We start from the raw sequence: 44,109 nt of genomic DNA, 5'->3' as shown, positions 1-44,109 counted from the left end.
TGCAATTCCAATCAGTGCGAGATTGGTGCATGCTCTAGAAAAGCCCTCTGACGATATTTCCAGTATTGGCCCGATGAATGCCCCAATGATTGCTAGTAGGAAAGCTACTACCGAGAGACCGATTAACACCATAATTAACTTTTGCATTGCTCGCTCCCCTTTCTTTAAGATGACACAAACATGATAGCACAGACAAAAAACCCCGCACTAGGAGGGGTTAAGTGAAACGATTATAGACGTTTTATCAATCACAGCCTGCTCCAAAGTGATGCCGTTGTTGAGGAGGTCACGAAATAAAAAGTGCCAGAGATTATTGAAAATCAGCTGACACCGTCCCGGTTGATCATACAAGGTAGTTATAGAAATAATCACTGAAAATCATTACCATCATGTAGTGTATCAGCTTGTTGTAATTTATAACTGATGGATAGAGTCGTGAGAGGTAAATACATGAATATGTTCACAAAGCTTGTTTTGATAGGCGCAATCCTGATCGTTTTCGGATGTAGTGATGACAAGGCTGGCAGAGAAAACCAAGATGACAAGGCTGGCAGAGAAAACCAAGCAGCTGAGGTTTCGTCATCAGAAAAACCTGAATGGATGATGCTTGAGCAAAATGTTATTCACAATCGAGATTATTCTTCCGAATAAAGTTACTTAGCACTCTGTGAACTCTTTGGAATGAGCAAGCGTCGTAAGTGACTGAGTTAGTTGGTTATGTAAAATTATCATTGTGCCCTCATCATGCTGAGGTCTGGTGCTTGGCAGTCAATGACCTGTTCTAGCAGTCTCGTCAGTTGAACAGTAGATTTACCGATACGAGGTGATTCATCGTGTCGCATAACCTACGATCTAAGACAAATTGGTAGTGGCTGCCAAGTTTCTACTACAGTAATGAACCTAGCAGGCTATAATGCCGTTTTTTTATGTGGCTAATTTCTGCTGTGAGACGTAAGTCACACTTCGGGGATTTAACCGAAAATTTAACGTGCTGCCTCGTCCAAAACGTAAGGACAATCTAACATAACGAAGCCGGACGGAAAAATCCCTTACCAGACCGTCCGCAGTCCCTTCCTAAGTCCTGTGGAGAAACGGGGGTTATCGACCCATCGGGCGCTACGAGCTTGCGAGATAAAGCGCAAGTAGTAATAGGAAAAACGTAACAGCCTGCATCGCAACTCGCGCATACAGCAGCTGTATGCTGTGCCGCTCATCAAACTCACCACCACGACCCATTGCGCCTACACCCGTAATGAGGGTGCCGATGGTAATTAATAATGCGACAAGGATGACAATTGATAGTAGCTTCATGTTCCGCTCCTGGCAAAATCAAACCTTGCCTACCTCTTGGAATGATAAGGTTAGCGGAACAGGAAGATTATTCCTTGATATAGATCAATATTTGGTTTCGGAAATTTATTGCTTGGCTGAACATTATAGTGGGGGCGGAGTGACTCAATGATATGGAAGGCAAAGGTGTCATCCTTCATCTTGTCGATTGGCCTCGTATGATCCATCAACGCCCTTGTCATAATGCATCCTCTCGGGCGCCACGGCGCCACCAGAGACAATGAATATCATTGCCTCGTTAACAGTCCAGTTTGTGGATGTCACGTTTTCAACCGGCACAATCTCCAGATACCCTGATGTAGGATTTGGTGTGGTTGGGACGTAGACTGCTGCAAGCTCGCGGCCAGTATCTTCATCCATGAGTGTGCGCGTCACCAAGCCTATAGTCTTCATTTCGGATGACGGGAAATTGATAAGCACGACACGCTGCACACCGTCTGGTTTTTGTTGTAGCGCAGCGACAAGACTTTTGACGGCGCCATAGATGGTTTGAACCAGGGGGATCCGATCTATGAGCGAATCAAACCACGCAATGAGGCGTCGCCCAATCACGCGAGTCGCAACCCAACCGAGGGCGTAAAGTGCCAATAGTACAAGGACGATGGCCATCACAGACTGAAACCAGGGTTGACCCAGCCAGTCCGAAAGCGATGGCACATGCGGATATAGCGCAGCGGATAGCCAACTCACAGCAGGATCGCCCACTTTAGTCAGTAGCTTTAGTAGGAATTCGATGATCAGCCATGTGATCCATATTGGAATGACCGTTAATATCCCTGCTAGCAGGTAGCGTCTCATCGGTGAAATGATCGGATGCCCAGATTTCGCCGGCATAATGACCTCCTTCTATTGCTTCAATTAGGTTGAAACAGATTTGACTTCTCAGCCCTGATGGTTCGATAGACGTACACAATATCGTGCGATATGCATCGAAGCACCACAGTGCTCTCCGTATATTCTACCTCCATAGGCTGTTGTTGATGGATGGTAAGAGCGGGGCTGGCGGGCCTTAAGACTGATGAGGTGTTAGCAGCTAGCTAGAGCCCAATGGGTGGATTGGCTGTTCGGAGACTTGATGGAAGCTGTGAGGTGCCCGTCAGGTAGATATCGATACATCTTGCGACATCACGGCCTTCTCCTATGGCCCACACGACAATAGATTGTCCGCGATTTGCGTCACCAGCTGCGAATACACCCGCTAGATTGGTCATCATATTCTCGTCGATCTTTATGGTGCCGTCTTTTCTTATTTCTATCCCCGTTCCTTTAAAATTATCGGTCTCGGCGCCTGCAAAGCCGATGGCGACCAGCACGAGTTCCGCAGGGATCTTGAGGTCGGGTTCCAAAACCTTCTTGTCGATGCGTTTACGATTTTGATCAAATGTCCATTCCACGCGATCCGCACTTAGATAATTAACTCGTCCGTCGTTGTTATCATCAACGAATTCAACTGTATTGATACTGAATACCTCCTCGCCACCCTCTTCCTGAGCATATGTTTTTTCGTACGTCCAAGGTTGTTCGGGCCAGGGGTTGTCGTCGGGGCGTTCAAGCGGTCTTTGTGGTCTAATGCTGATCTGAATTACCTGTCTTGCGCCCTGACGGTGAGCTGTCGCAATGCCATCGGCACCGGTATCGCCTCCGCCTAGCACTATGACGTTCTTGCCCTTTGCATCGATTATGTTTTCGACAGGACGGCCGGCCTGTCGTCGATTTTCCTGTACCAGATATTCCATGGCAAAAACGATCCCCTCCAGTTCACGGCCTGGTATAGGAACATCGCGCTGCTTCAACGCACCAATTGTAAGACAGACTGCGTCAAAATCGTTCTGAAGTGTTTCGAGTGGTATGCCGACTCCTACGTCGGCATTAGCCTCAAATTCGATACCCTCATGTTGGAGTTGATCCACTCGGCGGGCGACTTGGTGCTTGGCGAACTTGAAATCCGGGATCCCGTAGGTCATGAGTCCGCCGATTGCATCGTCTCTTTCGAACACGGTGACCTCGTGACCCACGCGATTTAACTGTTGGGCCGCAGCAAGGCCGGCAGGTCCACTTCCTACAATGGCAACCTTTTTGCCGGTCCGGGTTGAAGGGGGTTGTGGGATGATCCAGCCTTCTGCCCAGCCTTTATCGACAATCGCCCGTTCGATGCTCTTGATGGTCACCGGATCATCGTTATATGCGAGAACACAGGCAGGCTCACATGGCGCGGGACAGGTGTACCCCGTGAACTCCGGGAAATTGTTTGTTGCGTGAAGGCGGTCCAGCGCTGCTTTCCAGTTTCCTCGGTAAACCAGATCGTTCCATTCTGGAATGATGTTACCGATTGGACACCCGGCCATGCACGTAGGGACGCCACAATCCATGCAACGCTCGCCCTGTTCTTTAAGCTGATTTTCGTCCCATTTCGGATTGTAGATTTCTTTATAGTCCCCAATACGCTTATGTGGCTCCCTGTACCCTATGGGGTGACGGGCGTGTTTCAGAAAGCCGCTTGGGTGGTTTTCACTCATACTGGGACGCGATTGATGAGACCAGAAAAAATGTCAGCTAGGCCGCTTCGCTTTCCTGAGGTTTTGGAGGCGGTGCCAATCGAACATCTTCACCTTGCTGGATGGAGCGTGCGATAACCTCAGCATAGGCGTCCGGAATTACCTTTACAAACTTCCTCGTGTTTTTCTGCCAGTTGTCGAGAATGTTTTTAGCTTTGGCACTTTGCGTATAAATATAGTGGTTTTCCAGCATTCGTTTGACCATATGGTGATCACGTTCGCTGGTAAACTCTTCCGTATGCACCATATCTTTGTTTAGCATATCGCTAAAATTGCCCTCTTCATTAAAGATAAACGCCTCACCACCGCTCATCCCTGCCCCAAAGTTCTTGCCTGTCTTGCCAATAATCACAACAACGCCACCGGTCATGTATTCGCAAGCATGATCCCCTACGCCCTCAACAACGGTCATTGCGCCTGAATTTCGAACGCAGAAGCGCTCGCCCGCAATACCATTGAAATAGGCTTCACCACTTGTGGCACCGTATAGTGCCACATTGCCAATGATGACGTTGTCGGCAGCAGGAAAAGACGCATCTGTGGGCGTTTTGACGCTGATCTTTCCTCCAGAGAGGCTCTTACCTACGTAATCATTGGCATCTCCTTCCAAATGGAGTGAGACGCCCTTGGCAAGAAAAGCACCAAAACTCTGGCCACCGTAGCCGGTGCAGTAGATCTTGATGGTATCGGGAGGAAGTGCTTCCGCACCATATCGCTTTGCGATTGTCGAGCTTAACATGGCCCCCACTGTCCGATCCCGGTTTGTAAGGGGCAGGCGAAGCGTGACCGGTTCCTTTTTATCAATGGCGCATCTCGCCTTTTCAATTAGGAAGTGATCTACTTTCTTGTCAAGATGATGATTCTGTTCTTTCGTCTTGCGTGGGGTATCCTTGGAAGGTTGCTTGTACAGGAGCTGAGACAGGTCAACCTTAATACCCTTAGGATGTTTAATTTCTTTCTGACGAAGTTTGTCGACACGCCCAATCATTTCATCCATGGTGCGGAATCCCAGTGCGGCCATGAGCTCCCGAACCTCCCGGGCCACGAAATACATATAGTTGATAACGTATTCAGGTTTACCTGGGAATTTCTTGCGCAATTCTGGATTCTGGGTTGCGACGCCAACGGAGCAGGTGTTGCAATGGCATTTTCGCAACATGATGCAACCGATAGTCACTATCGGCGAGGTACCGAAACCGTACTCTTCCGCGCCTAGCAGTGCCGCGACGACCACGTCTCGTCCGGTCTTCAGGCCACCGTCCGCTCGAACCTTGATCCGGGAACGCAGATTATTTGCAAGTAGAACCTGGTGCGTCTCCGCCAAACCCAATTCCCAGGGCGATCCTGCGGACTTGATCGAGGTCTTGACCGATGCACCGGTACCTCCCGAATCTCCACTGATGAGTACGGCGTCTGCTCTGGCCTTGGCGACGCCCGCCGCGATGGTACCCACTCCCCCAAGCGCCACGAGTTTAACGTGTATTTCGGCCTCCGGGTTTGAACATTTGAGATCATGGATCAACTGCGCGAGATCCTCGATGGAATAGATGTCATGGTGTGGCGGAGGAGAAATGAGGCCAACGCCCGGGGTGGTGAAGCGGACTGCGGCAATGCCCTTGTCGACCTTGCTACCTGGTAGCTCGCCACCCTCACCCGGCTTTGAACCCTGGGCCATTTTAATTTCGATTTGTTGCGCGTGGGCGAGATAATTGATCGTGACTCCGAATCGACCACTGGCAACCTGTTTCATGGTGCATTCGCGTTCGGTTCCAAAGCGATCAACTTGTTCGCCTCCTTCACCCGTGCCGGACTTGCCTCCGATGCGGTTCATGGCAATGGCAAGTGTCTCATGGGCTTCCTGGCTTAGGGCACCAAATGACATGGAACCGGTTGAGAAGCGCTTCATTATTTTTTCACAGGCCTCGACTTCCTCGATCGAAACTGATTCACTCGTGGCGATTTTGAAGTCGAGTAGCCCTCGAAGGGTCTGAAGCTTTCCCTCCTGATCGTTAATAAATCGTGCGAATTCCTTATATACTTCATAATCTCCCGTTTTTGCCGCATGCTGTAGTTTTCCAATAGTGAACGGATTCCACTGATGCAGCTCACCATCGCGGCGCCAATAGAGTTCACCGCCGGAATCTAGGGGAAGATTGCCGATTACGGTTTCACCAAAGCCGATCTCATGCATCTGAAGAACTTCTCTTTCAATGTGCTCAAGTCCTACCCCCGGGATATGGGCGGTGGTGCCTTCAAAATACTCCTGTACGAAATCGAAATTCAGCCCCACGGTCTCAAATACCTGGGCCCCGGCGTAACTATCAAGCGTTGAAATCCCCATTTTTGACATTACTTTGAGTATGCCGCCTTCGATCGCCTTTCTGTAGTTGCTAAGCGCGGTCTCTAAATCCGAACGGATTGATCCTTCCGAGACCATCCGTTTGATGCTCTTATATGCGAGCCATGGATATATCGCGCCAGCGCCATAGCCAATCAGCGTACAGAAGTGATGTACGGTAGAGGCCTGACCTGTTTCAATGATTAGCCCCGTTCTTGTTCGTAGTTTTTTGCGGATCAGGAAGTGGTGGACGGCCCCGATTGCCAGCAAGCTCGGAATAGGAATACGATCAGGGCCAATTTTCCTGTCGGAGAGAATCAGTATCTCAAATCCATCATTAATCGCCTGGGCAGCTTCGTAACGAACCTTTTCAATGGCGGGGCGAAGCTTGGTTCCAATCGAATAGGTCAGATCGACCACATACGAGCGAATACCGTTCTTATCCAGCCGCTTGATGGCATCCATCCCCTCGTCCGTGAGGATTGGTGACTCTAAAAAGATCTGGCGGCAATGTTCTGGAGTTTCTGCCAGTAAGTTACGCTGCCTGCCGACATGACCTTCCAGGGAAGTGACGAGGTCCTCTCGTAGGAAGTCAATCGGTGGATTCGAGACCTGAGCGAATAGCTGGTTGAAATAATCAAAAAGAAGCCTGTTTCTCGCCGAGAGTACGGCAAGTGCGGCGTCGTCTCCCATGGATCCCAGAGGGTCTTTCGCCTGCTCCGCCATCGGCTGGATTAGACAGCGAAGATACTCGATGGTGTAACCGAAGGCTCGTTGGTATCGGGCGATGTCGAGAACGTCATCTTGACGCGCTTTCTTTCGTCCAAATTCGGTGATGATATCTTTAAGTTTTAATCGATTGCTCTCGAGCCATTCTTCATAAGGACAATCGGTAAGCGCGTCAAAGATCTCATCTTCAGGAACGATGCGACCTTGCAGGGTGTCAGCCAGAAACATCTGACCGGGTTTTAGGCGTCCTTTGAAAACGATTTCGCTCGGAGGTGTCTCCAAGATACCTGTCTCGCTCCCCATAATGAGTTTGTTGTCTTTGGTGACACAGTATCGGCAGGGCCGCAGCCCGTTTCGGTCCAGCACAGCGGCGACCCGATAACCGTCGGTTGCAGCAATCAGAGCGGGCCCATCCCAGGGTTCCATGATGGTCGAAAAATAGTCGTACAATGCTCTTTTCTTTCTATCCATGAATTTATCTTTGTTCCAAGCTTCCGGAATCAACATGCGTAGTGCGTGCGGTAGTTCACGGCCTGCCTCAAGCAATAGTTCGAGCACATTGTCCAATACAGCCGTATCGCTCAAACCCTCAGTGGTGACCGGTTTTATCTCATCGATATCTTCACCGAACCTTTCGCAGGCCAGATCGATTTCACGTGTTGTCATCCAATTCTTATTGCCACGCAGCGTGTTAATCTCGCCATTGTGGATGATATTTCGATAGGGATGGGCCAGATCCCATGAGCCCAGAGTATTCGTTGAAAATCGAAAGTGCACCAGCACAAGGCTCGTTTTTATTTTGTCGTCCGATAGATCTGGGTAGTAACCTCTAAGCTGTCCGCAGGTAAGAAGTCCCTTGTAGACGATTTTTCTCCGATCCAGCGAACAGATATAGAAAAGGTGTTCCTCGCCCAGTGCGCGTTTCCTCGCAGTATTCTCAATGGTCCGCCGGAGTATATAGAGCTTCGCGTCGAGTCTGTCTGGCTCGAGAGGATCATTAGGCTCTACAAAAAATTGTCTTATCACCGGTTCAGACTCTAATGCTGTTTTGCCTAGGTCAGAATTATCAGTTGGGACATCGCGCCAGTCTATGAGCTTGAACCCGTGCTTGTTGGCGCTATCATCAATGAGTTCCTCCAAAATCTTGTGTTTGCGCTTGTCTTGGGGAAAGAAGGTCTGTCCAACTCCGTAGGTATCGAAGTCGCCAAGATTAGGGATGTTCGCTTTGAAGAACTCGTGAGGCTTTTGTATCAACATGCCTGCCCCGTCACCGGTTTTTTCTTCTGCACCGCGAGCGCCTCGGTGATCAAGGGTCTGGAGTATGCGAAATCCATCTTCGACCAATTGGTGGCTTTTGATTCCGTTGAGATCGACGACAACGCCTACCCCGCAACTCGCGCGGGTCGCAGCGGGATCATAGAGTCCTGGTCGGGTGTTAGGAATTTTCGTCTTCATATTCGCTGGATGCCTTATCTTGTGCTTATTAGCCGGTACTCGATGAATGCGTTGTGTCCCCCAAACGCACGTGCGCGTCGAAGCATCCGAAACGGACGTCAAATTCTACAATCTATTAGTGTTAAGCGGCAGCCGGTTGCCCCGAAGGCAACGTTTCCCTGGCATTGCTTCTTCGTCTATTTAGTATCCCCAAGTGCGGATTGCGAGTGTCTCTTGAGCGCGGGCCATGGCCAAGATGCGCCTTATCTTATTGATTTACGGTGGATCTTTCGTCAACGTCCGCCTTTGATCGCGTTGTTGCTGAGCTAAAGTACTGTATAAATAGTCAGTATATCTGATGCGGGTCGTTCCCTCTATGGTGCTGTTAGGTGATTGAATTATTATTTTTGTACCTGTTTATATGGCCGAGGTAAAGGCAAGAATCCTAGTATACCGGTCTACGCATTGTACGGAAGTAAAGGTAATCATAGGCCGTGGAGCAGTACACTCGGCGGCGCCTTGTTATGAGATATGCCTTAATAAGGATCGTATATTGGGGTAGCCTGATGGAGGTCCGTCATCGGGGTCGCATGACAGATCAGGGCTATTTTTGGACATTCGACGGGGCTTGGCATTTGCCGAGCTGACAGGATGCCTAGGTTCAGCACTTGAAATGTCGGAATTTGGCTTTTTTCGTGGCGCGGCCTTCGTGAAGGGGTTATCGTGTATTTTATGATTTATGTTTATAGCGCAGCTTATGGGAACTACCAGCAACAGTAACTTCTGGAGCCGTTCGATAATGGAACGGGTCGGCGCTGTATGGCGTTCGATCATGGGACCGAGCAGAAGGGAAGTTCGCTTGAGTAAGCAACGCATCGCGGCCTTGGAACGCGCAGAGCGCGCGGAGGCGATCTCGTTTGAAGCGGTGGCGGAAACGGCTAAGGTCGGGCGTGAACGCGATGAAGCGCTGAAGAAACTTGAAGAACTAGAAAAAACCCTTGCGGAGACTCAGCGCAAATTAAATGAGCTGACGGATTCTAAGTAGGCACATCATACCGGGAAAAGTCTATTCGCAAGTTTCATTTGGATCGTGACCCGGGTTGATGTGCATGATAGTTGGGTGCAATGGTCAGCGCGCCCTGCAAGCTATTCTCTGCCAAGTCGGCGGTTCCCATTTCAAAGTAGCGGTCAATTAGGTCCGGATCATCGAAGTGCCTCTTACCAATAAAGGCTGTGGCATGATTTCCCCACTGACGCATGGCACCAGGCTCAAGAACCCCCATCGGCCAGAGATACCATCTTTCTCCTCGCTCCGTGCCGCTTACAATTGCGTCTTCACGGAATAGGCTGCGGTAACGACCACTAGACAGGGGTAACGAGCGCAGCGCGTGATAGTCACTGAATACGTACGCAGTGCCGCTGTCAGTTTTTGGTGTTGCCAAGATGCGCTGGAGATAGTGTGTACGATGCGCAATGCGTATGAGGATACGTTGACCCACGGGAACCTCTGGCGCGGTTTGGGGAATGAGGGGTGGCTCCTGGTAGGTGTTGGATTGCGCTCGTTCGTGCAGAGTCGGACTGGGGAAAAACATGTGATAGCAGCCGCAATTGTGCATCGCATCGTAGAGAATCGGGCGTCCGTGGGGACCCAACGTGACGCGCCAAGTTAGCCCATCCAGCTTCCCGCCGAGCATATCAAATCGGCCGGTTAGGGGTCGGGCAGGAAACCAGATCAGGTAGTTCAGTTGTAACAGTATTTTTCCTTGAAAGCGCGTATAGGATAAGCGCTGGTAAACGCGAGGATAGATGACGTCGACTGAGGCCATGGAGGTGCTGTCCCAATTCAGTGTGCCGATGCGATCATTATCGTCAACCACGTCGATCTCCCAAATAGGTGCGAATGTAGCGAAGAGCTTATCCCGGTCGAGCGCGCTAGGTTGCGGGATGCTCAGCGGATTATTGGTGATGCGTTTAATGATTGCCGCAGTTTCATCTGGAGTGAGCGCGTTAACTTTTACCGGTGGCACATAGTACACAAGCTGCCCTTTAACCGGCAGGGAATCAATGGGAGTAGCGAAGACATCTAGGATGTTCTCGTGCAAGTTTAAGATGCTTTGGTTTACGAAGGCGGAGCTGATTGGGTAAATGCCGACAACTCGTTTAAAGGTACTATAGTTGTCGGAAACAGTTGCTTTCTGTCGGAGTTTGCGTTTCGCGTTGTCGTCGGCAAGGTCACGCGCACGCAGTGTCTGTCCGCATAGAGTGACTTTTTCTAAGATGTCTGCTTCGTTAGCAGCGTATTTACGAAGATGCTGAAGGCTGTTCTCAGGAAGGTTTGCGATCTCGAGTTTCCTTGCCTGGCGATCCAGGTCCTGCAAGTGATCTGCCCAAGCATCAAACGTATCGTTGTCCATTGGCTCGTCACGATAAGAGGCTAGAAAACGGTCAACGCGCAGATAAGGGAATCCAGCGATCTGCGCTGCCTCGGCATCGGCGACCCCGGTGTCAAACACTATCTGGTTAAGATCCACGAAAAATCTTGCGCACTGACCCTCTTCGCCCTCGTCGCTGAGATGCGCCAGCAAGGGCTGTACCGGTGCTCGCGACTGTCCAGCGCAACCAAGCAATAGCAGCACAACAGGGAAAACGAGGATGAGGCGATAAGTCATTGCATATACGTCGGAGGTGCATACTTCCTGCCAGTTGACCATCCCGTACCATACAGGTTGTATCTCGGAGGTTCAGCGGCACCGAGATTGGTCCGTGCAAACCGGTAAATCAAGGTCCTATCAGTTGGCTGGGATCTGGCTGGAAAATAGCCTCGATAACGTGTAACGTGTTGAAGTCGTTTCCGATTTGTCGGAGTCATGGCACGCAAACTTTATATTAAAACATTCGGCTGTCAGATGAATGAATATGACTCCGCCAGGATGGCGGATGTTCTGGCGGAGTCACATGGACTCACCCGGACGAGTGAACCCACCGAAGCGGACGTTCTCTTACTGAATACCTGTTCTATCCGGGAGAAAGCCCAAGAAAAGGTCTTCTCGCAGCTCGGTGTGTGGCAGCAATGGAAAAAGCAGAAACCCGGGCTCGTCATCGGTGTCGGGGGCTGCGTGGCCAGCCAAGAAGGCGCGGCGATTTGGGAACGGGCACCCATTGTTGACATTGTCTTTGGCCCGCAGACCTTGCATCGTTTACCGCAGATGCTTGACCAGGTTGATGGAGCGGGTAAGCGGGTCATTGATATTACTTTTCCAGAAATCGAGAAGTTCGACCGTCTGCCTAAACCTCGTGCGGAGGGGCCAACTGCCTACGTATCCATTATGGAAGGATGCAGCAAATACTGCACCTTTTGCGTAGTGCCGTACACCCGGGGCGAGGAGTTTAGCCGTGCCTTCGATGATGTGATCACAGATATCGCAGAGCTCGCAGACCAAGGTGTGCGGGAAGTGACTTTGCTTGGACAGAACGTCAACGCCTATCGGGGTCCCATGTACAATGGGGAGATTGCAGACCTGGCGTTGTTAATTAAATACGTTGCGGCCATCGACGGAATCGATCGCATCCGCTTCACCACCTCCCACCCTGTAGAGTTTTCGGAAAGCCTCATCGAGGCATTTGCTGAGGTACCGGAGCTTGTTAACCATTTACATCTGCCGGTGCAGAGCGGTTCTGACCGGATCCTTTCACGGATGAAACGCGGCCATACAGCCCTGGAGTATAAGGCCAAAGTGAGTCGGCTACGCCGGGTGCGGCCTGAAATCAGTATTTCGTCGGATTTTATCGTCGGTTTCCCGGGAGAGACTGATGAAGACTTTGCTGCCACGATGGAGTTGATCGAAGAGGTTTGTTATGACCAGTCCTTCAGTTTCCTTTATAGCCGTCGACCCGGCACACCCGCAGCTAGTTTCCCTGATGACGTCGCACTGGAGGTAAAGAAAGAGCGTCTCTCGCTTCTGCAGGAGCGGATCAACGCAATGGCTCATGAAATTAGCCGGCGAATGATTGGTAACGTCGAGCGTATCTTGGTAGAGGGGCCATCTCGTAAGAAAGCGGCTGAGCTCTGTGGACGCACAGAGAACAATCGCGTTGTCAATTTCTCTGGTGACCCCAGTCTCATTGGTCAGTTTGCCGATGTGCGGATCGTACAGGCCCTGTCCAACTCGCTTCGTGGCGAGCCGGTCACGCACGAACGTGAAAGCTTAACGACGGAGCGTCTCGTTTCGGCCTAACTTTGAATACGCGGTCCAATTCCTACCAAGCGCTCGCGAGCGACCTTGTTCTTCATCCCGCCGATAATAAGCGACTTGCAAATCTGTGCGGGCCGTTCGACGAACACCTTCGCCAGCTCGAGCGGCGTATGGGTGTTGAGATTAATAACCGAGGCAACACGTTTCGAGTGATCGGTTCACCTAAGTCCGCGGAGATAGCAGGTAGGGTTATAAAACAACTTTATGAAGCAACGAGCAATGAGGTACTTTCTCCGGAGCGCGTTCATCTCTTCTTACAAGAAGCAGGCATAGAGGAACTTCTGGAAGGTGAGGAGTATGACGAAGCGATCATCCATACCAAGCACAGCGTCATTAAAGCGCGCGGTCCAAATCAGAGAGGTTATTTAAGGAATATTCAAAGCCATGACATAAGCTTTGGTATTGGCCCGGCAGGGACGGGTAAGACCTATCTCGCAGTGGCTTGTGCTGTGGAGGCGCTCGCGCAAGATCAGGTGCGCCGGGTTATTCTTGTACGCCCCGCGGTGGAGGCGGGTGAACGGCTTGGTTTCTTGCCCGGCGATATGGCCCAGAAAGTTGATCCGTATTTAAGACCATTATACGACGCTCTATATGAGATGTTGGGGTTTGAACGGGTAGCTCGATATATTGATCGGAACATTATTGAGGTCGCGCCGCTTGCTTTTATGCGTGGCCGCACCTTGAACGAGTCATTTATCATCCTAGATGAGGCACAGAACACCACGGTCGAACAGATGAAGATGTTTCTTACCCGCACCGGCTTTGGGTCAAGGGCTGTGGTTACGGGGGACATAACCCAGATTGACCTACCCCGTGGTCGTAAGTCCGGGCTTCGTCACGTAATTGATGTGCTGAAGGATAGCGACGACGGTATCAGCTTTACGTTCTTCCAGGCGCGGGACGTTGTTCGGCATCCTCTCGTCGCACGCATCCTCAATGCTTATGAGCGGAACGAAAGAGAAAATAGTGACGATTCCTCTGATAAGCAGTCATGAGCGTCGAAGTCGATGTGCAATACGCCGTTATGGCTGATGGGGTGCCATCGGTTTCGGATATTGAGACATGGATCGGCGCTGTGGTCCGTGGGCGCCGGGAGAATGTGCAACTGACAGTGCGCATTGTTGATGAAGAGGAAGGCACTGAGCTGAACGAACGATGGCGACAGGCTCGTGGACCAACGAATGTGCTGTCCTTTCCTAGTGAAGGTCTTGAGGCGATCACGCCGGATCTGCTCGGCGACGTTGTGATCTGTGCCCCCGTCGTGGAAAGCGAGGCTCGAGAGCAGGGCAAGAGTCTCACAGCCCATTGGACACACATGGTGATACACGGAACCTTGCACCTGTTAGGGTTTGATCACGTCGACGAGGATCACGCAAGGGAAATGGAATTGTTAGAGGCCCAGATTCTTAAAGAGCTTGGTTATTCTGATCCGTATGAGTCTGTGATCGATTCATGAGCGACGATCGACCTAATAACGGTTCCAGCTCGCGGAGTTGGTTCGAGCGCTTAACCAAAGTGCTTACTGGCGAGCCGCAGGACCAGCAAGCCCTTATTGACCTCCTGCGCGCCGCTGAGCAACGTAACCTCTTGCATGCGGATGCCCTTCCGATGATTGAGGGAGCGCTGCAAGTCTCAGACATCCAAGTGCGTGACATCATGGTTCCTCGCGTGCAAATGGTTGTAGTGAAACAAGATGCTAAGCCGCAGGATTTCTTGCCTATAGTGATCGAATCAGGGCATTCTCGATTTCCAGTTATTGGCGATGACGTGGACGAAGTGGTCGGTATCCTCCTAGCTAAAGATCTGCTTGTCTATCTCGCCAAGCGTGATGCCGAGGCGTTTGATAGTAGGGATGTCATGCGGCCAGCGGTATTTGTGCCTGAGAGCAAGCGCTTGAATGTGCTGCTTAGGGAGTTTCGTGCAAGTCGCAATCACATGGCAATCGTTGTCGATGAGTACAGCGGAGTTTCAGGTCTGGTTACGATTGAAGATGTCATCGAGGAAATTGTTGGTGAGATCAAGGATGAACATGATATCGATGAGGAAGACTTTATAAAACAACACGGGAAAAATAGATATACTGTAAAAGCGCTTACGCCCATTGAAGACTTTAATCGGTATTTCCACACCAACTTTAGTGATGAAGAATATGACACGTTCGGTGGGCTCATGTTAAATGCGTTTGGACACTTGCCTAGACGCGGAGAGACAATCGATTATGGTGGATTTAACGTTAAAGTTCTGCGTGCAGACAAACGCCGCATTCATCTGATGCGACTCATCAGGCTAGAGTCGGAAAACGTAACAGAAAAACCCAGTTGACGGACGTAACTAAAAACCTAGGCAGCTAAGGGTCTATCGCCGTAAATAGGGGGTGATGCAATCTGCTGGAGCCCCATGTTTTGTATAACGACAATTCAGCGCGAATAAATTCTTGGTGATCCTAGCTCCACGGCAGAGTGCGTATATTCAAGATGCGATCGCGCTACTTGCAGGATTGGCCCTGCCGTTCGCGTTCGCGCCTTTTCAGTGGTTCCCCATTGCTGTCATCTCGCCCGCGCTTCTTTTCCTGACCTGGCGGAATAATCCTCCTTGGCGGGCCTTTTGGCGTGGGTGGCTTTACGGGATGGGCATGTTTGGTGTAGGGGTCTACTGGCTACACATCAGCATCTATCAATTTGGTGGCCTTAAGCTGCCAGTTGCACTTCTGTTGACCTACCTGTTGGTTGCTTATCTAGCCTGCTATCCGGCGGTTGCCGGGTACGTTGCTAGAAGGTTCTTTAGCGTAGGTGAAGCGCTGTGGTTGCTTGCCGTGGTACCCGCAACATGGACGCTCGTCGAATGGCTGCGTGGATGGATTTTAACCGGGTTCCCCTGGCTTAATTTGGGTTACAGTCAGATTGACGCCCCGCTTGCCAGTCTGGCGCCGCTCGTTGGCGTATACGGTGTGAGTTGGGCGGTGGCTTTGAGTGCTGGTCTGCTCGCCTACGCTTTTTGCGGAGGGCTCAGGCAATGTGCGTATCCACTTTCTGCAATAGTGTTGTTGTGGGCCGGTGCTTTTTTGTTGGGGCGTGTCTCGTGGACAGAGCCAACCGGAGAGACGGTTAAGGTCGCGTTACTTCAGGGCAATGTCACGCAGCAGATGAAGTGGCTACCGGAGGAACGTCAACAGACAATAAGGCTCTATCAGGCCCTAACGAAAAAGTTCTGGGGTGAAGATCTCATCATCTGGCCAGAAGCGGCAATACCGGCCTTCTATCATTCCGTCACACCCGTTATAGAGTCATTACAATCAAAAGCTCGCCTAGATGGGACGGACTTACTCATTGGCATTCCTGTTCTTGATCCTGACGGTGCCCGTTATTACAACAGCGTCGTTGCGATCGGCGGCCACGCTGGGGCTTATCACAAACAGCATCTTGTCCCGTTTGGTGAATTCATGCCGCTGGGGAAGTGGCTGCAACGCTTGGCGGACCTCCTGGCAATACCCATGTCGGGCTTTAGCGCCGGGCCGGCTAATCAACCGCTGCTCCGAGTTGCTGGCCATCATGTGGGTGTTTCCATCTGCTATGAGATCATTTTTGGGGAGGAGATCATCAGGGCACTCCCCGATGCGGATTTCCTGGTCAATGTCAGCAATGATGGATGGTTTGGGGATTCCCTCGGACCGCATCAGCATTTTCAGATGGCACGTATGCGAGCATTGGAGACGGGCCGTTATGTGTTACGTGCAACGAATACGGGTATCACTGCAGTTATTGACGCCAAAGGGGAAGTCCTTGCGCGCTCCCCTCAGTTCAAAATCCATACTTTAGTTGCCGATATCCGGATATATGATGGGTGGACCCTTTACGCACGTATGGGCAATACACCCGTTATCGTAGCCTTCTTCCTTATGCTCGGCTTGGCCGCCTGGCTCGGTCGGCATTCCTCGGCAAGGTGATAATAGGGCGCTTCAAGCAGAGCGCACATCAATAAGGGATCTTCTCGTCGCAGGGTTTAACGGCGTTGCTCAAGCCACCTGACTTATACGCTTTCGTGCAAGCCAGTCGATAAACAAAATGAAAACGAAACCAAGCCCTACGAGCAGCAGAGAAAGCACTGTCGTTCCATCGAGTGATTGGGGGACTAACGGAACCGTGCTTATGAGATGCTCTTCCCCTCGTATGAATTCATATACCCTATCCTGAAACGGCCAAATTACCCAAAGTGAAGCAACAAGGATTCCCGTAATAACGAGTAACGTGGGCCGGTAATACGTGTTGAGTAACGAGGTTAAAATACGGCTGAAAAGCGCAAGACCTGTGATGGCGCCCAGGATGAATGGAACCATCACAGTAAAGTCGAGTTTGCTCAATCCATCGAACACATAGGCGTATTTTCTGAAGATCAGGAGGATAAAGGATCCAGAGATACCTGGCAGAATCATTGCACAGGTGGCTATCGCTCCGGAGATGAAAATGAACCATGCGCTGTTCGGCGTATTGAATGGTACCAGGTTAACCAGCAGGAGGCCCAATACGATGCCCGCAGCAAGCTCGAGGTATTCATTACGGTTTAGCTCACCGAGCTGCCTTAATAGGATAATGATTGAGCCCAATATCAATCCGAAAAATAAACCATAGGTAACTTCGGGGTGCGTACGGATATATACGGGTAACGGAGCGATGCGGGTAAAAAACAGCAACGCTGCAATGATCCCGACACAGAGCGGTATGAGAAATCCAAAATGCGGATAAGTAATTGCGCCCTTGATGTCGAGCCTTACGAGACGCCACAACCATTCCACATCAAAGGACTTAATCGCCGTAAGCAGTTTGGGATAGATTCCGAGAATAAAGGCAATTGTTCCTCCGCTAACCCCGGGAATAACGTCCGCGGTACCCATACAAAATCCTTTGACGATCGTTGCTCCATGCTCGTAGAGTGAATTTTGTTTCATTGGTGATTGATCAACGGACGGGTTAGGCGTGAAAGGGGGGGCTCAACTCATGCACAGCTTGGATAAAGACCTCAACATGCTCCGGTTTAGTCTCCGGGTGAATACCATGTCCCAGATTAAACACATGTCCAGTGCCGTGGCCGTAACTCTCCAAGATTACTTTAACTTCCTCCCGGATCCGAGCGGGTGAAGCAAAGAGAATGAGTGGGTCCATATTTCCCTGTAAGGCAACACGTTCGCCTACCGTTGCCCGTACCACTCCGATATCCAGAGTCCAGTCTAGTCCTATCGCATCACAATGGCTCTCCGCCATCGCATCGAGCCAGGCGCCTCCACCTTTTGTAAAAAGGATCACCGGCACTACGATGCCTTCGCACTCGCGATTTAAACCTTGTATCACGCGTTGAGAGTATTCAAGTGAAAAGTCGTGGTAGCCGCGAGTAGTCAGCAGCCCTCCCCAGGTATCGAAGATCATCAGCACCTCGGCGCCAGCGGCGATCTGCGCGTTGAGGTAGCGAGTCACAGCCTCGGTAATGATTGCAAGCAGCCGATGCATCATGTCAGGTCGCTCATACGCGAGCTCCTTAACCAGTGGGAAATCCTTACTTGACTGGCCCTCTACCATATAAGTGGCCAGGGTCCAGGGACTGCCGGCGAAGCCGATGAGCGGCACGCGCCCGTCAAGTTCTTGGCGCACTAGACGAATGGTGTCCATGACGTATCGGAGTTCCGTTTCCGGATCGGGCACACCGAGCGCCTTGACGTCCGCCTCCGAGCGTATTGGCCGCTTGAAGCGTGGGCCTTCTCCATCCGTGATAGAAAGGCCGAGGCCCATGGCATGGGGTATCGTCAGGATGTCCGAGAACAGAATCGCGGCATCGAGGGGAAATCTTGAAAGCGGTTGTAAGGTGACTTCACATGCAAGCTCCGGAGTGGTGCAGAGTGTCATAAAATTACCTGCGCGGCTGCGCGTGGCTCGGTATTCCGGCAAATAGCGTCCTGCCTGGCGCATCATCCACACTGGCGTCATGTCCACGGGTTCGCGTCTCAGCGCGCTTAAGATCCGCTTGTTTTTTAATTCCGACATGGGGCAGCCGAGCACGGCAATCCGAGTTGCCTGAGGTGGGTCAGAGGGGGTGCCTCCAAGGGCCTGATTAGGGCCCAGAGATCATGGGAGTGCGGAGCAAATACAGGCACGATCGCTGAAAATAGCGACACATTAGCGTAAAAAGCCGATGCTGGGAGATCGCAAATGATCACCGATTCTGCCCCTGTGAACGGCATGCAATGATGAACACCGGGTTTCTGCGTAATGCATCGAAGCCCGGCAAAGCATGAAGCCCCCCATAAGGGCCTCTTGGGGCTCGGGCGTGGGGGCCAGCATCGGACGACTCGCGTTTTGAATATCCCCCTAAGATTGCGAGCGTAGTGCCGTTGGATCCACGATACGGTCATACTCAATCCTTGCATAGCGGTCTGTCATCCCGGCAATGTAATCGGCCACGCCTCGAGCACGGCCTGCCTCATCTCCACCTTCACGTTCCAGATGCAGCGTGGTAACCCTTACGTCTGCCGGGAGCAAGTCAACGTTATGCATAAAGGCATTGAAAAGCGCGGAAATGATTGCTTTTGCCTCTACAGACATGCGATGGACATGGTGATGGCGGTAGAGGTGTTTGTGCAAAAATCGCTTGAGTTCTAATTGCCTCTGACGCATCTCCTTGCTAAAGGTGACGAGTCGCCTCTCGGCGGAACGCACAGCCTCAATATCCGCAGGATTCAGCGCCTCGATGTTTTTCTGGGAGTTTTCAATGAGGTCGCTTACTTGTTGATTAATCATCCGTCTGATTACTTCGTGAACCACGCGTCTTTTGGACAGGTCGGGCCAACGCTTGATAACTTCAGTATGTTTTTCGCCAAATAGCCGAATCTCGCACAGTTCATCAACATGAATCAATCTCGCACGAAGACCATCATCGACATCGTGATTGTTATAGGCAATCTCATCCGCGAGATTGCAGAGCTGGGCTTCAAGGCCCGGCCGTTGTTGTTCGAGAAATCGACGTCCCACGTCACCGAGTTCAGCTGCCTTTTCCACTGGGCAGTGTTTAAGGATTCCTTCACGCGTCTCAAAAGTGAGGTTGAGGCCCGTGAACTCAGGGTATCGTTGCTCAAGTACATCGACGACGCGCAGCGATTGTAAATTATGTTCAAACTCACCGAAGTTGCGCATGCAATCATTAAGGGCATCCTGGCCCGAATGACCAAACGGGGTATGGCCGAGATCATGTGCCAAGGCAATGGCTTCTGTCAGATCCTCATTTAGCCGCAATGCTCGTGCAATTGTACGTCCAATTTGGGCCACTTCGATTGAATGCGTTAATCGGGTGCGAAACATGTCGCCTTCGTGATTAACGAATACCTGGGTCTTATATTCGAGGCGTCGAAAGGCGGCAGAGTGGATAATGCGATCCCGATCTCGCTGATATTGGTCGCGGTAAGCCGAGGCCGGTTCCTTGTACCTACGGCCGCGGGAGGATTCTTGACTGGCTGCATACGGCGCCAGATCAGGCATCACGCGACCTCTGGCACTTCGCGGCAATGGGACAGGGTGTCCTTCAAAGCTTCTATATCGAAGTCGGAGGTTACGACGGCATCTCCGATGCCCCGTAAAAGCACCAGTCGTAGGGTGCCATCTTTCGCCTTTTTGTCTACAGCCATCAGCTCCAGCATGCGTGTAGGCTTTATTGCGTTTGGCGCCCTAACTGACAGGCGTGCCTGTTTGATAAGCATTTCAATACGATCAACTTTTGTCTGATCAATCCAGCCGAGGCGGGCCGATAGATCAGCCGCCATATAAATGCCTGCCGCAACAGCCTCGCCGTGTAACCATTGCCCGTACCCGAGACCAGTCTCGATCGCATGCGCAAATGTATGACCCAGATTCAGCAGCGCGCGCATACCTGCCTCACGCTCGTCGGCAGCGACCACGTAAGCCTTGTGTTGGCAGGAGCACTCGATCGCGAAGCTAAGGGCCTCCGGCTCGCGCTCAAGGAGCGCGGCCATATGACCCTCTAACCAGTCGAAGAATCCCTGATCCCGAATGAGCCCGTATTTTATAACCTCGGACAGCCCGGCACAGAACTCTCTGTCGTCTAGGGTCCCGAGTGTTCGCGTGTCGGCGATCACACATTGCGGTTGGTGAAACGCGCCAATCATGTTCTTGCCTAATGGATGATTGACAGCAGTTTTGCCGCCCACTGATGCGTCAACCTGGGCGAGCAAAGTGGTCGGTATTTGAATGTAGTCAATACCTCGCTGATAACAAGCGGCTGCAAAGCCAGTGATATCCCCTATGACGCCACCTCCTAAGGCAACTAATGTGCTGGTGCGGCCAAACTGGTTTTCTAGCAAAGCAGTAATGATCCTGTTCATTACGTCCAGGTTTTTGTGTTCTTCACCATCGGGCAGCACAAGCGTTTCGGTCGAGTAACGACTAAGTGCATTCAACACGGTTTCCAAATACAGCGGCGCCACGGTGGTGTTCGTTACCACCATGATTTTCCGCCCTCGAATATGGGCCGCCAGAGGATCTGGTTGGTCTATCAGGTGCTCACCGATGTAGATCGGATAACGCCTTGCTCCCAACTCGACCATTAATGTTTTCATTGATTTTCAGTTTGTTGACAGATATCGTTTACGACTCGTCGTACTGTACGGCGGCCTGTTTCTACTATCAAATCGGCAACCTCTCGATATAAGGGATCACGCTCCGCGATGACCTGTTTCATCTTCTGTTGCGGATCTTCATTCTGGAGTAAGGGACGTTTCCGATCCAAGCACGTGCGTTCGAGCAATTGTTCCATTGGTGCGTGTAGGTAGATCACAAATCCACGGCTAACAAGCCGTGACCGATTATCCGGGTCGAGTACGGCGCCGCCGCCACTAGCGAGCACAATACCCTGTAGCTGTGTTAACTCGTCGATTACTTGCTTCTCACGCTTGCGAAAACCTTTTTCGCCCTCCATCTCAAAGATAAAGGGAATATCTACACCAGTACGCGTTTCGATTTCGTGGTCACTATCACGAAAATCCATCTTAAGTTGTTTGGCAAGTTGGCGACCGATGGTTGATTTGCCTGCGCCCATGGGACCGACGAGAAAAATATTGTTAGGCCTAGCTATCACGAAGCTGGCATCAGATTTTGAATACTCGATTGCGCATCAAAAAAGGCGAGTTCACTTTATCGAGATGGGTGGTGCAGATATGCCAGTGTTAAGTTTAGAAATCAAGCCTCTGTCGGAATTCTTGAACCAGCCCGATAGTCTATGAGCTCGGGTATCTGAGGTGAATGGGGCTGTCCTGAGCGCCGAGCGAGGTTCTGGCCCCGCGTGAAGGCGACACGAGCAAAAAAAAGATGTGGCCCGTGAGGACCACATCTAGTCGCGTCGACCCAATCCGTGGGTCTTCGTGGATCTCACAACTCTACGGTTAACGTCTCTTTAAGGATCTTCGGTGTCACGAAGATGAGCAGTTCGGAACGATTCTTTGTTGTCAGGGTCCGCTTGAACAAGAAACCAAAGAGCGGCAGGTCACTGAACCAGGGGACTCTATCAATGGTCACCTCGTCTAACTGTGTGTAGACCCCGCCAAGCACGACCGTCTCGCCATTGTCGACCAGGACCTGTGTGGTGACCTCATTGGTATCGATCGGCGGCACGCCAAGGACTTCCGGGGAACCCCGAGTGTCCTGGTTGACCTGCAGGTCCAAAAGCACGCGGTCGTCCGGGGTGATCTGGGGCGTGACTCTCAGCGACAAGACCGCCTTCTTGAACGCCACCGAGGTGGCGCCGCTGGAGGTGGCCTCCTGGTACGGAATCTCTTCGCCTGTCTCTATGAGGGCCTCTTGCTGGTTTGCCGTAATGACCCTCGGACTCGCGATGTCTTCTGTGCGCCCTTCGGCAATCGCCGCGGATAGCTCGAGCTGCAGGAGCCAGGTCCCAACCTTACCGACGACCAGGCCCAGCGCCCCAGCGGGATCGGTAACAGGCAGGTCGACGATAAAATCCTCAAGTCCTGCCGTGTTGAACCCGGTCGGGTCGAGATCCTCAAATATACCCAATTCCGTTCCGCCCGCGATGGCGAAGGTCTTGGTCCTGCTGGGATCCTCCGTGCGCCCGGCCAGCCCAAAGCGGACACCGATGTCTTTGGCAAAGTCCTCGCTGGCATTGACGATGCGTGACTCGATGAGCACCTGTCGCACCGGGATGTCGAGCTTAATGATCATCTCTCGGATGCTTTGGAGGTTTACTGCGATATCCTGCACGATAAGTATGTTGGTGCGCTGATCGATAGTCACGTTACCGCGCTCTGACAGCAGGTTGTTGGCTTCGGCCTTGATTAGCACTGCGAGATCCGACGCCTTGGCGTAGTTAACCTGAATAAACTCCGTCCGCAAGGGAGCCAGTTCCTCGAGTTGCCTTTCTGCCTCAAGCTCCAGTTTCTCGCGTGCCGCGATCTCTTCCTGAGGGGCAACCATGACGACGTTGCCGACCCTGCGCATAGCCAAACCTTTCGATTTCAAGATGATGTCTAGTGCCTGGTCCCAGGGCACGTTCTTCAAGCGGAGCGTTATATTGCCTGTGACGGTATCGCTCGCCACCATATTGAGGCCTGTAAAATCGGCGATAAGCTGGAGTACCGCGCGCACCTCGATGTTCTGGAAGTTAAACGACAAGCGCTCTCCCGTGTAACCAAATTTTTCCTTTCTGATCGCTTCCTTCTGTGCCGGGGTGAGTGGCTTGACCTCGACTGTGAATATTTTGTCCGTCTGATAGGAGAGGTAGTCGTAGTTCTCAGTCGTTGTGGTGATGACCATACGGGCTCCATTGCCGAGTGGTGAGGTATCGATTTCCTTGACCGGTGTTGCAAAGTCGATTACGTTGAGACGTCGATCGAGCTCTTCCGGGAGTGAGGTGTCCAGGAAATCGATGATGATGTTGCCGGCTTCCTGATCCAGGTTAATGCCGATGGAGGGATCCGTGAGGGTGACGATTACTCTACCTTCGCCCTGATCGCCACGGCGGAAGTCGATCTTGTCGATACCTGCCATGCCCACGGGCATCCGGGCTGGCCCGGCGGCCTCGATTTTCGCAGGGAGACCGGTTGCGACGAGTTCCACTGTCTGTAGGGTGAGCACCACGGAATTTCCTTCTACCCGCAGGTCATAGGGCACTAGTTGTACGAGATTCAGTACAACACGGGTACGTCCACCAGCCTCGACCGCTACCACACTATGGGCCATGCCGACACCGATAGCCTGACTCTTTGCCTCCAGATTCAGACTTGTGTCTGGAAAGTCCAGCGCGATGCGGGCCGGATTGTCAATGCTGAAGCTCAATGGCTCTTGCTCCAGTGGCACAGACAGATTAAGTCTTACCTGCACCTGATCCCCGGGTAGTACTGAGTAGCTAATGCTATCCAGGGTGTTGCCGGCGGAATGGACGACAGTGTGCAGACACAGCAGATACATTGCCACGGCAAGGCGCGAAAGCCACTTAACTGACGAGTTTGTAGTCGCTTGATCGTTTAACGCTATCGATACCGTCATGATTTCCACCCCTTTGTCAGATTATTCAACCAGTGCTAGCGCGGCTGTACGCTCTGTCCACCGGCCCTGGCTGTCCTGAACAACCTCCCGAAGTTCAATTCTGTCTTCGTAGATATTCGTGATCTTTCCAATGTTGCGACCCATGTAGTTGCCAACCTTGACGCGGTGAATCGTTCCGTCTGGGTCTACAATAATCCCCCATTGCTCATCTGTATCCTCCAATAGACCCACCATGCGTAGGCTATCAAGCTCAAACTGTTCGAGTTCCTCACGATTCCTATTCTGTAGCTCATCGATATATTTATTGTTTTGTGAATCTGCCAATTCGGCGGTGATCTCATCTAGGGACTTTTCAAAGAACGGAGCAAAAGGATCCCGTTCGCCACTTGATTGATACGTATATGCTTCATAGGGTCTAATCTCCGGGAGCGGTTCAAGGCGCCCCCCCGGCCTCGCCTTGATCTGTTCTACGAATTCCTCTAGGTCGCTGATGTCACGGGATACGCAGCCGCCCGTGACAACCGCGATCAGACTCAGGCCGAGGAAGGCTGATAACAATGCTTTAGGACGCGCCCTCATCATTGGGCCGCTCCCGCTTGTGCTTCCTCTTCTTCCTCCATCGCGCGATAGGTTTTTGCCGTGACTGTCATCGTCAAGCCTTTGTCGCCCTGCTTTGAGATATTGATGTCGTGTTCGGTAACGATGCGGGGAAGCGCAGCGACGCCGCTAACGAATTCTCCTAACTCGTGATAATCGCCCTTCACTTGTATGCGAATCGGTAGCTCTGCATAAAACTCTGACGGCTGTTCCTGCAGGGGCTGGAAAAGCTCAAATTCAAGGCCGCTGGCTAGGCCTGTCTGGGAGATGTCGACAAGCAACCCAGCCACTTCCGTTTTATTGGGAAGTTGGCGGAGCATGTCACCAAATGTCTGCTCCATTTCCTTCATCTGTTGTTTTAAGGCTTCCAGATTTGCGGCCTTCTTTTGTTTGAATCCAAAGGTTTCCCGCAGACTGATTTCCTCAGCCTCAACCTTAGCGAGCGTGTCTCGTTGTTTCTGCGTATCTAAGTACCACGCTGCACCAAGAATGCCGCCGCATACCAACATGATGATCCCGAGCTTTGCAGGTGTCGGCCAATTGCCGATGTTTTGGAGTTCAAGATTTTGTAGATCCGACCAATTCATTATGAACCTGCCTCGTCTTCGCTATCTTCTTCAGCCTTCGGATACACTTGATTAAAGCGCAGGGTGAAGTTGCTAATGCGCGTTCCTTTCTGATCTGTTGTTTGAATAATGTCGAGCTCTGGCGTCGCTAACCAGGGTGATTCCTCGAGATTGCGCATGAAATTAGAAACGCGCGCATTCGATTGGGCGATGCCGTCAATCGTTATGACGGCACCTTTTTGAGTAACCTGTTTAAGACTGACTCCTTCCGGCAAACTGGTAACCATTTCATCAAACAACCGAACGATCAAAGGACGATTGGCTTGCAGCCGCTCAATAGCTCTCATGCGCGCTAGGAGTCTTTCTTTCTCCCTTTCAAGTTCCCTAATCTCTTTGATCTTCTTATCAAGTAGCACAATCTGGACCTGAAGGTATTGGTTACGCGAATTCTGATAGGAGATTAATTGTTCGAAGAAGAGATGGACGAAACCCCAAATGCCTAGCGTCACAACAATGGCCACACCCACGGTGATATAGAATCGAGTTTGGCGCTCTTTGCGGAGCGCCGCGCGCCAGGGAAGCAGGTTAATCTTCGCCATTAGTCGAAGCTCCTCAGCGCCAGTCCGCAGCAGGTCATCAATGCGGGCGCGTCATTGCTCAATGCCTGCGCGCGAACACCGGACGATATCGACATGTTGGCGAATGGATTTGCAATGCGCGTCGTGACGCCGGTCGTGGATTCGACCAGTTCACCAATGCCCGCTATAGAAGCGCACCCTCCCGCGAGGAAAAGCTGATCAACATTCGTAATCTGGCTTGACGAGTAGAAAAATTGCATAGCCCGGCTGATCTGTTGTGCCATTGCTTCCTTGAAAGGCTCGAGAACCTCCGGCACATAATTCTCCGGCAATCCACCTTGCCGTTTTGCTTGCCCAGCTTCTTCGTAGGAGAGCCCATAGCGGCGTTGAATATCTTCTGTTAACTGCTTCCCGCCAAAAGCCTGTTCGCGGGTGTACATGATTTTCAGATTTTCCAGTACGCTGAAAGTCGTCATTGCTGCGCCAACATCGGCGATGGCAATCACTTGATCTTTGCCGCGGCCGGGCATGTCCTTGGCAAGCAGCCCAATTGAGTTTTCCAGGGCAAAGGCTTCTACATCGATGATTTTTGCGGTGAGGCCGGCAACCTCAAGCGCTGCTACCCGTACATCAATGTTGTCGCTTCTTGATGCCGCGAGTAGAACATCAACGCGACCTGGTTGCTCTTGAGATGGCCCGAGCACCTCAAAATCCATATTGATCTCTTCCAGCGGAAATGGGATATATTGATCAGCTTCGACCTCAATTTGACCTTCCATTTCATCCTCAGAAAGGTCTCCTGGCATGGAAATGATCTTGGTAATAATGGCGGAGCCCGCGACGGCGGCAGCGGCGTATTTGGTGCGCGTGCTAGCCTTTTTGACCGCTCGACCGATAGCTTCGCCGACTGCTTCAACATCGGTTATATTCTTTTCTACTACAGTATTGGGCGGAGTGGGCTCTGCCGCGTAACTTTCAACACGATATCGAGAACCGGTACGGCCAAGTTCAAGGAGTTTTATTGACGTTGAGCTGATGTCAACGCCTAGAATCGGAACCGATTTGCTCTTGAATAGGAGCATCGTTTTTCCTTTTTAGTCTCCGTGGTTATGGCGCATACGTCGCCCATAACTTTAAATTGCAATGCTAGACTATAGTCAAGCGAAAGTTAAAAAACAAATACTTTAGCTCGCAAATTTCATGGACTTTATCATATGTTTAACTTAACGTGCCTTCATACACTATATATCGCGGTAGTAATGTAATTAATACCCAACATGTTGCGGCTTGTATTCAATCTTCTCCTAGTCGTCTTATTCTCAGCCGTGGTCTTGGCGGCAGGCACGCTTTGGTACGTATTGCCAAAGCTGCCCGGTATCGAAGTGCTCAAGAATGTCCAGATGCAGGTACCGCTACGGGTGTACACCCAGGATTTCTCCCTAATATCAGAATTTGGTGAGCAACGACGGGCGCCGCTGGCCCTCAGTGAGGTGCCCCCACAATTGATTCGAGCGGTTCTGGCAGCGGAGGATGATCGTTACTACGACCACCCCGGGGTAGATTGGCAGGGGCTATTGCGTGCCGCGATCCAGCTCGTTAGAACGGGTGAAAAGACACAGGGCGGAAGTACCATCACGATGCAAGTGGCACGCAATTTTTTCCTTACTCGGGAGAAGACCTACTTGCGTAAATTGAACGAGATTCTCCTCGCCCTGAAGATAGAGCGGGAACTTTCGAAAGCTGCCATTCTTGAGTTATACCTCAACAAGATCTATCTCGGGCACAGGGCCTATGGGGTTGCAGCCGCAGCCCAAGTCTACTATGGAACCGACATCCGGTCCCTTACGCTACCGCAGTTTGCCATGATCGCGGGCCTTCCGAAGGCCCCGTCGACGACTAATCCTGTCACTAATCCGGCACGGGCGATTGAGCGGAGAAACTATGTACTCGGGCGAATGCTTGAACTGGGGTACATCACCATGCAGGAATATACGGACGCCATTGACGCTCCGGTCATTGCGAGCCTGCACAGCCCGGCGGTGAAGGTGAAAGCCCCTTATATTGCCGAGATGGTGCGGGCATACATGCTCAAGAATTATGGGGTGGCTGCCTATACGGCTGGGTATCGTGTGTTTACGACGGTGAGTGATCGCTTACAAACAGCAGCCAACAGGAGCCTCAGCGAGGCCTTGCTCGAGTACGCCAAACGCCACGGTTACCGCGGGCCGGAGCACCATGTTGAGCTTGAAATGGAGGCTGAGGAGGACAGCTGGTTAACTCAGCTTGAGGGAGTTGCTCGGTTAGGCGATCTGTTCCCGGCATTGGTCGTCGACTTGGACGAGCAATCAGTGATCGCCTATCTGCCAGACGTCGGTCCGGTGATTATTGAATGGTCCGGCCTGTCTTGGGCGCGGCCATATGTTAACGAAAACCGCCGTGGTCCAGCGCCTAAAAAAGCGGCGGACATCCTTAGCGTGGGTGATGTCATCCATGTGCAGTTGACGGAAGATGGGCAATGGCGGCTTGCGCAGATCCCGGCGATCGAAGGCGGTCTGGTTGCGATGAGACCAGATGACGGAGCGATACTTGCGCTGGTTGGAGGATATGATTTTCAACGAAGCAAGTTCAATCGAGTGACGCAAGCCCGACGCCAGCCGGGATCGAGCTTTAAGCCGTTTATTTATTCTGCTGCGCTCGAGTCGGGCTATACGGCGGCGAGTCTCATTAATGATGCACCAGTAGTATTTGATGACCCAGGGCTTGAGGCAGTTTGGCGACCTGAAAACTATAGCGGCAGAACACACGGCCCCACGCGATTGCGGGAAGCACTGACCCATTCACGTAACCTAGTTTCGATACGGCTTCTAAACGCTATTGGTGTCTCGAACGCTATCGAATATCTTGGTCGCTTCGGTTTTAATACTGAACAACTGCCAAGAAATTTGTCTCTAGCACTCGGCAGCGGTGCGCTTAGTCCCTTAGAACTTGCAACTGGCTTCGCCGTCTTCGCTAACGGTGGATATTTAGTTCAACCGTATTTTATCGACAGAATTGAGACGGACGATGGCCGCATCGTTATGCGAGCCCAACCAAAGACAGTCTGCCATGATTGCAAATCTGCCGACTTTGCGGAAGACACCTCGGCATTACTGGTCAGCATAGACGATTCAACCTTGATGCTATTGGAAGCTGATGAGGTTAACGCAGACAGTGTTATCAGTCCACAGAATGCATGGATCATTAACTCAATGATGCGTGACGTGATCCGTCGAGGGACTGGGCGGCGTGCGCGAGAAGTGGGTCGCGATGATCTTGCGGGGAAAACGGGCACAACAAATGACCAGCGAGATGCGTGGTTTTCCGGCTTCAATACGGAACTGGTTGCTACTGCGTGGGTGGGCTTCGATCAATTTCAGCCGCTTGGCGATCGCGAGACCGGTGCATACGCGGCACTGCCGATGTGGGTAAAATTTATGCGTAGTGCACTTAAAGACATATCTTCATCCCCATTGGAGCGTCCAACCGGCTTAGTTGCAGTGCGTATTGATCCTGATACGGGCGAACTTGCAAGCGCAGATAATTCGCGGGCGATATTCGAGATCTTCAGAAGTAATTATGTACCTGAAGGTCCTGCTAATAACCAAATGCCGACGACGCATAGCGACGAGCTTGGAGTAGAAGAGATTCCGGAACAGCTTTTTTGAATGGCGATGGCAACCCGCAATAAGAGCAGCGAACAGCAACTGCGCCAGCGCATAATGCATTTCGCCGCCCGTTTCATGGCCAAAGATGGTGTGGACAGCTATCTAGTGGCCAAACAAAAAGCTACTCAACAGATGGGTATCACGGCTAGTCACCACCTGCCCAGTAACCGCGAGATCGAGTTGGCGTTTCGGGAATATCAGCGCATCTTCCAAGGTAATACCCAGCCTCAGCAATTACACAAACTGCGCCTGGGCGCACGGGACGCCATGCGATTCTTTGAGCGGTTTAACCCGCGCCTCGTTGGACCCGTTCTCACCGGGAGCGCTGGTGAGTACACCGAGGTGACCCTTCACCTGTTTACTGATACACCGGAGAACGTGGGGCTGTTTTTGCTTGATCGCGCAATTGCTTACAAATTGGGGGAGCGGCATCTGCGTATCGACGCGAGCACAGTCACCTCAACGCCAGCGTATCGGTTCACTGCGGGTGATATTCCCATCGAGCTGGCAGTATTCCCGCTGAAGGGATTGCGCCAAGCCCCACAGAGTCCTGTTGATGGAAAGCCGATACGCCGGGCAAGCATTGCGAAGGTTGAGCTACTCATTGAAGAAGCCGAATGCGTAGATGGCCTTGCGATATGATATGCGGTCTTATCGATGACCCAGAGGCCATTGGTTATCTTGCAGGTTGCACTGCCTGCTCCCGTTCGCCGCTGTTTTGATTATCTTCCTCCCGCCGATTGTGACATCGATAGGTTGAGCCCCGGGATCCGCCTGCGCGTGCCGTTTGGTCCACGACACCGGGTCGGCCTATTGATGTCGATCACCGATAAATCTGAGCTGCTGCCAGAACAGCTTAAGGTGGCGGGTTCGGTTTTGGACAGCGAACCGTTGTTATCGACGAGTCACTTGTCTTTTCTGCGTTGGGCAAGTGATTACTACCATCACCCAATAGGGGAGGTGGTATTTACTTGTTTGCCGTCGCTGCTGCGCAAAGGCCGACCCGCCCGTCGACGAAGCGAGACCCGATGGCGCGTTACTGCTGAAGGCGGCCGCGTCCAAATTGATGATCTTAGACGTGCCCCACGTCAGGCGGGATTGTTGCAGTTCTTGCGGAAATATCCTGAAGGGGCGACGCGCAAGCAAATTTCCGAGCAGAGTCGTGGATGGCACGCCGTCATTCGATCACTAATTAAGAAAGGTTGGGTCGACGCGTATGAGAGCACATACAAACCAAGGGAAGACAATGAGCGCCTTGAGCCCGCGCTTGCGCTCAATACTGCTCAACATCAGGCTGTAGAAGCAATTCATTCATCTATTGGAAAGTTCCAGGCGTTTTTGTTGGATGGGGTTACTGGTAGCGGCAAGACTGAAGTTTATCTGCATGTAATCGACCGTATGATACGCGATGGTCGACAAGCTCTCGTGTTGATACCGGAAATCGGTTTAACACCTCAGATCATCTCCCGCTTCCGCCGACGGTTTTCTGTCCCGATTGCCGTGTTACATTCTGCGTTATCGGAACAGGAACGGTTGAGTGCATGGTTGATGGCTCGAGATGGTAGTGCATCGATCGTAATCGGCACTCGCTCCGCAGTTTGGACGCCGTTGCGTCGCCCGGGCGCGTTCATCGTCGACGAAGAGCATGATCTATCGTACAAACAGCAAGAAGGGTTTCGCTACTCCGCTCGTGACCTTGCCGTTGTGCGTGCGCAACGGGCAAAAGTTCCAATTTTACTCGGCACAGCCACACCGTCACTGGAATCGTTATATAACGCGGCTGAACAGCGCTACCAACATCTGATCCTTCCTGAACGGGCCGGCGGCGCGGTCGCTCCTAAGATTGAGGTAGTGGACGTTCGGCGTCGCCCTATGCAGGCAGCTGTCTCGGATTTTTTATTAGAGGCCACCACAGATCACCTCAAACAGGGACACCAAGTCCTGTTGTTTCTTAATCGGCGCGGTTATGCGCCTACTATGCTGTGCCATCACTGTGGCTCGGTCGCAGGCTGCCAGCGCTGCGATGTGCATATGACCTATCACAAACAGAGGGAAGTCCTGGTTTGCCACCACTGTGGAGCTGAGCGTCGGCCCGAGAAGTCTTGTCCGTCGTGCGGGGGTGCCGATCTGATCGCAGTGGGCTATGGAACGGAGCGTGTTGCGCAGATGTTAAAGGAAGTTTTCCCACAGACTGGGATCCTTCGGATTGACCGCGACAGCACGCGCCGCAAGGGTGCGATGCAGAACATGCTGGACGCCATTCAATCCGGTGGGGCCGGTATTTTGATTGGGACGCAGATGCTGGCGAAGGGCCACCACTTTCCGAATGTCACGCTTGTTGGCGTTGTCGATGCAGATAGCGGTTTGTTCGGAGCTGATTTTCGCTCCAGCGAACGCATGGCCCAGCTTATCATGCAAGTTGCCGGGCGTGCGGGACGTGCCGAATGTCCAGGAACCGTACTAATTCAGACGCACCATCCTGATCATCATTTATTAAGGTCATTGATAGAACATGGCTATAGGCAGTTTGCTCAAAATGCGCTCCTTGAGCGACGCGAGGCCGATCTGCCACCATATAGCCGTCTGGCGCTCTTGCGCGCAGAAGCGACCGGGCGGGACGCACCGAACAACTTTCTCGACGAAGCGCGAGCTGTGGCACTTAAGCTCGCGGATGATGGGAATAAAATTTTTGGACCTGTGGCAGCACCGATTGAACGGCGCGCCGGCCGTTACCGCGGCCAGTTATTGGTTCAAGCTCATACTCGCAGTACATTGCAGCACATGCTGAGTCCATGGATTCAGCAGCTTGAGCGTTTGAGATCGGCGCGTAAGGTACGGTGGTCGTTGGATGTGGATCCACAGGATATGTTGTGATGGTGAACAGGCAGCTACGTTGAGCCATTGTTGGTGCCGGGCCAACATATCGCTGAGGGGGCCTCACGCTCTCACGGCGAGGCACTCCTAATTTACCTTCTCCACTACAAAAGCGCACGTTACAATGTGCCGTTTGTTTGCAAGGGCTGCACTTGAAACGAAATTTGGAAAGATTGGTCCTGGATGCCTTGGCTACGTTGCAGCAAGATGGAGTGTTAAGTATCGATGATCGACCCGCGGTTCAGCTTGAGCGAACGCGCGATGCGAAACATGGTGACTTTGCCTGTAACATTGCAATGGTACTTGCCGCAGCATCGAAGCTTAAGCCCCGAGATATAGCAGCCAAGATCGCCGCTGCCATACCTGATTCCGATCTGGTGGAAAAGATTGAGGTTGCCGGACCGGGATTTATCAATTTCTTTCTCAAACCCGGCGCCTTTCAAAATATTCCGAAGGAGATTCTGGATGCAGGTGAGGCTTATGGACGCTCGGACTATGGGCAGGGCGGACGGGTCGTTGTCGAATTCGTCTCCGCGAATCCCACAGGCCCGCTGCACATAGGACACGGTCGGGGTGCGGCCTATGGGTCCACTGTGGCGAATCTGCTGGAGGCCATCGGTTTTACCGTGCAGCGCGAATATTATGTCAATGATGCTGGGCGGCAGACGGGCATCCTGGCGCTCAGTGTATGGCTGCGCTATCTAGAGAAATGCGGTGAAGATATCGCGTTTCCACCCAATGCGTATCAAGGCGAGTATATAAAAGAGATCGCCGCAACGCTCTACGAGCGAGATGGAAAATCGCTTTGTCACTCTGCGGACGCTGTAATGGGCGTCATCACGCCGGACATGGACGTGGAAGCACAACTGGATCGGTTGGTGGAGCAGGCTGGGAGACTTATTGGAAAAAATGCCTTTCGCAAGGTAACTGATTTAGCAGTTCAAATAATTTTAGAAGATATCCGAGATGATCTCGCTGCATTCGGCGTTGAGTTTGATACATGGTTTTATGAGCATGAGCTAGTCGATAGTAAGGCGGTCGATCAAGTAATCAATCGCCTTGGCGAACATATTTATGAAAAAGGTGGTGCCCGATGGTTCAGTGCCAAAAAGTTCCACGATGAAAAAGATCGTGTCGTGATTCGCGAAAATGGCCAGCCTACCTACTTTGCCTTAGATACCGCCTATCACCTGAACAAATTAGAAAGAGGCTTTGGCCGGATTATCGATGTATGGGGCGCAGATCATCATGGCTATGTGCCGAGACTGAAGGCAGCAATTGCTGCAATGGGTGAAGGCCCTGGCAAGTTGGATGTCTTGCTTATACAGTTCGTATCCCTCTATCGGGGAGGAAAGAAAGTCCAAATGTCTACCCGCGCTGGTGAGTTTGTGACCCTCAGAGAGTTGCGTGAAGAGGTGGGCTGTGATGCTGCGCGATTTTTCTACGTGTTGCGGAAGAGCGACCAGCACCTGGATTTCGATCTTGATCTTGCCAAGTCGCAGTCCAGTGATAACCCTGTGTATTACGTCCAATATGCACATGCAAGGATATGCAGTGTGATGAAGCAAATGGATCAGAAGCATCTTAAGTGGGACGCCGAAGAGGGCGCTCGGAATCTTTCGTTGTTAACTGAACAGCACGAACAGGCACTGTTGGCCACGCTGTTCCGTTATCCCGAAGTGATTGAGTCGGCGGCGCAGGGTGAGGAACCTCATCAGCTTGCCTACTATCTGCGGGATCTCGCCAATGACTTTCACACCTATTACAACACACACCAGTTCCTGGTGGAGTCATCGCCGTTGCGAAATGCCCGTATTAGTCTGATTCTCGCAACGCGCCAAGTATTGCACAATGGTCTTAGCCTATTGGGTGTGTCGGCACCGGAGGTAATGTAGTGGCCCGCGACTATAAACATGTACCAAAAGGAAAAGTGTCGCCGAAACGCGGTCACGAGTGGCCCTTGTTTGCACTGGGCCTTGGCATTGGCTTATTTGTCGCATTGATTGTGTTTTTAAAGCAGCATTCTCCAGTGATTGTGGAACAACCGGTGGTCCAGGAGAGCAGTGGCTCGGTGGACACACGTACGGTGCAGAAGGACACAAGCGATCCGCTTCCCCCGCCTCCCAAGCCGCGCTTTGATTTCTACACGATCCTTCCGGAGATGGAAGTCAAGGTACCTGACTGGGAGGTTGGCGAAGCGGGCCAGGCACAAGAGAAACCGCTCCAGCCGGGCATTTATGTCATTCAGGTGGGCTCGTTCCGCAACCTCGATGAGGCGGATCGTGTCAAGGCGCAATTGGAGTCCATGGGCATTCAGGCGGAAATACAGCGGGTCGTGATGAATGGCCAGGATACGTGGCACCGAGTCCGTATTGGCCCATTCAAGCATCTCGCAAGATTGGACGAAATGCGTGAGCGTCTGTTGGCCAACGATCTCGATTTCATGATGTTGCGGATAAAGACGGAGGATGAAACACGATTTCGCGACTGACGTGACTGACGGCGTCGATCCAACCCGATTCAGTGCTCAAGAGTAAAACGACATTGTGATGCTATGAAGAGTTGGGTCTCCAGTCTGTTGAAGTGCAGAGCGGGTGTTTCTATCTAATTTTGCTGGGAGGTGTGCTATGAACCGTGATATTTGTGCTTTTGTCATTAGCATATTGTTGATGGCAGCGCCTCACATATCACCAGCGGATACATTCAATCCGAGCAAATTTCACTTGATAGATCTTACGTATGCGTTTAATGAGGAGACGATTTACTGGCCAACCGCACCCACAACTTTCGAACTGAAAAAGCTTGCTTATGGGCAAACGGATAAAGGTTACTTTTATGCCGCCTACGCCATCTGTGCCCCGGAGCACGGTGGCACGCATCTTGATTCGCCGATTCACTTTTCTGAAGGACAACGGACGACAGACCAAATTCCACTTCAGCAGTTCATGGCGCATGCGGTTGTGATCGATGTTTCAACGCAGGCTGCGATCGATCGGGATTATCGACTCACCCGGCAAGACGTGCTTGAGTTTGAGGCGAAGCATGGGGTGATAGAACCCGGTACGATTGTCCTGCTTCGCACAGGATGGGGGGAATTTTGGCCTGATCGTAAGGCCTACCTGGGTGATGATACGCCCGGTGACGTGTCCAAGTTGCACTTTCCTGGTTACGGGGAGGCGGCGGCGCGGCTGCTGGTGGGAGAGAGGAAGGTTTCGGTCCTGGGTGCTGACGTCGCGTCAATTGATTATGGGAAATCAAAGGATTTTCCCGTACATCGGCTTGCGGCGGAAAATAATGTGTTGGGTCTTGAGAACCTCGCTAATCTCGAAAGGCTCCCTGCCCGGGGCGCTGTCGTCATTGCGTTACCCATGAAGATCGAGGGCGGGTCTGGCGGCCCAGTGCGGGCGATCGCCCTTTTGCCAAGCGAGGGCGGTCCATAACGGTTATGTCGCTGGGGTTGTGGCCTGCTGTTTTTCCGTCAAGCTGATTAGGAGCTTCGCGATTTCAATGATTACGATTTTGACCGGACAAGCGGCGAAGAGACTGGTTCAGCTCTATACATACAATTAATGCATTTAAGTAACTCGGTGTCGCCATATTTCACGGTGAATGAACGTGAGCTTTTTTGAGAAGTTAAGGTTTCTTTATCGCGCGTGGCGTTTTCGTTTATATGCCGATACATATGGCACATCATTTCTCTTAAGCCGTGAATTAGAAGGCAAAACCGCTGTAGACATAGGTGCTAATCGTGGCGTCTATTCTTATTGAATGCACAAAAAAGTAGGGTCTCAGGGATTTGTGATCGCCTTTGAACTTCAGCCCGAACTAGTGGCATACCTAGAGCAAGCGAGAAATAGTTTGAGGCTTACTCAACTAGAAATCGCAAATATTGCCCTATCATCTGTTATTGGAGAAAAAGAATTACTTCGCCCTAAACACCATTGGGGTGGGGCAAGCATGGAGTGGCGCCCGAATGGGCAGCTTGATAGCCTCAAGGTTGCGGTAACTACACTAGACAGCTACTTCCAAAATCACGATGCTCGACCGATAAGATTTATCAAATGTGATGTGGAGGGACATGAATACGACGTATTTCAAGGCGGAAAACAGATACTGCAAGAAGATCGTCCTGACTTATTGTTTGAATGTGGCTATGCCCAGGATCCAGAATGCAATGTGTTTTCCTATCTGATTAGTCTGGAGTACGACGGTTTTTGTTTCTATAAGCAGGGATTTGCTCCAGTATCGAAGTACAATCTACTGCGAAATTCAATGCATAAGAAAGCTCTTATCGACTTTGTTTTCGTCCCTAAGGAAAACTCAAGTGCCCTAACACGGTATTGCAGCTAATATCGCATCAATAGGTCCAAGATACTCTTTTCCTCGTTGCCGTAGGGCTTCAGTTGACAAATCGCCCGAGGCAAAAAATCTGTTTGAGTCGCCGCAAGCCGAATTGATGTTGGGCATGTTCTTGATTCGTAAGCAGCCGACGCTGGAGCGGGTGATGGGGATCGAACCCACGTTCTCAGCTTGGGAAGCTGATGTTCTACCATTGAACTACACCCGCTTTTTGCTACCTTTTATACGGACTTTCGCATAGTTCTGGTGCCTCCATACTATCGGCTAACGCCCATGTTGTCACATTCCGGGCTGTACGATGTGTGATGTTCCCGACTTCTAGCCTGCTGCGCTCTGAGGAAAAAATTGAGCGGGTGCTTACCCGAATTTGGCTATTTGCTGGATTCAGGGTAGGTGATTAGGAACAAAAGGAGTGCGTAGAGCTGAGACGACGCGCATGATGTAATGGTTACGTTCTTGGTGCGATCCTTGCCAGTCAAGCACACCACCAGAGGAGCCGTGACGCCCAGTCCGTCGCTGGCGCGCGCCAAAATTTAGTGTAATATTGCGATGTTACGAGCGATTCTGGTGCAGGGTGTGACTGGTTTGCCAATCCTCATGTGGGGTCACAGAGAAGAAATAGAAAAACCCTTTTTAAATTATTAACATACGTTGATTGTTGATTATTGAACCCGCTTCAGTGCTACTCTGCTGCTGAGTGCGACGGAAGGCTATAAGTTGATCATGGGAAACTCCGTGCCAATAGTCGTCGTGGTGGATGATACTTGGAGTGTACGATCCATGTTCGAGCGCAGTAGTGCGTCATTAAACATTGAGCTTGAAACCTTCGGGTCGGCGGCTGAGTCCATGTCGTATCTCGCGACGACTCAGCCTGAGCTGCTATTTCTGGACAATATCATGCCTGAGAAAGACGGCTTGACTTTTTTGCAGCAACTTAGGAACAACCCTCTCCATCGGAAAACGCCCGTGGTCATCATAAGCACCAAGGACTATGCTCAGGACAGATCTGTGGCAAAGGAACTGGGCGCTCTCGAATTTGTGGTTAAGCCCGTGGGCATGCAGGCCATAAGGGATCTGATCGTCAAATACACAAACGCAAATATGAAACGAGCCCATAACTCATCACATGGATAACGCCTATATCCGGTTTTGGGGTGTGAGGGGTTCCTATACAGCACCTTTCGCATCCCATATGAAGGTTGGCGGCAACACTTCATGTGTGGAAATCCGCGTAGGTGATGACATTCTTGTTTGTGATGCCGGTACTGGCATTATTCCCTTTGGCAATGCGATAGTAGCTCAAGACACGGTCCGTAATCTCATGCTAATCCTTACGCATTATCATTGGGATCATATCTGCGGGCTTCCATTTTTCATGCCAGCGTTTATGAAGGATTGGAACATCAAGATTTTCGGGCCGGGTCAATCTACTAAGGATATCGCGGAACAGCTTGCCGCCCAGATGCGAGCGCCTTACTTCCCCGTAGAGACAGAGCACTGGATGGCCAATGTCGAATATATGGATCCGGAGGATGGCGCAATTGAACATGGAACCATCGCGATAACCTATAATAACGTTCATCATCCAGGCATTACCTATGGCTATCGAATTCGCGTCTGTGGAAAAACAGTCGTATATATTTCTGATAACGAATGCTTTGTTGTAGAAAAGTCCATTAATCAGCGTTATCAGGAGTTTAATGAAGAAGAGCGGGCATTACTTGATAAGATGAAACAAGAAGAGCGTGACATCGAACGAGGCTTGATCAGTAATGCAGATATTCTCATCCATGATGCCCAATATACGCCGGCCGACTATGAAAAGAAGCGCAGTTGGGGCCATTCATGCTACGTTGATACGGTTAACTTTGCGATCGATGCGAATGTCCAGCATCTCTATCTTTACCATCACGATCCAAACTACACAGATGAAGATATAGACGCGATTCATCAACATTGTCGTGAAATAGTTCGTGAACGTGGTTCGTCGATCGAGTGTCATATTGCCAGGGAGGGAGTCGTCGTCGATCTAGTTTGATTAAAAAGATGTCTTAGGATTGAATGAGACGTCACCTATTCGTCCGGCAATCATCTCTAATTTTCAATACAATTCATTGAGTCTGCCTCGATGAAAATCATCGTTAATGGCGATAGGCGCACGGTGCCCGATCAATGCACCATCGCCGATCTTCTACAAAAATTGGACATCAGCGGCAGATTGGCGGTGGAAGTCAACGAGGAGATCGTACCGCGAAGTCGGTTCGAGGCCTACTCCCTTCAGAGCAATGATCGAGTCGAGATTGTACATGCCATCGGCGGTGGTTAGACGGCCAATCCGCACGGTATACTTTTTTAAGTTCAACTTGCCACATATCAGTCTATGACAGAAAATAATCCGCTAGTGGCCGACGACCCCTTGATTATTGAAGGCGTGACCTATCGGTCTCGCCTGTTGATTGGGACAGGTAAGTACCGCGATCTGACACAGACTCGCCTTGCAGTAGAAGCAAGTGGGGCACAGATTGTGACGGTGGCGATCCGTCGGACCAACATAGGTCAGGATCCGGATCAACCGAATCTTCTCGATGAGCTCCCACCGGGGAAGTACACTATCCTCCCTAACACCGCGGGTTGCTATGACGCTAAAACAGCCATACGCACATGTATGCTGGCGCGTGAATTGTTGGGGGGACACGATTTGGTCAAACTTGAAGTACTGGGCGATGAAAAGACACTCTTTCCAGACATTCCCGAAACACTCGTGGCGGCTAAGATTCTTATCGAGGAGGGCTTCAAGGTAATGGTATATACAACCGACGACCCGGTTAGTGCTATTCGACTAGAGCAAATGGGTTGTGTGGCTGTTATGCCCCTTGCAGCGCCGATTGGTTCGGGGCTTGGTATCCGCAATAGGTATAATATAAGAACTATCGTCGAAAATGCCCAAGTACCAATTTTGGTGGATGCCGGTGTTGGGACAGCGTCCGATGCAACCATCGCGATGGAACTCGGCTGTGATGGCGTGTTAATGAACACGGCTATTGCACAGGCAAAGAATCCCATATTGATGGCGACGGCGATGAAACAAGCAATTGAAGCAGGTCGTTGCGCCTATCTTGCGGGCCGCATGCCACGACGTGCCTACGCGAGCGCATCCTCTCCAATCGACGGAAGCTTTTTTGAATAGGGACAGTAACTCAGGTACATCCCGGATAAGTATCCCGCCATACGGTAGGGAGGGACATACTGAAGAGTGACTGTGGATGGCGTTGTCTCACAAGTCTCAGGCACCTCATCACCGCCGGTCTGTCCGAACCTACGTACGCAGAAATAGTTCCCGTATCACGGCAGCGCAGCGTCGTGCGCTTGATGATCTGTGGGATGTGTACGGTATTGAACCCGCGGACAAATCATTTGACTTTAACAAACTGTTTGGCCGCATTGCGCCACGCATACTGGATATCGGATCGGGTATGGGGAGTGCAACGGTAACCATGGCGCGCGAGCATCCGGAAAATGATTACCTGGCCATCGAAGTATATCGGCCGGGCGTAGGTCGCCTTTTGAACCGATTGAATGCCGAAGGATTGACCAACGTGCGCGTGGTTTGCCACGATGCGGTGGAAGTTCTCGAACATTGTGTTCAGACTAAAACCCTTGATGGTGTGTGTATCTTTTTTCCTGATCCGTGGCCCAAGAAGCGCCACCACAAGCGCCGCATGATCAGGGCCTCCTTTGCATCCCTTTTAGAAAAGAAACTCAAGACACACGGACGCGTATATATAGCCACAGATCTGGACGCCTATGCTGATGAGATACTCGGCATTTTGGACGCTCATCCGGGCTTCATTAATCTAGCTGGGCGAGGTTCCTTTGCGCCAAGGCCGCGGTGGCGCCCGCTAACAAAGTTTGAACAACGGGCTCATCGTTTGGGTCATAGGATATGGGACTTGGTTTATGCGCGTTCTGATAGGCACATAGACGGCCCGTTTTGACCGAGCCACTCTGATGTCATTATTTGGATGAGTATCCATGTGAGCGAAATGGATGAGGATCCACAGGAACTGTGTGAGTCGGTCATTGCCCTGGCGGCCAAGGCCGGTGTGCGGATCATCGAGATATATGAAACTGACTTCTCGGTGCTTGAGAAGGAAGACCGATCTCCGCTGACTGCAGCCGATATGGCCGCCCACGATATAATCGCTAAGGGGCTCTCTGATCTCACACCAACAATTCCTCTTCTATCAGAAGAATCCACGGATATTCCATTTGCCGAGCGCAAACAATGGTCCCGCTACTGGTTGGTTGATCCGCTTGATGGGACGCGGGAGTTTATCAAACGAAATGGGGAATTTACGGTCAATATTGCACTTATTGATAATCACTCCCCCGTACTCGGTGTCGTCTATGTACCTGTAACGGGTGTTTGTTATTTTGCAACGATAGGCAATGGCGCCTGCAAGCAGCTGCCTGACGAGGCGCCCGTCCAGATCCAGGTCCGCCGTAATTTCACGGGACGGCTTACTGTGGCCGTTAGCCGCTCGCATGGTAATGAGAGACAAACGACATTTGTTGCCAATTTGGATGATGTGGACTACATCGCGATTGGTAGTGCGCTGAAATCATGCCTCGTTGCTGAAGGTCGAGTGGATGTTTCGCCACGATTTGGTCCTACGTCGGAGTGGGACACAGCAGCAAGCCAGTGCGTAGTAGAAGAGGCAGGTGGACACGTGACAGATATGCATTTGAAGCCCTTGCGCTACAATACAAAAGCTTCGCTGCTTAATCCGGAGTTTCTTGTCTTTGCCGACAGTTCGAGGGACTGGTGCAAGTACTTGCCTTGAGGGCAAGGGAGACAGTAGGGATGGCATCTTTTTTATTAATTCCGTGAGTTGGAATTGCCATTTGTTTAGATCGGATCACAATCAGGCTGCCTACGGCAAGCGCCTCAACACAATCTGGATTCTTGGTGGACTTGTTGCGTTTATGGTTGCGGGCTGTGCCCAAGATGATGATCCATTGTCTGCGTTTGAGCACGGAGATTATCAGACTGCTTGCCAGCTATGGCGGCCGATGGCCGAAAACGGAGATGTTAATGCTCAAAACTATCTGGGCATGATGTATTACCTTGGTTTGGGTGTATCCCGGGACTATGGGACGGCGGTTAAGTGGTACACGATCGCGGCGATGCATGGCAATGCAAACGCCCAGCGCAACCTTGGCACGATGTATCATGAAGGACTCGGGGTTCCTCAGGACTATTTGAAGGCGTATGCTTGGTATTACGCCTCTGAGAAGCAGGGCAATAGGAGGGCCGGAATCTACATTCAATCGCTGACAGGTAAGTTAACGCCGAATCAGCAGATGAAGGCGAGGGCGCTTGTGCAGCAGTATATCTCGCACGGTGGGTGACAGTTGACTGAATACGTGGGTGCAGTTCCCATGGGCGTGTGGAAACACCTTTGGGCTATTCTCTTGCTTCCGGGGATCGTCACAATCGCCGTTCCTGGCGCGATAATTTTACTAACAGGCGAAATCGAATTCGGCTGGGGCCTAGCACGTCCATACGATCTGCTGCCGACGTTGTTCGGGTGCATACTCATAGGGCTTGGTTTCTTTCAAAAGATTAAGACTATTTCTTTATTTGCGACGGTTGGCGAGGGCACCCTCGCACCGTGGGATCCAACACGAATGCTTGTCGTTCGAGGGCCATATCGATATGTTCGAAATCCTATGATCAGTGGTGTTCTTGCGATCTTATTGGGTGAGGCACTAATCCTTGGGTCGCTGCCCTTGATCTACTGGTTCCTGCTCTTTTTTATTTTAAATGCTATTTACATTCCGTTGGTTGAAGAACGCGATCTTGTCCGCAGGTTTGGTAATGATTATTTAAATTACAAAAAAAATGTTTCTCGTTGGATCCCTCGCTTAAAGCCATGGAATTCTGCATCTGATGAGGATTAATGGTAGCGTGGCTTATATGCCTCCCGCACGGTGAACCAGTTAGGAAATATGCCAGTGCTGATCATTCGGTGGACTACGTTGGCACTTGGAACCGCGGTATCGGTACTATCGCTTACTGCTGGGGCCGTGACGCTTGCTGAAACCCTGCATTTGGAGAGATACGCCACGCAACAGTCACAAGCGCAGCGTTTATCAGTGGAGCACTATGCCTCCGTTCAGGATCCCTCGCCGACCGCGGTGGCCACAGGGTATTTTTCACACCAAGCGTTCGATCAGGTACTGCGTATTCATGTCGTGGATGGAATAGTCGATTATCCAGCTATTGCTGTCGATCCGCATTTTACTGATTATATCAATCAACTTAGCCATGCTAATCTTGATCAGTTAACGATGCACAAAGAAGAGCTGGCATTCTGGATAAATGCATACAATGCCCTGGTTATCAAAGGCATCCTGGATGGATACTCTCCAAGTACATTTTTTGGCAGGGTTCGCTTTTTTAAAATGCAGAAGTATAAGGTCGGCGGAGCAGAGGTCGATCTTTATTATTTAGAGCATGGAATACTGATACCATTAAAAGATTCGCGCATTCACTTTACTATCGTGTGTGCTTCGTCTTCGTGCCCAAAATTGCGTTCTGAAGCCTTTTCGATTGACCTATTGGAAATGCAGCTAGAGCAAAACGCAAAGGAGTTTATCAATGACTCAACGCGAAATCGTTTCGACCGTGAACAAAAGGTGGCGTATCTGTCGAAGATATTTGACTGGTTTGAGAGCGACTTCAAGCGCGACGCTGGTTCGGTGCAAGCGTATTTAGCGCGCTACGTAGACGACCCAAAACTGGCGCAGGAGTTAGAAAGCGGACTTTATCGGGTGAAATTTCTGGATTATGATTGGCGCTTAAATGGCACCCCACCTAACGGGTGATCTCGTTGTTGGTCCTTCCTGACCAAAATAGGCAAATTGCCCGTCTCTTCAGTTTTCTAATGCTCGGTGAGCGGTTAGCTCACGATTGCGCGGCCCAACAAGAGGCTATTACTTCAGATGCAAGCGTGCGTCGTTTTCTTTCTGCGCAGGCGCGCCAGGAAGGCCTCCACGCACAAGTATTTCAAAAGGCTATCACATGGCTTGCTCCCCGCGGCATCAATCGTTCTCCAGGATTCGCTCCGATTGAGCAGTACCGGAAATTGATTCAGGATGCTATTCGCCGTGAGGATTTCACTGAGACACTGCTTGCGCAGCAGGTCATCTTGGAA

39 protein-coding genes and 1 tRNA gene are annotated in these 44,109 nt (G+C 51.3%); 24 read left to right on the top strand and 16 right to left on the bottom strand.

All coding sequences use genetic code 11. From position 1 onward, the window contains the following. Positions 1-456: 456 nt before the first annotated feature. A complete protein-coding gene (locus tag O6944_03220; GenBank protein MCZ6718151.1) occupies positions 457-651 on the top strand; it encodes a hypothetical protein in 195 nt (64 codons plus the stop codon). A gap of 465 nt (positions 652-1,116) precedes the next feature. Here O6944_03220 and O6944_03215 read toward each other — a convergent pair whose 3' ends face one another. The 4 genes from O6944_03215 to gltB all read right to left on the bottom strand — a co-directional run bounded on the left by O6944_03215 (position 1,117) and on the right by gltB (position 8,427). Beyond that, entirely contained in the window at positions 1,117-1,311 is a 195-nt protein-coding gene (locus O6944_03215; protein ID MCZ6718150.1) for a twin transmembrane helix small protein, read from the bottom strand. Positions 1,312-1,479: 168 nt separating this feature from the next. Next, positions 1,480-2,184: a DUF502 domain-containing protein gene (locus O6944_03210; protein MCZ6718149.1), complete on the bottom strand. Its 705-nt coding sequence runs from the start codon at positions 2,182-2,184 to the stop codon at positions 1,480-1,482. Between the two features lie 203 nt (positions 2,185-2,387). Then, the gene (locus O6944_03205; protein ID MCZ6718148.1) at positions 2,388-3,866 is read right to left on the bottom strand and encodes a glutamate synthase subunit beta; all 1,479 of its coding nucleotides are present in this window, start codon (positions 3,864-3,866) and stop codon (positions 2,388-2,390) included. A 37-nt stretch (positions 3,867-3,903) separates the two neighbouring features. After that, positions 3,904-8,427: a glutamate synthase large subunit gene (gene gltB, locus O6944_03200; protein MCZ6718147.1), complete on the bottom strand. Its 4,524-nt coding sequence runs from the start codon at positions 8,425-8,427 to the stop codon at positions 3,904-3,906. 838 nt (positions 8,428-9,265) lie between these two features. Between gltB and O6944_03195 the strand changes: the two genes are divergently transcribed. Next, positions 9,266-9,451 carry a hypothetical protein gene (locus O6944_03195; protein MCZ6718146.1) on the top strand — a complete coding sequence of 62 codons (186 nt, stop codon included), beginning with the start codon at positions 9,266-9,268 and terminating at the stop codon, positions 9,449-9,451. A 34-nt stretch (positions 9,452-9,485) separates the two neighbouring features. On the opposite strand, the gene O6944_03190 is transcribed toward O6944_03195, so the two are convergent. Then, a complete protein-coding gene (locus O6944_03190) occupies positions 9,486-11,075 on the bottom strand; it encodes a hypothetical protein (protein MCZ6718145.1) in 1,590 nt (529 codons plus the stop codon). Between the two features lie 198 nt (positions 11,076-11,273). Here O6944_03190 and miaB point away from each other — a divergent pair, with 198 nt between their 5' ends. The 5 genes from miaB (at position 11,274) to lnt (ending at position 16,602) form a co-directional block, all read left to right on the top strand. Then, positions 11,274-12,641, top strand: coding sequence for a tRNA (N6-isopentenyl adenosine(37)-C2)-methylthiotransferase MiaB (gene miaB, locus O6944_03185; protein MCZ6718144.1), 1,368 nt, complete (start codon positions 11,274-11,276; stop codon positions 12,639-12,641). A gap of 2 nt (positions 12,642-12,643) precedes the next feature. Continuing rightward, a complete protein-coding gene (locus O6944_03180) occupies positions 12,644-13,654 on the top strand; it encodes a PhoH family protein (protein MCZ6718143.1) in 1,011 nt (336 codons plus the stop codon). Continuing rightward, a complete protein-coding gene (gene ybeY, locus O6944_03175; protein ID MCZ6718142.1) occupies positions 13,651-14,115 on the top strand; it encodes an rRNA maturation RNase YbeY in 465 nt (154 codons plus the stop codon). The genes O6944_03180 and ybeY overlap by 4 nt, the downstream gene beginning before the upstream one ends. Continuing rightward, complete coding sequence (locus O6944_03170; GenBank protein ID MCZ6718141.1) at positions 14,112-14,981, top strand: CBS domain-containing protein; 870 nt, start codon at positions 14,112-14,114, stop codon at positions 14,979-14,981. Before ybeY ends, O6944_03170 begins: the two co-directional genes overlap by 4 nt. A gap of 115 nt (positions 14,982-15,096) precedes the next feature. Next, entirely contained in the window at positions 15,097-16,602 is a 1,506-nt protein-coding gene (lnt, locus tag O6944_03165; protein ID MCZ6718140.1) for an apolipoprotein N-acyltransferase, read from the top strand. Between the two features lie 69 nt (positions 16,603-16,671). Here the strand turns inward: lnt and O6944_03160 are convergent, their stop codons facing one another. The 10 genes from O6944_03160 to O6944_03115 form a co-directional block, all read right to left on the bottom strand. Continuing rightward, positions 16,672-17,601: a DUF368 domain-containing protein gene (locus O6944_03160; GenBank protein ID MCZ6718139.1), complete on the bottom strand. Its 930-nt coding sequence runs from the start codon at positions 17,599-17,601 to the stop codon at positions 16,672-16,674. Positions 17,602-17,623: 22 nt separating this feature from the next. After that, the gene (gene hemE / locus O6944_03155; protein MCZ6718138.1) at positions 17,624-18,688 is read right to left on the bottom strand and encodes a uroporphyrinogen decarboxylase; all 1,065 of its coding nucleotides are present in this window, start codon (positions 18,686-18,688) and stop codon (positions 17,624-17,626) included. 324 nt (positions 18,689-19,012) lie between these two features. Next, positions 19,013-20,176, bottom strand: a complete 1,164-nt coding sequence (locus O6944_03150; GenBank protein MCZ6718137.1) for a deoxyguanosinetriphosphate triphosphohydrolase — start codon at positions 20,174-20,176, stop codon at positions 19,013-19,015. Then, complete coding sequence (gene aroB, locus O6944_03145; GenBank protein ID MCZ6718136.1) at positions 20,176-21,270, bottom strand: 3-dehydroquinate synthase; 1,095 nt, start codon at positions 21,268-21,270, stop codon at positions 20,176-20,178. The genes O6944_03150 and aroB overlap by 1 nt, the downstream gene beginning before the upstream one ends. Beyond that, a complete protein-coding gene (aroK, locus tag O6944_03140) occupies positions 21,267-21,785 on the bottom strand; it encodes a shikimate kinase AroK (GenBank protein ID MCZ6718135.1) in 519 nt (172 codons plus the stop codon). Before aroK ends, aroB begins: the two co-directional genes overlap by 4 nt. A gap of 293 nt (positions 21,786-22,078) precedes the next feature. Then, on the bottom strand, positions 22,079-24,211 hold the full coding sequence (gene pilQ, locus O6944_03135) for a type IV pilus secretin PilQ (GenBank protein MCZ6718134.1): 2,133 nt from the start codon (positions 24,209-24,211) through the stop codon (positions 22,079-22,081). Between the two features lie 21 nt (positions 24,212-24,232). Then, positions 24,233-24,793: a pilus assembly protein PilP gene (locus tag O6944_03130; protein ID MCZ6718133.1), complete on the bottom strand. Its 561-nt coding sequence runs from the start codon at positions 24,791-24,793 to the stop codon at positions 24,233-24,235. Beyond that, positions 24,790-25,395 (bottom strand): type 4a pilus biogenesis protein PilO, encoded by a 606-nt coding sequence (locus O6944_03125; protein ID MCZ6718132.1) that lies wholly within the window; start codon positions 25,393-25,395, stop codon positions 24,790-24,792. The genes O6944_03130 and O6944_03125 overlap by 4 nt, the downstream gene beginning before the upstream one ends. Then, positions 25,395-25,973, bottom strand: a complete 579-nt coding sequence (locus O6944_03120; protein ID MCZ6718131.1) for a PilN domain-containing protein — start codon at positions 25,971-25,973, stop codon at positions 25,395-25,397. The genes O6944_03125 and O6944_03120 overlap by 1 nt, the downstream gene beginning before the upstream one ends. Beyond that, positions 25,973-27,034, bottom strand: coding sequence for a pilus assembly protein PilM (locus tag O6944_03115; GenBank protein MCZ6718130.1), 1,062 nt, complete (start codon positions 27,032-27,034; stop codon positions 25,973-25,975). Before O6944_03115 ends, O6944_03120 begins: the two co-directional genes overlap by 1 nt. A 195-nt stretch (positions 27,035-27,229) precedes the next feature. On the opposite strand from O6944_03115, the gene O6944_03110 reads away from it, so the two are divergent. The 7 genes from O6944_03110 to O6944_03080 all read left to right on the top strand — a co-directional run bounded on the left by O6944_03110 (position 27,230) and on the right by O6944_03080 (position 36,880). Next, positions 27,230-29,656: a penicillin-binding protein 1A gene (locus O6944_03110; GenBank protein MCZ6718129.1), complete on the top strand. Its 2,427-nt coding sequence runs from the start codon at positions 27,230-27,232 to the stop codon at positions 29,654-29,656. A 6-nt stretch (positions 29,657-29,662) separates the two neighbouring features. Next, on the top strand, positions 29,663-30,298 hold the full coding sequence (locus O6944_03105; protein MCZ6718128.1) for a hypothetical protein: 636 nt from the start codon (positions 29,663-29,665) through the stop codon (positions 30,296-30,298). A 15-nt stretch (positions 30,299-30,313) separates the two neighbouring features. Continuing rightward, the gene (locus O6944_03100) at positions 30,314-32,530 is read left to right on the top strand and encodes a primosomal protein N' (protein ID MCZ6718127.1); all 2,217 of its coding nucleotides are present in this window, start codon (positions 30,314-30,316) and stop codon (positions 32,528-32,530) included. Between the two features lie 152 nt (positions 32,531-32,682). Then, positions 32,683-34,425 carry an arginine--tRNA ligase gene (argS, locus tag O6944_03095; GenBank protein MCZ6718126.1) on the top strand — a complete coding sequence of 581 codons (1,743 nt, stop codon included), beginning with the start codon at positions 32,683-32,685 and terminating at the stop codon, positions 34,423-34,425. 35 nt (positions 34,426-34,460) lie between these two features. Continuing rightward, on the top strand, positions 34,461-35,021 hold the full coding sequence (locus tag O6944_03090; protein MCZ6718125.1) for an SPOR domain-containing protein: 561 nt from the start codon (positions 34,461-34,463) through the stop codon (positions 35,019-35,021). Positions 35,022-35,157: 136 nt separating this feature from the next. Next, a complete protein-coding gene (locus O6944_03085) occupies positions 35,158-35,970 on the top strand; it encodes a cyclase family protein (protein ID MCZ6718124.1) in 813 nt (270 codons plus the stop codon). A 328-nt stretch (positions 35,971-36,298) separates the two neighbouring features. Next, positions 36,299-36,880: an FkbM family methyltransferase gene (locus O6944_03080; protein MCZ6718123.1), complete on the top strand. Its 582-nt coding sequence runs from the start codon at positions 36,299-36,301 to the stop codon at positions 36,878-36,880. Between the two features lie 143 nt (positions 36,881-37,023). Here the strand turns inward: O6944_03080 and O6944_03075 are convergent. After that, positions 37,024-37,097 (bottom strand) — tRNA-Gly (locus O6944_03075). Positions 37,098-37,612: 515 nt separating this feature from the next. Here O6944_03075 and O6944_03070 point away from each other — a divergent pair. The 10 genes from O6944_03070 to O6944_03025 all read left to right on the top strand — a co-directional run. Next, on the top strand, positions 37,613-38,023 hold the full coding sequence (locus O6944_03070; protein ID MCZ6718122.1) for a response regulator: 411 nt from the start codon (positions 37,613-37,615) through the stop codon (positions 38,021-38,023). Then, on the top strand, positions 38,016-38,927 hold the full coding sequence (locus O6944_03065; GenBank protein MCZ6718121.1) for an MBL fold metallo-hydrolase: 912 nt from the start codon (positions 38,016-38,018) through the stop codon (positions 38,925-38,927). The genes O6944_03070 and O6944_03065 overlap by 8 nt, the downstream gene beginning before the upstream one ends. A gap of 90 nt (positions 38,928-39,017) precedes the next feature. After that, complete coding sequence (gene thiS, locus O6944_03060) at positions 39,018-39,215, top strand: sulfur carrier protein ThiS (GenBank protein ID MCZ6718120.1); 198 nt, start codon at positions 39,018-39,020, stop codon at positions 39,213-39,215. 54 nt (positions 39,216-39,269) lie between these two features. Beyond that, positions 39,270-40,076, top strand: coding sequence for a thiazole synthase (locus O6944_03055; GenBank protein ID MCZ6718119.1), 807 nt, complete (start codon positions 39,270-39,272; stop codon positions 40,074-40,076). Positions 40,077-40,152: 76 nt separating this feature from the next. Next, positions 40,153-40,884 (top strand): tRNA (guanosine(46)-N7)-methyltransferase TrmB, encoded by a 732-nt coding sequence (trmB, locus tag O6944_03050; GenBank protein MCZ6718118.1) that lies wholly within the window; start codon positions 40,153-40,155, stop codon positions 40,882-40,884. Positions 40,885-40,932: 48 nt separating this feature from the next. Further along, a complete protein-coding gene (gene cysQ / locus O6944_03045; protein ID MCZ6718117.1) occupies positions 40,933-41,733 on the top strand; it encodes a 3'(2'),5'-bisphosphate nucleotidase CysQ in 801 nt (266 codons plus the stop codon). Between the two features lie 61 nt (positions 41,734-41,794). Further along, a complete protein-coding gene (locus O6944_03040) occupies positions 41,795-42,301 on the top strand; it encodes a tetratricopeptide repeat protein (GenBank protein ID MCZ6718116.1) in 507 nt (168 codons plus the stop codon). A 3-nt stretch (positions 42,302-42,304) separates the two neighbouring features. Further along, positions 42,305-42,853 carry an isoprenylcysteine carboxylmethyltransferase family protein gene (locus tag O6944_03035; protein ID MCZ6718115.1) on the top strand — a complete coding sequence of 183 codons (549 nt, stop codon included), beginning with the start codon at positions 42,305-42,307 and terminating at the stop codon, positions 42,851-42,853. Positions 42,854-42,901: 48 nt separating this feature from the next. Next, positions 42,902-43,780, top strand: a complete 879-nt coding sequence (locus tag O6944_03030) for a DUF547 domain-containing protein (protein ID MCZ6718114.1) — start codon at positions 42,902-42,904, stop codon at positions 43,778-43,780. 8 nt (positions 43,781-43,788) lie between these two features. Next, positions 43,789-44,109 (top strand): hypothetical protein (locus O6944_03025; protein ID MCZ6718113.1); only part of this gene is annotated, 321 nt, incomplete at its 3' end.

This window comes from Gammaproteobacteria bacterium (assembly GCA_027296625.1).
GTDB lineage: Bacteria > Pseudomonadota > Gammaproteobacteria > JAKEHO01 > JAKEHO01 > JAKEHO01.
Note: the sequence above shows the minus strand (reverse complement) of the source record. Positions and strands in the feature narration are given on the sequence as shown.

What these genes read in the sequence shown, in the direction of transcription:
- O6944_03220 (MCZ6718151.1), top strand. Translation starts at nt 457, where the DNA reads ATGTTCACAAAGCTTGTTTTGATAGGCGCAATCCTGATCGTTTTCGGA.
- O6944_03215 (MCZ6718150.1), bottom strand. Translation starts at nt 1,311, where the DNA reads ATGAAGCTACTATCAATTGTCATCCTTGTCGCATTATTAATTACCATC.
- O6944_03210 (MCZ6718149.1), bottom strand. Translation starts at nt 2,184, where the DNA reads ATGCCGGCGAAATCTGGGCATCCGATCATTTCACCGATGAGACGCTAC.
- O6944_03205 (MCZ6718148.1), bottom strand. Translation starts at nt 3,866, where the DNA reads ATGAGTGAAAACCACCCAAGCGGCTTTCTGAAACACGCCCGTCACCCC.
- gltB (MCZ6718147.1), bottom strand. Translation starts at nt 8,427, where the DNA reads ATGAAGACGAAAATTCCTAACACCCGACCAGGACTCTATGATCCCGCT.
- O6944_03190 (MCZ6718145.1), bottom strand. Translation starts at nt 11,075, where the DNA reads ATGACTTATCGCCTCATCCTCGTTTTCCCTGTTGTGCTGCTATTGCTT.
- miaB (MCZ6718144.1), top strand. Translation starts at nt 11,274, where the DNA reads ATGGCACGCAAACTTTATATTAAAACATTCGGCTGTCAGATGAATGAA.
- ybeY (MCZ6718142.1), top strand. Translation starts at nt 13,651, where the DNA reads ATGAGCGTCGAAGTCGATGTGCAATACGCCGTTATGGCTGATGGGGTG.
- O6944_03170 (MCZ6718141.1), top strand. Translation starts at nt 14,112, where the DNA reads ATGAGCGACGATCGACCTAATAACGGTTCCAGCTCGCGGAGTTGGTTC.
- O6944_03160 (MCZ6718139.1), bottom strand. Translation starts at nt 17,601, where the DNA reads ATGAAACAAAATTCACTCTACGAGCATGGAGCAACGATCGTCAAAGGA.
- hemE (MCZ6718138.1), bottom strand. Translation starts at nt 18,688, where the DNA reads ATGTCGGAATTAAAAAACAAGCGGATCTTAAGCGCGCTGAGACGCGAA.
- O6944_03150 (MCZ6718137.1), bottom strand. Translation starts at nt 20,176, where the DNA reads ATGCCTGATCTGGCGCCGTATGCAGCCAGTCAAGAATCCTCCCGCGGC.
- aroB (MCZ6718136.1), bottom strand. Translation starts at nt 21,270, where the DNA reads ATGAAAACATTAATGGTCGAGTTGGGAGCAAGGCGTTATCCGATCTAC.
- pilQ (MCZ6718134.1), bottom strand. Translation starts at nt 24,211, where the DNA reads ATGACGGTATCGATAGCGTTAAACGATCAAGCGACTACAAACTCGTCA.
- O6944_03130 (MCZ6718133.1), bottom strand. Translation starts at nt 24,793, where the DNA reads ATGATGAGGGCGCGTCCTAAAGCATTGTTATCAGCCTTCCTCGGCCTG.
- O6944_03125 (MCZ6718132.1), bottom strand. Translation starts at nt 25,395, where the DNA reads ATGAATTGGTCGGATCTACAAAATCTTGAACTCCAAAACATCGGCAAT.
- O6944_03120 (MCZ6718131.1), bottom strand. Translation starts at nt 25,973, where the DNA reads ATGGCGAAGATTAACCTGCTTCCCTGGCGCGCGGCGCTCCGCAAAGAG.
- O6944_03115 (MCZ6718130.1), bottom strand. Translation starts at nt 27,034, where the DNA reads ATGCTCCTATTCAAGAGCAAATCGGTTCCGATTCTAGGCGTTGACATC.
- O6944_03110 (MCZ6718129.1), top strand. Translation starts at nt 27,230, where the DNA reads ATGTTGCGGCTTGTATTCAATCTTCTCCTAGTCGTCTTATTCTCAGCC.
- O6944_03105 (MCZ6718128.1), top strand. Translation starts at nt 29,663, where the DNA reads ATGGCAACCCGCAATAAGAGCAGCGAACAGCAACTGCGCCAGCGCATA.
- O6944_03100 (MCZ6718127.1), top strand. Translation starts at nt 30,314, where the DNA reads ATGACCCAGAGGCCATTGGTTATCTTGCAGGTTGCACTGCCTGCTCCC.
- O6944_03085 (MCZ6718124.1), top strand. Translation starts at nt 35,158, where the DNA reads ATGAACCGTGATATTTGTGCTTTTGTCATTAGCATATTGTTGATGGCA.
- O6944_03080 (MCZ6718123.1), top strand. Translation starts at nt 36,299, where the DNA reads ATGCACAAAAAAGTAGGGTCTCAGGGATTTGTGATCGCCTTTGAACTT.
- O6944_03070 (MCZ6718122.1), top strand. Translation starts at nt 37,613, where the DNA reads ATGGGAAACTCCGTGCCAATAGTCGTCGTGGTGGATGATACTTGGAGT.
- O6944_03065 (MCZ6718121.1), top strand. Translation starts at nt 38,016, where the DNA reads ATGGATAACGCCTATATCCGGTTTTGGGGTGTGAGGGGTTCCTATACA.
- thiS (MCZ6718120.1), top strand. Translation starts at nt 39,018, where the DNA reads ATGAAAATCATCGTTAATGGCGATAGGCGCACGGTGCCCGATCAATGC.
- O6944_03055 (MCZ6718119.1), top strand. Translation starts at nt 39,270, where the DNA reads ATGACAGAAAATAATCCGCTAGTGGCCGACGACCCCTTGATTATTGAA.
- trmB (MCZ6718118.1), top strand. Translation starts at nt 40,153, where the DNA reads ATGGCGTTGTCTCACAAGTCTCAGGCACCTCATCACCGCCGGTCTGTC.
- cysQ (MCZ6718117.1), top strand. Translation starts at nt 40,933, where the DNA reads ATGGATGAGGATCCACAGGAACTGTGTGAGTCGGTCATTGCCCTGGCG.
- O6944_03030 (MCZ6718114.1), top strand. Translation starts at nt 42,902, where the DNA reads ATGCCAGTGCTGATCATTCGGTGGACTACGTTGGCACTTGGAACCGCG.